Origin of the sequence: Pseudomonas cedrina subsp. cedrina (assembly GCF_001983175.1) — a bacterium.
Classification (GTDB): Bacteria; Pseudomonadota; Gammaproteobacteria; order Pseudomonadales; family Pseudomonadaceae; genus Aquipseudomonas; species Aquipseudomonas cedrina.
In genome coordinates, this window is the sequence record NZ_MNPW01000005.1 from 173015 (window position 1) to 230685 (window position 57671).

Annotated in this window: 48 protein-coding genes and 2 tRNA genes (2 of these 50 running past the window's edge); 29 read left to right on the forward strand and 21 right to left on the reverse strand. The window is 60.7% G+C overall.

Annotation, left to right across the window (positions count from 1 at the left end; genetic code table 11):
* Window positions 1-710, forward strand: the 3' portion of a protein-coding gene (cysQ, locus tag BLL36_RS11820; protein ID WP_076951607.1) for a 3'(2'),5'-bisphosphate nucleotidase CysQ. The gene continues 127 nt to the left of window position 1, outside the view; 710 of the gene's 837 nt are visible here — the last part of the coding sequence; the start codon falls outside the window, past its left edge; its stop codon occupies window positions 708-710.
* Between the two features lie 127 nt (window positions 711-837).
* On the opposite strand, the gene BLL36_RS11825 is transcribed toward cysQ, so the two are convergent.
* From BLL36_RS11825 to rfbB, 7 genes are read right to left on the reverse strand one after another with little or no spacing between them, the layout of a single operon-like run.
* Window positions 838-1293 (reverse strand): YiiD C-terminal domain-containing protein, encoded by a 456-nt coding sequence (locus tag BLL36_RS11825; protein ID WP_076951608.1) that lies wholly within the window; start codon window positions 1291-1293, stop codon window positions 838-840.
* 26 nt (window positions 1294-1319) lie between these two features.
* Window positions 1320-2696 (reverse strand): sigma-54-dependent transcriptional regulator, encoded by a 1377-nt coding sequence (locus tag BLL36_RS11830; protein ID WP_076951609.1) that lies wholly within the window; start codon window positions 2694-2696, stop codon window positions 1320-1322.
* Entirely contained in the window at window positions 2693-4501 is a 1809-nt protein-coding gene (locus tag BLL36_RS11835) for a sensor histidine kinase (RefSeq protein ID WP_076951610.1), read from the reverse strand. Before BLL36_RS11835 ends, BLL36_RS11830 begins: the two co-directional genes overlap by 4 nt.
* A 36-nt stretch (window positions 4502-4537) precedes the next feature.
* On the reverse strand, window positions 4538-5407 hold the full coding sequence (gene rfbD, locus BLL36_RS11840; RefSeq protein WP_076951611.1) for a dTDP-4-dehydrorhamnose reductase: 870 nt from the start codon (window positions 5405-5407) through the stop codon (window positions 4538-4540).
* The gene (gene rfbC, locus BLL36_RS11845; RefSeq protein WP_076951612.1) at window positions 5404-5949 is read right to left on the reverse strand and encodes a dTDP-4-dehydrorhamnose 3,5-epimerase; all 546 of its coding nucleotides are present in this window, start codon (window positions 5947-5949) and stop codon (window positions 5404-5406) included. The genes rfbD and rfbC overlap by 4 nt, the downstream gene beginning before the upstream one ends.
* Entirely contained in the window at window positions 5946-6821 is an 876-nt protein-coding gene (gene rfbA / locus BLL36_RS11850; protein WP_076951613.1) for a glucose-1-phosphate thymidylyltransferase RfbA, read from the reverse strand. The genes rfbC and rfbA overlap by 4 nt, the downstream gene beginning before the upstream one ends.
* Complete coding sequence (gene rfbB / locus BLL36_RS11855; RefSeq protein WP_076951614.1) at window positions 6818-7900, reverse strand: dTDP-glucose 4,6-dehydratase; 1083 nt, start codon at window positions 7898-7900, stop codon at window positions 6818-6820. Before rfbB ends, rfbA begins: the two co-directional genes overlap by 4 nt.
* 143 nt (window positions 7901-8043) lie before the next feature.
* Here rfbB and BLL36_RS11860 point away from each other — a divergent pair, with 143 nt between their 5' ends.
* The 3 genes from BLL36_RS11860 to BLL36_RS11870 all read left to right on the forward strand — a co-directional run bounded on the left by BLL36_RS11860 (window position 8044) and on the right by BLL36_RS11870 (window position 12642).
* Window positions 8044-10953, forward strand: coding sequence for an aminotransferase (locus BLL36_RS11860; RefSeq protein ID WP_076951615.1), 2910 nt, complete (start codon window positions 8044-8046; stop codon window positions 10951-10953).
* 120 nt (window positions 10954-11073) lie between these two features.
* On the forward strand, window positions 11074-12180 hold the full coding sequence (gene aguA, locus BLL36_RS11865) for an agmatine deiminase (RefSeq protein ID WP_076951616.1): 1107 nt from the start codon (window positions 11074-11076) through the stop codon (window positions 12178-12180).
* A gap of 246 nt (window positions 12181-12426) precedes the next feature.
* Entirely contained in the window at window positions 12427-12642 is a 216-nt protein-coding gene (locus BLL36_RS11870; protein WP_076951617.1) for a hypothetical protein, read from the forward strand.
* Window positions 12643-12736: 94 nt separating this feature from the next.
* Here BLL36_RS11870 and BLL36_RS11875 read toward each other — a convergent pair whose 3' ends face one another.
* Window positions 12737-14824 carry a TonB-dependent receptor gene (locus BLL36_RS11875; protein ID WP_076951618.1) on the reverse strand — a complete coding sequence of 696 codons (2088 nt, stop codon included), beginning with the start codon at window positions 14822-14824 and terminating at the stop codon, window positions 12737-12739.
* 410 nt (window positions 14825-15234) lie between these two features.
* Between BLL36_RS11875 and BLL36_RS11880 the strand changes: the two genes are divergently transcribed.
* Entirely contained in the window at window positions 15235-16536 is a 1302-nt protein-coding gene (locus BLL36_RS11880) for an OprD family porin (RefSeq protein ID WP_076951619.1), read from the forward strand.
* Between the two features lie 1209 nt (window positions 16537-17745).
* Here BLL36_RS11880 and BLL36_RS11895 read toward each other — a convergent pair.
* Both BLL36_RS11895 and BLL36_RS11900 read right to left on the reverse strand, forming a co-directional pair.
* Entirely contained in the window at window positions 17746-18903 is a 1158-nt protein-coding gene (locus tag BLL36_RS11895) for an AAA family ATPase (RefSeq protein ID WP_076951622.1), read from the reverse strand.
* A 200-nt stretch (window positions 18904-19103) separates the two neighbouring features.
* Window positions 19104-19179: transfer RNA gene (locus BLL36_RS11900), tRNA-Thr, on the reverse strand.
* Window positions 19180-19366: 187 nt separating this feature from the next.
* Here BLL36_RS11900 and BLL36_RS11905 point away from each other — a divergent pair.
* The 11 genes from BLL36_RS11905 (at window position 19367) to bcsQ (BLL36_RS11955) (ending at window position 35933) form a co-directional block, all read left to right on the forward strand.
* Window positions 19367-19774: a hypothetical protein gene (locus BLL36_RS11905; protein WP_076951623.1), complete on the forward strand. Its 408-nt coding sequence runs from the start codon at window positions 19367-19369 to the stop codon at window positions 19772-19774.
* A gap of 563 nt (window positions 19775-20337) precedes the next feature.
* Window positions 20338-21372 carry a cellulose biosynthesis protein BcsQ gene (gene bcsQ, locus BLL36_RS11910; protein WP_083735283.1) on the forward strand — a complete coding sequence of 345 codons (1035 nt, stop codon included), beginning with the start codon at window positions 20338-20340 and terminating at the stop codon, window positions 21370-21372.
* Window positions 21369-23588 (forward strand): UDP-forming cellulose synthase catalytic subunit, encoded by a 2220-nt coding sequence (gene bcsA / locus BLL36_RS11915; protein WP_076951624.1) that lies wholly within the window; start codon window positions 21369-21371, stop codon window positions 23586-23588. Before bcsQ (BLL36_RS11910) ends, bcsA begins: the two co-directional genes overlap by 4 nt.
* A complete protein-coding gene (gene bcsB / locus BLL36_RS11920) occupies window positions 23585-25858 on the forward strand; it encodes a cellulose biosynthesis cyclic di-GMP-binding regulatory protein BcsB (protein ID WP_076951625.1) in 2274 nt (757 codons plus the stop codon). Before bcsA ends, bcsB begins: the two co-directional genes overlap by 4 nt.
* On the forward strand, window positions 25855-27051 hold the full coding sequence (gene bcsZ, locus BLL36_RS11925; protein WP_076951626.1) for a cellulose synthase complex periplasmic endoglucanase BcsZ: 1197 nt from the start codon (window positions 25855-25857) through the stop codon (window positions 27049-27051). Before bcsB ends, bcsZ begins: the two co-directional genes overlap by 4 nt.
* Window positions 27033-30911, forward strand: a complete 3879-nt coding sequence (locus tag BLL36_RS11930) for a cellulose biosynthesis protein BcsC (RefSeq protein ID WP_076951627.1) — start codon at window positions 27033-27035, stop codon at window positions 30909-30911. The genes bcsZ and BLL36_RS11930 overlap by 19 nt, the downstream gene beginning before the upstream one ends.
* 16 nt (window positions 30912-30927) lie before the next feature.
* Window positions 30928-31590 carry an SGNH/GDSL hydrolase family protein gene (locus BLL36_RS11935; RefSeq protein WP_076951628.1) on the forward strand — a complete coding sequence of 221 codons (663 nt, stop codon included), beginning with the start codon at window positions 30928-30930 and terminating at the stop codon, window positions 31588-31590.
* Window positions 31590-32255, forward strand: a complete 666-nt coding sequence (locus BLL36_RS11940; protein WP_076951629.1) for an alginate O-acetyltransferase AlgF — start codon at window positions 31590-31592, stop codon at window positions 32253-32255. Before BLL36_RS11935 ends, BLL36_RS11940 begins: the two co-directional genes overlap by 1 nt.
* Before the next feature lie 17 nt (window positions 32256-32272).
* Window positions 32273-33688 carry an MBOAT family O-acyltransferase gene (locus BLL36_RS11945; protein WP_076951630.1) on the forward strand — a complete coding sequence of 472 codons (1416 nt, stop codon included), beginning with the start codon at window positions 32273-32275 and terminating at the stop codon, window positions 33686-33688.
* Window positions 33689-33700: 12 nt separating this feature from the next.
* Window positions 33701-34825 carry an alginate O-acetyltransferase AlgX-related protein gene (locus BLL36_RS11950; protein ID WP_076951631.1) on the forward strand — a complete coding sequence of 375 codons (1125 nt, stop codon included), beginning with the start codon at window positions 33701-33703 and terminating at the stop codon, window positions 34823-34825.
* 175 nt (window positions 34826-35000) lie between these two features.
* Window positions 35001-35933, forward strand: coding sequence for a cellulose biosynthesis protein BcsQ (gene bcsQ, locus BLL36_RS11955; protein ID WP_076951632.1), 933 nt, complete (start codon window positions 35001-35003; stop codon window positions 35931-35933).
* Window positions 35934-36173: 240 nt separating this feature from the next.
* Here the strand turns inward: bcsQ (BLL36_RS11955) and BLL36_RS11960 are convergent, their stop codons facing one another.
* The 5 genes from BLL36_RS11960 to BLL36_RS11980 form a co-directional block, all read right to left on the reverse strand.
* On the reverse strand, window positions 36174-37361 hold the full coding sequence (locus BLL36_RS11960) for a methyltransferase (protein WP_076951633.1): 1188 nt from the start codon (window positions 37359-37361) through the stop codon (window positions 36174-36176).
* Window positions 37342-38073 (reverse strand): ABC transporter permease, encoded by a 732-nt coding sequence (locus tag BLL36_RS11965; RefSeq protein WP_076951634.1) that lies wholly within the window; start codon window positions 38071-38073, stop codon window positions 37342-37344. Before BLL36_RS11965 ends, BLL36_RS11960 begins: the two co-directional genes overlap by 20 nt.
* Window positions 38070-38765, reverse strand: a complete 696-nt coding sequence (locus BLL36_RS11970) for an ABC transporter permease (protein WP_076951635.1) — start codon at window positions 38763-38765, stop codon at window positions 38070-38072. The genes BLL36_RS11965 and BLL36_RS11970 overlap by 4 nt, the downstream gene beginning before the upstream one ends.
* 74 nt (window positions 38766-38839) lie before the next feature.
* Entirely contained in the window at window positions 38840-39592 is a 753-nt protein-coding gene (locus tag BLL36_RS11975; RefSeq protein ID WP_076951636.1) for an ABC transporter substrate-binding protein, read from the reverse strand.
* A 13-nt stretch (window positions 39593-39605) separates the two neighbouring features.
* Window positions 39606-40379, reverse strand: coding sequence for an ABC transporter ATP-binding protein (locus tag BLL36_RS11980; protein ID WP_076951637.1), 774 nt, complete (start codon window positions 40377-40379; stop codon window positions 39606-39608).
* Window positions 40380-40934: 555 nt separating this feature from the next.
* Between BLL36_RS11980 and gabP the strand changes: the two genes are divergently transcribed.
* Window positions 40935-42326 (forward strand): GABA permease, encoded by a 1392-nt coding sequence (gene gabP / locus BLL36_RS11985; protein ID WP_076951638.1) that lies wholly within the window; start codon window positions 40935-40937, stop codon window positions 42324-42326.
* 139 nt (window positions 42327-42465) lie between these two features.
* On the opposite strand, the gene BLL36_RS11990 is transcribed toward gabP, so the two are convergent.
* Entirely contained in the window at window positions 42466-42879 is a 414-nt protein-coding gene (locus tag BLL36_RS11990; protein WP_076951639.1) for a hypothetical protein, read from the reverse strand.
* Window positions 42880-43156: 277 nt separating this feature from the next.
* Between BLL36_RS11990 and relB the strand changes: the two genes are divergently transcribed.
* The 4 genes from relB to BLL36_RS12010 all read left to right on the forward strand — a co-directional run bounded on the left by relB (window position 43157) and on the right by BLL36_RS12010 (window position 46237).
* Entirely contained in the window at window positions 43157-43351 is a 195-nt protein-coding gene (gene relB, locus BLL36_RS11995; protein WP_076951640.1) for a type II toxin-antitoxin system RelB family antitoxin, read from the forward strand.
* Window positions 43338-43550, forward strand: coding sequence for a type II toxin-antitoxin system RelE/ParE family toxin (locus tag BLL36_RS12000; protein WP_090220109.1), 213 nt, complete (start codon window positions 43338-43340; stop codon window positions 43548-43550). The genes relB and BLL36_RS12000 overlap by 14 nt, the downstream gene beginning before the upstream one ends.
* A 41-nt stretch (window positions 43551-43591) precedes the next feature.
* A complete protein-coding gene (locus tag BLL36_RS12005) occupies window positions 43592-44557 on the forward strand; it encodes an arsenic resistance protein (RefSeq protein WP_076951641.1) in 966 nt (321 codons plus the stop codon).
* Between the two features lie 87 nt (window positions 44558-44644).
* Window positions 44645-46237, forward strand: coding sequence for an ArnT family glycosyltransferase (locus BLL36_RS12010; protein ID WP_076951642.1), 1593 nt, complete (start codon window positions 44645-44647; stop codon window positions 46235-46237).
* A gap of 51 nt (window positions 46238-46288) precedes the next feature.
* Here the strand turns inward: BLL36_RS12010 and BLL36_RS12015 are convergent, their stop codons facing one another.
* Complete coding sequence (locus BLL36_RS12015) at window positions 46289-47449, reverse strand: Fic family protein (RefSeq protein WP_076951643.1); 1161 nt, start codon at window positions 47447-47449, stop codon at window positions 46289-46291.
* A 296-nt stretch (window positions 47450-47745) separates the two neighbouring features.
* Between BLL36_RS12015 and BLL36_RS12020 the strand changes: the two genes are divergently transcribed.
* Window positions 47746-48303 carry a hypothetical protein gene (locus BLL36_RS12020; RefSeq protein ID WP_076951644.1) on the forward strand — a complete coding sequence of 186 codons (558 nt, stop codon included), beginning with the start codon at window positions 47746-47748 and terminating at the stop codon, window positions 48301-48303.
* Between the two features lie 149 nt (window positions 48304-48452).
* Here the strand turns inward: BLL36_RS12020 and BLL36_RS12025 are convergent.
* The 4 genes from BLL36_RS12025 to BLL36_RS12040 form a co-directional block, all read right to left on the reverse strand.
* Window positions 48453-48528: transfer RNA gene (locus BLL36_RS12025), tRNA-Phe, on the reverse strand.
* A 103-nt stretch (window positions 48529-48631) separates the two neighbouring features.
* Complete coding sequence (locus BLL36_RS12030; RefSeq protein ID WP_076951645.1) at window positions 48632-48904, reverse strand: oxidative damage protection protein; 273 nt, start codon at window positions 48902-48904, stop codon at window positions 48632-48634.
* Window positions 48901-49968, reverse strand: a complete 1068-nt coding sequence (gene mutY / locus BLL36_RS12035; protein ID WP_076951646.1) for an A/G-specific adenine glycosylase — start codon at window positions 49966-49968, stop codon at window positions 48901-48903. The genes BLL36_RS12030 and mutY overlap by 4 nt, the downstream gene beginning before the upstream one ends.
* Window positions 49965-52175 carry an AsmA family protein gene (locus BLL36_RS12040; RefSeq protein ID WP_076951647.1) on the reverse strand — a complete coding sequence of 737 codons (2211 nt, stop codon included), beginning with the start codon at window positions 52173-52175 and terminating at the stop codon, window positions 49965-49967. Before BLL36_RS12040 ends, mutY begins: the two co-directional genes overlap by 4 nt.
* Here BLL36_RS12040 and BLL36_RS12045 point away from each other — a divergent pair.
* From BLL36_RS12045 to hisF, 7 genes are all read left to right on the forward strand, one after another.
* Complete coding sequence (locus BLL36_RS12045) at window positions 52174-52467, forward strand: hypothetical protein (RefSeq protein ID WP_076951648.1); 294 nt, start codon at window positions 52174-52176, stop codon at window positions 52465-52467. The two genes, BLL36_RS12040 and BLL36_RS12045, sit on opposite strands and share 2 nt — an antisense overlap.
* 32 nt (window positions 52468-52499) lie before the next feature.
* Window positions 52500-54161 carry an OFA family MFS transporter gene (locus BLL36_RS12050; protein ID WP_076951649.1) on the forward strand — a complete coding sequence of 554 codons (1662 nt, stop codon included), beginning with the start codon at window positions 52500-52502 and terminating at the stop codon, window positions 54159-54161.
* Between the two features lie 477 nt (window positions 54162-54638).
* Window positions 54639-55232, forward strand: coding sequence for an imidazoleglycerol-phosphate dehydratase HisB (gene hisB / locus BLL36_RS12055; protein WP_003237513.1), 594 nt, complete (start codon window positions 54639-54641; stop codon window positions 55230-55232).
* Window positions 55232-55870: an imidazole glycerol phosphate synthase subunit HisH gene (gene hisH, locus BLL36_RS12060; RefSeq protein ID WP_076951650.1), complete on the forward strand. Its 639-nt coding sequence runs from the start codon at window positions 55232-55234 to the stop codon at window positions 55868-55870. The genes hisB and hisH overlap by 1 nt, the downstream gene beginning before the upstream one ends.
* Window positions 55870-56127, forward strand: coding sequence for a DUF2164 domain-containing protein (locus tag BLL36_RS12065; RefSeq protein WP_076951651.1), 258 nt, complete (start codon window positions 55870-55872; stop codon window positions 56125-56127). Before hisH ends, BLL36_RS12065 begins: the two co-directional genes overlap by 1 nt.
* 39 nt (window positions 56128-56166) lie before the next feature.
* Window positions 56167-56904 carry a 1-(5-phosphoribosyl)-5-[(5-phosphoribosylamino)methylideneamino]imidazole-4-carboxamide isomerase gene (gene hisA, locus BLL36_RS12070; protein ID WP_065885760.1) on the forward strand — a complete coding sequence of 246 codons (738 nt, stop codon included), beginning with the start codon at window positions 56167-56169 and terminating at the stop codon, window positions 56902-56904.
* A 9-nt stretch (window positions 56905-56913) separates the two neighbouring features.
* On the forward strand, window positions 56914-57671 hold the 5' portion of the coding sequence (gene hisF / locus BLL36_RS12075) for an imidazole glycerol phosphate synthase subunit HisF (protein ID WP_003171107.1). Its footprint extends 13 nt past the window's final position; only the first 758 of its 771 coding nucleotides appear in the window; its start codon is at window positions 56914-56916; the stop codon falls past the right edge of the window.

The following is a 57671-nucleotide window of genomic DNA, read 5'->3' on the forward strand; positions in this document are numbered from 1 at the left end:
CGGTGACGGCGGCCGACCTGGCCGCGCATCACCTGATCCTGGCGGGCCTGACCGCGCTGGACCCGAGCATTCCGGTGCTGTCCGAGGAAGACGCCGACATTGACCAGAGCGTGCGCGCCGGCTGGCAACGCTGGTGGCTGGTGGACCCGTTGGACGGCACCAAGGAATTTATCGCCGGCAGTGAAGAATTTACCGTCAACATCGCCCTGATCGAGCAGGGCCGCGTGGTGTTCGGCGTGGTCTCGATACCCACCAGTGGCCGCTGCTATTTCGGTGGCGCGGGCCTGGGTGCCTGGCGCTCCGATGTGAATGAAGCGCCCAAGCAGATTCAAGTGCGCGAAGCGCCCGCCGCCGGCGAGTCGTTTACCGTGGTGGCCAGTCGTCGGCATACCAGCCCCGAGCAGGAACGTTTGCTCGATGGCCTGAGCGAGGGCCTGGGCGAGCTGAAGCTGGCCAATATCGGCAGCTCCTTAAAGTTCTGCCTGTTGGCCGAGGGCAGTGCGGATTGTTATCCGCGTCTGGCGCCGACGTCACAATGGGACACGGCAGCCGCCCAGGGCGTGCTGGAAGGGGCGGGCGGCGAAGTGCTGGAGTTGAGCGGCGAGCCGTTCAGCTACCCGGCGCGGGAATCGCTGTTGAATCCGTTCTTTTTGGCGTTGCCGGCGAAGGCGGTGTGGCGTGAAAGGTTGCTGAGCTTGGCGCGATCCTGAGCCCGACATAAACTTCCTGTGGGAGCTGGCTTGCCTGCGATAGCGGTGGCTCAGTCGCTGAAATGGTGACTGTCAGACCGCTATCGCAGGCAAGCCAGCTCCCACAATGGTTTTTGTGTGGTGGCGGCTAGCGGTGCAGGACGTACTGGCCGGTAAACGTCACCGCTCGTTCCTCACTGTCCTCATTCACAACCCATGTCTCCAGCATCAATCGCGCACGGCCATAGCGTTTGTAGGTCGCCACGAACCGCTTCCACACCTTTTCTTCCGGCGCCTGGCATACCACCGTGGCATCCCGCGTCACCGGCAGCGGATAACTGATCTGCCCCTCCTGAATCACGATATGCCCGTCTTCAACCCCCTCTTCGCGCAACTGCAAATGCAGCCAGCCCCAACCGGCCAGCACCGCGCCGCAATACAGGCTGCCGCCGAACATGGTGCTCTTGTGGTTGATATTGGCCTGCAACGGCAGGTGCAACTGCAATTGGCCGTGGTGCCAGCCAAGCACTTTGAGGCCCATTTCCCGGGTGAGGGGGATGTCGTGGTGCAGGATGGATTCCAAGTAGCGGCTGTCGCGGCTCATGGTGGCCTCTTGGCGGGTGGGAGCGGTCATTCGTCGTCACCGCTTTGGTTGGCGAAGTTCAGGCCGTGCTTGCGCAGTTTGTCGTGCAGCGTCTTGCGCGGTACGCCCAAGGCTTCGGCCAGGCTGCGCATGGAACTGTGGGGGCGGGTCAGCTCGGCGGCGATCAGGCTCTTTTCGAACTGCTCGACCTGTTCGCTCAGACCGCCCGGCGTGGACGTCAGCACACCCGCCGACGGATTATCCGGCGTAGCATCCAAGGCCAGTTCCAGGCCCAGGGCGAAGCGTTCGGCGGCGTTCTGCAATTCGCGCACATTGCCCGGCCAGCTGTGGCGCAGCAGCAGCGCGCGCTGGCCCGGTTGCAGTTCATGCAGCGTCAGGCCGTGGCGGCTGCTGGCTTCATCGGCGAAATGCTGGAACAGCATCAGCGCATCCTCGCCGCGCTCGCGCAGCGGTGGAATGCGCAACGGTGCGACGTTGAGGCGGTAATACAAGTCGGCGCGGAAGCGGCCCTGGTCGGCTGCCTGGCGCAAGTCTTCCTTGGTCGCGGCGATGATGCGGATATCCAGCGGGATCAACTGATTGCCGCCCAGGCGCTCCACCACGCGCTCCTGCAACAGACGTAACAGCTTGACCTGTACATCCAGGCTCATGCTTTCGATTTCATCCAGGAACAGCGTGCCACCGTTGGCGAACTCGAACTTGCCGATACGGCGTTTCTGCGCGCCGGTAAACGCGCCCGGCTCGTGGCCGAACAGCTCGCTTTCGACCACGGATTCGGCCAACGCCCCGGCGTTGATCGCCACGAAAGGCCCGCTGCGCCGGCTCGACAAATCATGCAGAGCACGGGCGACAACCTCTTTGCCGGCGCCAGTTTCGCCGAGGATCAGCACATCGGCGCGGGTCGCGGCCAGGGCTCCGATCTGTTCGCGCAGGCGCAGCATCTGTGGCGAGTGGCCCACCAGCCGTGTGCTCAATTGCTGGCGGTCGCTGAGTGCCAGGCGCAGGCTGCGGTTGTCCAGCACCAGGCGGCGCAGGGCCAGGGCGCGGCGCACGCTGTCGAGCAGGGCGTCGCTGGCGAACGGTTTTTCCAGGAAGTCATAGGCCCCGGCGCGCATGGCCTGCACCGCCAGTGGCACGTCGCCGTGGCCGGTGATCAGCAGCACCGGCAGGTCCGGGTCCTGACCATGCAGTTCGGCCAGCAGCTCCAGGCCGTCCATGCCGGGCATGCGAATGTCGCTGACCACCACGCCCGGCCAATCCCGCGACAGGCGCGCGGTCAGGCCGCTGGCTTCGCCCAGGGTGAGGACTTTCAGCCCGGCCAGGTCCAGGGTCTGGCACAGGGCCTGACGCAAGTGCGGATCGTCGTCGATCAACACCACCTGAATGTGGTTATCGATACTCATACACTGCGGTCCTCGGACGGTTGCAGACTGACGCCCGGCGAGCCGGCACGCAATTTCAAGGTTAACAGCGCGCCACCTTCCTTGTGGTTGGCAAACAGCAATTCACCGCCAAACGCGCGCATCAGGGTCTCACAGATCGCCAGCCCCAGCCCCAGGCCCTGGGTGCGGGTCTTGGTGGTGTAGAACGGCTCGCTGGCGCGACCCAGGGCTTCCATGCAAAAGCCCGGGCCGTTATCGCGAATGTACAGGTTGACGCCCTGCTCGGTGGTTTGGGCACTCAGCCAGAGTTTACGCGGCGGGCCTTTTTCGGTACGCGCGTCGAGGGCGTTGGCCAGCAGGTTGCCGAGTACCTGGCGCAAGCGGGTTTCGCCGGCCTGTACCCACAGGGTCGCCTCGGGCAAGTCGCGGATCAGCTCCACCTCCATTGACCGGCGTCGCTTGGCCAGCAACGCCAGCGCATCGTCCAGCGCCGGTTGCAGGGCCACGCTCTCCGGCGCATGCCGATCGCGGCGAGCGAAGGCGCGCAGGTGGGCGATGATCGAGGCCATGCGCCCGGTCAGCTCGCTGATCAGCTTGAGGTTGCCCCGGGCATCCGTGGTGCGCTCGTGGTCGAGCAGGATCTCGGCATTTTCCGCATAGCTGCGAATCGCCGCCAGCGGCTGGTTGAGTTCGTGGCTGATACTCGCCGACATGGTGCCCAGCGCCGACAATTTGCCCGCCTGCACCAGGTCGTCCTGGGCGCGTACCAGTTCCTGCTGGGCGTGTTCGCGTTCCAACACTTCCTGTTTCAGGCGCCGGTTGAGGCCTTCCAAGTCACTGGTCCGCTCGATCACCCGTGCTTCCAACTCGCGGCGCGCCTTGGCTTCGAAGGCGATACGGTCAAGGTAATGGCGGCGGCGTTGCATCATCAAGCCCAGCAACAGCATCAACACCAACAGGGTGGCGCCGCCCACGGCAACCACCGTGCGCACCGGGCGGTTGATCAGCGAGCGCGGCGCGAGGATCTCCACATTCCAGCCGGTCTCGGCGATGGCCGTGGATTGGCGCAGCCAGGCGCTGCTGCTCAGGCTCAGGGGTTGCGGGTCGCGGGTCGGGTAGGGCTGGATGGCAATGATGGCGCGGCGTTCTTCGGCGGTCAGCGGCCGGGTGGCGCGGAAGCGCCATTGCGGGCGTGAGGTGAGAATCACCACGCCGTTATGGTCGGTGACCAATAGTTGTTCCGGGGTGTTGCCCCACAGGCTTTCGGTGTGGTCCAGGTCGACTTTGACCACCAGCACGCCGATGATCGTATCGCCATCGCGCACGGCGGCGGCAAAGAAATAGCCACGCTTGGCCGAGGTGGTGCCCAACCCGAAAAACCGCCCCAGGCGCCCGGCCATGGCTTCGCTGAAATAAGGCCGGAACGAGAAATTGCGCCCGACGAAGCTGTCTTGTTTATCCCAATTGGACGCGGCGAGGGTCTTGCCATGGGTGTCCATCAGGTACATCACCTCAACCCCGGCCTGGGCAGCGACGTCCTTGAGCAGCAGGTTGGCGTTGACCAGGTTGGTGCTGACCTGAGGCGCATCCAGTGCGGTGCGCAGGGCCGGCAAGTCGCCGAGGATTTGCGGCAACACTTCATAGCGGTGCAAGGTGCCGAGCAGGTTGGCGACGTACAGGTCGAGGGTCTGGCGGTTCTGGCCGGCCAGTTCACTGCGGTAATAGCGCTCGGCCAGGTGCTCCAGCGGCCACAGCAGCGGTGCCAGGCACAACGCCAACAGGGCGAGGCTGCGCCAGCGGGGTCTACGCGGAAGGGGTGGAGTCATGGGAGTCGGGCGCCTGTGGGTACAGGCGCATTATGCCTAGTGCTGCCCGGCAAGACACTCGCGCAATGCGTCTTGCCACTGCGGTTGGCTGACGTGCCATTGCTGCTGCAGGCGACTGCAATCGAGGCGCGAGTTCAGTGGGCGCTTGGCGGGCGTCGGGTAGGCGCTGGAGGGGATCGGCTCCAACTCGGCGCAGGCTTTGCCCTGCTGGCGCAGATGCTCGCCGATGGCCGTGGCAAACCCGAACCACGAGGTTTCGCCTTGGGCGGTCAGGTGATAGACACCCCATGGCCCCGGCTCGCCGGCGCGCCAGCGCTCGATCAACCCACGCGTGCTGTCAGCGATGCTGCCGGCCCAGGTCGGCGCGCCGATCTGGTCGGCGACGATGCGCATCTGCGGCTTTTCCTGCAGCAGACGTTGCATGGTCAGCAGGAAGTTCTTGCCGTGGCTGGCGTAGACCCAACTGGTGCGCAGGATCAAGTACTTGCCGCCCACGGCCGCAATCGCCTGCTCGCCCGCCAGTTTGCTCTGGCCATAGACGCCTAGCGGGTTCGGCGCGTCGGCTTCGGTGTAGGGCGCCGGCTTGCTGCCGTCGAACACGTAGTCGGTGGAGTAGTGGATCAACGGAATACCCAGGGCCCTGGCTTCTTCCGCGAGCACGCCGGGGCCAATGGCGTTGATCGCAAACGCCAGGTCCGGCTCGCTTTCGGCTTGATCGACCGCGGTGTGGGCGGCGGCGTTGATGATCAGGTCGGGGCGATGGGAGCGAACGCGCTGGCGGATCTGGTCGAGGTCGGCCAGGTCGAGTCGGTCGCGGCCCAATACGATGAGTTCACCCAGGCCTTGGAGGCGTTGTTGCAGTTCGCGGGAGAGTTGGCCGTGTTGGCCGGCGATGAGGATTTTCATGGGAACACGTCGGCCTCCGTCAGAGGTTTGCCGGCCTGATCCTTGGCGGACAACTGCGGTGCCTCGCTCAGCTCCCAGTCAATGGCTAACGTTGGATCATTCCACAGGATGCTGCGTTCAGCGCTGGGCTGGTAGTAGTCGGTGGTCTTGTACAGAAACTCGGCGTAATCGCTCAGCACCACGAAACCATGGGCGAACCCCTCCGGCACCCACAGTTGGCGGTGGTTCTGTGCCGACAGTCGTATGCCCACCCACTGGCCGAAATTCGGCGAGCTGCGGCGGATATCCACGGCTACGTCCAGCACTTCACCGGCGGTGACACGCACCAATTTGCCCTGGGTGTGTTCGAGTTGGTAATGCAGGCCACGCAACACGCCCTTCTGCGAGCGCGAGTGGTTGTCCTGGACAAAGTTGCGCTTGAGGCCTGTTGCCTGTTCAAAGGCCCGGGCGTTGAAGCTTTCGTAGAAGAAACCGCGTTCGTCACCGAACACCGTGGGTTCGATGATCAGTACGCCGGGCAGTGAAGTTTGGGTGACATTCACGCGTTGTCCCCAGCCAATGAGTAGAGGTATTGACCATAGCTGGTCTTGCCGAAGTACTTGGCGCGCTCAAGCAGATGGTCGCGATCGATCCAGTCGTTGCTGTAGGCGATTTCTTCAAGGCATGCCACTTTGAGACCCTGCCGGCGCTCGATGGTCTGCACGTACTGCGAGGCGTCCAACAAGCTGTCATGGGTGCCGGTATCGAGCCAGGCGAACCCGCGGCCGAAGCGTTCCACCTGCAGGTCTCCCCGTTTCAGGTAGGCGTTGTTGACGTCGGTGATTTCCAATTCGCCACGGGCGGAAGGCTTCACCGCCTTGGCGATTTGGATGACATCGTTGTCGTAAAAATACAGACCGGTGACCGCGTAGCTGGATTTGGGCGCCGTCGGTTTTTCTTCGATGGACAGGGCGCGGCCTTCGCTGTCGAAGTCGATCACGCCGAAGCGCTCCGGGTCTTTGACCCAGTAGCCGAACACCGTAGCGCCTTTGCCACGTTTTACCGCTGCGTGCAACTGCGCACTGAAGCTTTGGCCGTGGAAAATGTTATCGCCGAGGATCAGGCACACCGGATCGCTGCCGATGAATTGCTCGCCAATCAGAAAGGCCTGCGCCAGGCCGTCCGGTTTCGGTTGCTCGGCATAGCTGAACGTCACTCCGAATTGGCTGCCGTCGCCCAGCAGGTTGCGGTATTGCGGTAGGTCCGCCGGAGTGGAAATCACCAGGATTTCCTTGATGCCCGCCAGCATCAGCACCGAGATCGGGTAGTAGATCATCGGCTTGTCATAAACGGGCAGCAGTTGCTTGGACACGCCCAAAGTAATGGGGTGAAGACGAGTGCCGGAGCCGCCGGCCAATACGATTCCTTTCATCATGCAATCAGATCCCTCATGTCGGTGTCGCCCAATCGTTGGCCCTGGTAACTGCCATCCTGGACCCTGCGGCACCAGTCCAGGTTATCCAGATACCATTGCAGGGTTTTGCGAAGCCCGGTTTCAAAGGTTTCCTGGGGCATCCAGCCCAGTTCGCGTTCAATTTTGCTGGCGTCAATGGCATAGCGTAGATCATGGCCAGGACGGTCTTTGACGAAGGTGATCAGGTCGGCATAGTTCTGTACGCCAGCGGGATGCTGCGGTGCCAGCTCTTCCAGCAGGGTGCAGATACTGCGCACCACATCGATGTTCTTTTGCTCGTTGTGGCCGCCGATGTTGTAGGTCTCGCCCACCACTCCGTCCGTTACCACCTTGAGCAGTGCCCTGGCGTGATCTTCTACGAACAGCCAGTCGCGCACCTGCAAACCATTACCATAGACCGGCAACGGCTTGCCCGCGAGCGCGTTGAGAATGACCAGGGGGATGAGCTTTTCGGGGAAGTGGAACGGCCCGTAGTTGTTCGAGCAATTGGTCAGCAGCACCGGCAGGCCGTAGGTGCGCTGCCAGGCGCGAACCAGATGGTCGGACGCCGCCTTGCTGGCGGAGTAGGGCGAACTGGGCGCATAGGGTGTGGTTTCGGTGAACAGGTCGTCCACACCGTGCAGGTCGCCATATACCTCATCGGTCGAAATATGGTGGAACCGGAACGCGCCTCTCTGCGGATCGGCGAGGGTTTGCCAGTAGCCACGAGCGGCTTCCAGCAAACTGTAGGTGCCGACGATATTGGTCTGGATAAAATCCGACGGGCCGTCAATCGAACGGTCGACATGGGACTCGGCCGCCAGATGCATGATCGCCTGGGGTTCGAAGCGCGCCAGCACAGCGCTGACGGTAGCCTGGTCGATGATATCAGCCTGGACGAACTCATAGCGGCTGTTGGAGGCGATGCTGGCCAGCGACTCCAGGTTGCCAGCGTAGGTGAGTTTGTCGAGGTTGAGCACTTCGTGCTCGGTGTGCTGGATTAGGTGACGTACCAAAGCAGAACCGATAAAACCGGCGCCACCGGTAATGAGAATGCGCATGTCGGGGGCCCTTTTCCTTAAACGGACGATTAGCGAGCATAGCCTGTGTTGTGACGCCGCGAAGGTCGATATGCCGCGGGGGTTGCGTAACCCCCCAGAACAATGGCGATATACACCCCTAAAAAAAACCGAGGCCACCTTCCATGTTGCTCGCCACCCTGATCCATCGCGCCAGTCTACCCTGCCCGCAATTAGGTCCCGATCAGGCGGCTCAGTTGCTTGAGCAGCATTACGGCCTCACTGGCGCCTTGCAATCGTTGGGCAGCCAGCAAGACCTCAATTACAAAGTCGACAATTCGCGCGGCAGCTTTGTCCTGAAAATCTGCCGGGGCGACTACGCGGCTGTCGAATTGCAGGCCCAGCATGCGGCGCTCAATGCCTTGCAGGCCCACGCCGGGGTGCGCGTGCCACGGGTGATCAAGGCCTTGAGCGGTGAGGAGCTGCTGACCCTGACCGTCGGAGGTCAAACCCTGCACGTGCGGCTGCTGGACTATATCGACGGTCAGCCGTTGACCCATTTGCCTCACTTGAGCCGCGAGGTGATCGCAGGGTTTGGCGACCTGTGCGGGTGGATGAGCCAGGCGCTGGCGCGGTTCGAGCATCCGGGGCTTGCGCGCACCCTGCAATGGGACCCGCGCCATGCCGGGGAACTGATTACCCATCTGCTGGCAAACCTGGAAAACCTGCCCCATCGCGAGGCGCTGGAGCACGCGGCCGAGCAGGTCGACAAGCGTATTCGCCCCCTGGCCGAACGCCTGCCGTGGCAGGCGGTGCACATGGACATCACCGATGACAACGTCGTGTGGCAGCGCGATGCGCAGCGTCACTGGCAAATTCAGGGTGTGATCGATTTTGGCGATCTGGTGCACACCTGGCGCATTGCCGACCTCTCGGTGACCTGCGCCGCGTTGCTGCACCATGCCGAGGGCGATCCGTTTGCCATCTTGCCCGCGATCCAGGCCTGTCACGCGGTGACACCGTTGCAACACGAAGAACTGCTGGCGCTGTGGCCACTGATCGTCGCTCGTGCAGCGGTGCTGGTGTTGAGCAGCGAGCAGCAGCAACGCCTGGACCCGGATAACAGCTACCTGCTGAAAAACGCCAAGCATGAGTGGGAAATTTTCCATGTAGCGACGTCAGTGCCGTTCGAGTTGATGGAGGCGGCGATTCTAGGCAGCGTCGGACAAGCGCCGGCAGCAGTGACCGGTCCAGGTTTCGCGCCGTTGATGCCGGGGCTGGTGGGCCGTGAGTTCGCGCTGATCGACCTGGGTGTGCTCAGCCCGCATTTCGAGGCCGGTAACTGGGAGCAGCTGGGTATCGACCAGCGTTTGTTGCAGGAGGCCGCCGCGGTGCATGGCCTGGCGGCCAGTCGCTATGGACAGTACCGGTTGTCGCGGACCCGGCCTGACAGTTTCGATGAACCTGAGACCTTCCCGTTGCATGTCGAACTGCATGTGCCACAGGGCACCAGCATCGAATCTCCGTTTGCGGGCATCGTACGCCCCGGCGTCAATGGCGAGTTGCATGTGCACGGCAGCGATGCCGACGTGCGGTTGTGGGGCGTCAAGACGCTGCTGCAGCCAGGCGCCGCCGTGCTCAAGCACCAGGTGATTGCTACGGTCGAAGGCCCGCTGACGGTGCAACTGTGCCGAACCGACCTGCCGGCCCCCCTGTTCTGCACGCCTTCCCGAGCCCAGGCCTGGCAGGCGCTGTGCCCCTCACCGGCGGCGCTGCTGGGGCTGGCCTGCGACGCCGAACCGGAGCTGGACCCCAAGGCGCTGCTGGCCCGCCGCGACGCCAGTTTCGCGCGTTCGCAAAAGCACTATTACGTCGACCCGCCGCGCATCGAACGCGGCTGGCGCAACCATCTGATCGACATGCAGGGTCGCTCGTACCTGGACATGCTCAACAACGTGGCGGTGCTGGGGCATGGTCACCCGCGCATGGCGTCCGAGGCGGCGAGGCAGTGGTCGCTGCTCAATACCAATTCGCGCTTTCACTACGCCGCGATTGCCGAATTTTCCGAGCGTCTGCTGGCGCTGGCGCCGGAAGGCATGGACCGGGTGTTCCTGGTCAACAGCGGCACCGAAGCCAATGACTTGGCGATCCGCCTGGCCTGGGCCTACAGCGGCGGGCGCGACATGCTCAGTGTGCTGGAGGCCTACCACGGCTGGTCGGTGGCGGCGGATGCGGTGTCCACGTCGATCGCCGACAACCCCCAGGCATTGAGCAGCCGCCCGGACTGGGTGCACCCGGTAACGGCGCCCAATACCTATCGAGGCGAATTCCGTGGGCAGGACAGTGCGCCTGACTACGTACGAAGCGTTGAACACAACCTGGCGAAAATTGCCGCGAGCAAACGCCAGCTGGCAGGCTTCATTTGCGAGCCGGTGTACGGCAACGCCGGTGGGATCTCATTGCCGCCGGGCTATTTGCAGCAGGTGTATGCGCTTGTGCGCGCCCGGGGCGGCGTGTGCATCGCCGACGAAGTGCAGGTGGGATACGGCCGTATGGGGCATTTCTTCTGGGGCTTCGAAGAGCAGGGCGTGATGCCCGATATCATCACCATGGCCAAGGGCATGGGCAACGGGCAGCCGCTGGGCGCGGTGATCACCCGACGTGAAATCGCCGAAGCGCTGGAGGCTGAGGGGTATTTCTTCTCATCGTCGGGAGGCAGTCCGGTGAGTTGCCGGATCGGCATGGCGGTGCTGGATGTCATGGAAGAAGAAAAGCTGTGGGAAAACGCCCAGGTGGTTGGCGGGCATTTCAAGGCCAGGTTGCAAGCCCTGATCGACCGTCATCCGCTGGTGGGTGCCGTGCATGGTTCCGGTTTTTACCTGGGCCTGGAGTTGGTTCGCAACCGGCAAACCCTGGAGCCGGCCACCGAAGAAACTGCCTTGCTGTGTGATCGCTTGCGGGAGTTGGGGATTTTCATGCAGCCCACGGGTGATTATTTGAACATCCTCAAGATCAAGCCGCCGATGGTCACCTCCAGACGCAGCGTGGATTTCTTCGTCGACATGCTGTCGAAGGTGCTGGATGAACAACTGTAGCTGACCGATTATTATCGGTTATTCACTGTGATATTCGTCGGTTAAGATATTTTTACGCTGTTAAAGCCGATTTTTATCCGTTATAAAGTCGGCCATACCCTCATCGGAGCCTTGATCGCCATGACCACCCTGCACAGCACCCCTCGCGCCGATGGCTTCCACATGCCCGCCGAGTGGGCGCCACAGACTCAAACCTGGATGATCTGGCCCGAGCGCCCCGACAACTGGCGCCTGGGCGGCAAGCCGGCACAGGCTGCCCATGTGGCAGTGGCCAAGGCCATTGCACGTTTCGAACCGGTGACCGTGGCGGTATCCGCCGGACAATACGAAAATGCCCGCGCGCGCCTGGATGTGCCGAACATCCGCGTGGTGGAAATGTCCAGCGACGACGCCTGGGTGCGGGACACCGGCCCGACTTTCGTGATCAACAACAGCGGCGAAGTGCGCGGCGTGAACTGGGACTTCAACGCCTGGGGCGGTTTTGACGGCGGCCTGTATTCGCCGTGGAACCGCGACGCGCAAGTGGGCGGCAAGATCCTCGAAATCGAACGCGCCCAGCGGTATCGCACCGAAGGCTTCGTGCTGGAAGGCGGTTCGATTCACGTCGATGGCGAGGGCACCCTGATCACCACCGAAGAGTGCCTGCTCAACCGCAATCGCAACCCGCATCTGGATCGCGCCGCGATTGAGGCCGTGCTGAGTGCCAACCTGGCGGTGGATAAGATCATCTGGTTGCCGGATGGCCTGTTCAACGATGAGACCGACGGCCATGTGGATAATTTCTGTTGCTACGTGCGCCCTGGCGAAGTCCTGCTGGCCTGGACCGACGATCCGCAAGACCCTAACTACGCGCGCTGCCACGCCGCCATGGACGTACTGCAAAGCAGCACCGACGCCCAGGGCCGCTCGTTCATAGTGCATAAAATGCCGATTCCGGGGCCGCTGTATGCCACCGAAGAGGAGTGCGCCGGTGTCGACCCGGTTGACGGCACTCAGGAACGTAATCCTGCCGCGCGGTTGGCGGGTTCCTACGTCAACTTTCTGATCGTCAACGGCGGCATCATCGCGCCGAGCTTCGACGATCCGCTGGACAGCCAGGCCAAGGCGATCCTGCAGGACCTGTTCCCGCAGCACGAAGTGGTCATGGTGCCAGGCCGCGAACTGTTACTGGGTGGCGGTAATATCCACTGTCTGACCCAACAGCAGCCAGCACCGAACAAAAACTGAGTGCAGTTGTAACAGCGTCGTGACGGTAGCCGGGTGTCACCTGGTTTCACCTGCGGCGATAAGCCAGCAGCCAGCCCGCAGCCCAGCAAGGCCGCGGGCTTTTTTGTGCGCGCAGGCCTATGAAGGCAAGACATTGGCATAGCTCTTGTATCGGTGTTGTCACAGTGGCCCAGGGGTGATGACTGCGCGGTTCTGTCATAAACCTTGAGTAAGTTAGCCGCTCACGCAGTAGGAGAGAGCGCTGAAATGAACGCCGATATCAACCCGATGTACACACGCACGTGCCACCCTTTGCGGGTCAACGGCGACGAGATCCATGCGCTGGCGCTCTGGTTGAAGGAAAACGGCTCGCGACAAATCCGGCGGCAGCCGGACCTGCGCAGCGTGATGACCGAACGTTACCCGGTGGGGTTGTTCAGTGAGGACGAAGTGCACGCGTTGTGCGACCTGTTGAAGAACTAAAAAGAACAACATAGCTATCTACACAACTGTAGTGAGCGGGCTTGCCCCGCGCCGGGGGGCAAGCCCGCTCACTACAGCTATCGCAGGTAGCCGGTTATAAGCTGTACGTGCCTGTCACCACCAGGCTACGCGGGTCTCCCGGCTGTATCTGCGCCACACTGGTCGCCGAGGCGTAGTAGGTTTTATCCGCGATATTGTTCAACGCCGCGCTGACGTTCCATTCCTGCTGACGGAACCCGGCCAGCGCGTCCCAACGGCCATAGCCCGGCAGCACCACGGTGTTGAGGCTGTCGGCATAACGATCGCCCACCAGGGTCAAACCGGTTTCAGCGTACCAGCCCATCTCCGGTTTCCAGGTGATGAACAGGCTGGCATTGCGCTTGGCCACGTCGCTGACGCGTTTGCCTTCGAAACCGTTGTTGTCTTTCTCAACCTTGGCATCCTGCAGGCCGACGCCGCCGCGTACATACCAGTTGCCAATGATCTTGCCGGTGGCGGTCAGCTCTATGCCGCGTGAGCGCTGCAGGCCGCTGAGCAGGGTGATGGTGCGGTCCAGCGGGTCGCTGGTGCGACGGTTGTAGAGTTCCAGTTCGTACACCGCCAGGGTGGTGCTCAGGCGGTCGTCGAACCAGTCGCTCTTGACCCCGATTTCTTTCTGTTTGGTCAACTCGGGGCTCAGGTCGTTGACGCTGCCGGCAGCGTTCGGGGTGATGCCGATCAAGCCGCCGCCTGCCGGGGAGAAGGTCTTGCTCCACGATGCATAAAACGAATGATGCTCCAGCGGCGTCCACACCAGGCCCAAGCGCGGGCTGGTGCTGTGGCTTTTGACGGCCTGGCGGGTGTCGAGCAGGTTGTTCGTGGTGTCGACCTCGAAGCGGTCGTAACGCAGGCCGGCGAGCACTTGCCACTGATCATTCAGGCGCAATTGGTCCTGCACATAAAGCGCACGGCTTTCGACTTCGGTGTGGTTATCGCTCGACACACTCATCCGCCCTGTGTGGCTCAGGTGGCGGTTGGGTTGGTTGAGGTCCAGGCTCGGCACGGCCTGGCCGCCACGGTTGACCGCAGTGGCGGTGTACAGCTTCGGATCGCGGCGCTGGCTGCCCAGTTCAAGGCCAGTGAGCAGGCGGTGTTCCAGGCCGAAGGTGCTGAAGCCACCTTCCAGCTCGACATTATTGAAGATATTGAGCGTGGTCAGGTCCTGCTGCCAGCGTTGACGCGTGACGCGGTTGGTCGCCGGGGTGTAGCCGGTGAGGTAGGTGTTGTCGAAGTCGCTGTCCAGCTTGAACACGCCCAGGGTTTGGCGCAGTTGCCAGTTGTCGTTGAGCTCGTAGGCCAGCTTGGAGCGCAGCGACTGGGTTTTGTCGTCGATGTAATCGCGGCTGTCGCCGTAGGTGGTGCTGCGGCTCACGTCGGCCGGGCGGCCGTTGACGCCGGGAATGCCACGGTCCGGCGTGCGGTTGTAGCGGCTGTATTCGTATTGCACCAGCCAGTTAAGGTCGGGCGTGAGCTGCCAGCTCATGGACGGTGCAAAGAGCTGGCGATTGCCGCTGACGCCATCACGAAAGCTGTTGTTGTCCTGGTTGCCCAGGTTCAAGCGCAGGCTGATGTCATCGCTGGGGTCGGTGCTGAGGTCGGCATACAGGCTGCGCAAATCGTTGCTGCCGCCCTGGGCTTCGATGCTGGACTTGCGACCGGCGGCCGGCAGTTTGCTTACGCGGTTGACGATCCCTCCCTGGCCGCCTCGCCCGTAAAGTACGGCTGCCGGCCCTTTGAGCACTTCAATGCGCTCGATGTTATGCAGGTCGCGAATGTACTGGCTGTCATCGCGAATGCCGTCGAGGTAGAAGTCGTTGCTCGCGTCGAAACCACGGATGCGCAAGCTGTCGAAGCGCGTGTCGGCGCCGCTGCTTACGTTCGGAATGCCGCTTAACGCCTGGCCCAGGTCATTGGTGCCGTAGGCGCGCAGGCTTTCGGTCTTCACTGAGTCGATGGCCTGCGGCACATAACGCACGGGTGTAGCGGTGCGGGTGGCCGTGTTGGTTTCCTTGACGCGCGGGTCGTCTTCGTCAGCTTCGGCGCTGATCGACGTTTCGGGCAGCGTCGTAGCGCCATAGGCAAAACCGGCAGACAGCAGAACGCAAAGCCCAAGGTTGATGGGCGTCAGGCGAAAGGCAGGCATGGATAAATGTGTCCGAATTGATAGGAGGGAAAATGCGCGCGAATAGTAATGCTTTGCATTTGCGTGCGTTATCTATTCCCAAACGTATCAATACATAAATATGTTACTGGATGTGTTTTTTGTACTTTTGCCTGCGGTTTATTGTCGCTTTCAGAACAGCCATAAGCCGTTCCTTAGAATTATTTCGCCTAAATACAGACGATTCACGAAATTGACACATAGTTCAACGCGCGACTAGGATTGCCCCAACGCCTGTGGCTAACCGCCATGACTCATCCAATAAAAAGAAGGCCCGCGGCCTGTTTAAGTCGTCCGCGGGCCTTCTTTTGTCCGGAACCAGTCGACACCAGAAACGACATGGAGCCTGGTGTCACAGCGCGTACTCAACCAGAAATAAGGAATACAAAAAAATGTTGAAGCAACGGATGAGTCTGATCGCTCTGGGGATTTTGAGCGCATCGACAGCCATGGCAAACGACCAGGATCAATCCAAGGGTTTTGTCGAAGACAGTCACCTGAACATCGCCGCACGCAACGCCTATATCAGCCGTGACTACAAGAACGGCCAGCGAGACAAAGCCGAATGGGGCCAGGGCTTCATCGGCAAGCTGGAGTCCGGTTTCACCCAAGGCACCGTCGGTGTGGGTGTGGACGTGATCGGCCAGTACGCTATCCGTCTGGACGGTGGTAAAGGTCGCGCCGGCGCCGGCGGTATCGACTTCTTCAAGCAGGGCAACGGCACGCCCAACAACCCTGGCTCGGCGCCACACGACCTGGCCAAAGGCGGCGCAGCCGTGAAATTGCGCGTTTCCAACACGGTGCTCAAGTACGGTGATCAATTCCCGGCCGTGCCTGTGTTGCAGTACGACAACTCCCGTCTGTTGTCGGAAACCTACACCGGTACGTCGATCGTCTCCAAAGAGATTGCCGGCCTGCAACTGGACGCGGGTCACTTCACCAAAGAAGCGCGCAAGAGCATGGAAGGCACCGACAGCGGTGGCCTGAAAAGCATCGACTACATCGGCGGCAGCTACAAATTCACCGAGAGCCTGTCGGCAGCCTTGTACGCCTCCGACATGGAAGACGTGCTGAAGAAGCAATACGTCAACGTCAACTACGTGCTGGCCCTGCCCGAGAAGCAGTCGCTGACATTTGACTTCAACGGCTACAAAACCAAGTTGGACAAGCGCTTCGCCCTGGAAAACCAGAAGGACGAAGACGCCCGTGACAACAAAATCTGGAGCCTGGGCGCCACGTGGGCCGTCGGCCCGCACAGCTTCACCGTCGCTCACCAGCGCAGCACCGGTGACACCGGCTACCTGTACGGCGGCTACCGCAACGCCGGCGGCATTGGCGACGGTGGCAACACCATCCTGCTGGCCAACTCCTACTGGTCCGACTTCAACGGCAAGGACGAGCGTTCGTGGCAGCTTGGCTACGGCATCGATTTCGCCACCTTCGGCGTACCGGGCCTGACCTACAACGTGGCCTACGTGCGCGGTACCAACATCGACGACGGTACCAACCGTGGCGATGGCACCGAGCGTGAAATCTGGAACCAGTTCAAGTACGTGGTCCAGAGCGGCCCGGCCAAAGACCTGAGCCTGCGTGCCCGTGCCTCGTGGCTGCGCGTTTCCAGCAATGCTGACCAGTACAACGTCGGCGGTAATGAAATCCGTCTGTTCGCTGACTACCCGATCAATGTTTTCTGATTGATTGCAGGTCGCGCCTGATGCCAGGCGATAAAAAACCCCGACTGGTTCGGGGTTTTTTTATGTGGTGCGCCAGGCATGGCGCGTAGCGCCGTGACTGGCGCTGTTTCGCTCACTGTGGTGGTGAGCCAAACGACTTGGAGGTGAAAGTCCTCTACACACCCGGCAAGGGGAAGTGTTAGCCAGAGGCAAGGGTGTCGCGGGTGACTGCGAATCTGAAGGAAGCCCGAGGCAAAATGCTGGCCTGACGAACAGGAAGCGGATGAGGCGGCACAGCGGGGTAAGACGGCCACAATCGTCAAAGCCCGATACTTGCACGGAACGCTGTGACGTAGATCCGACAGGCATAAGCAGGAAGGTCGCGCGAATTACCCTGGGAGATCTGTTTAGCCTGCCATGTGCTACCGGCGTCGCGAGATGACGGGATGGGCGAACAGAAGTCAGCCGAGGCCGTAGTAGTTGCTCGAACCGGAGTAATGAAGGGCTGAACCTGCCATGAGTGGACAGTCGGGTGTGATCTCTGTTGGAGCGTAAAGCAGAAACTCCGCGTAGCGGGGGTCGAGACCATCAGGAGGTAGGAGCCGGAAGCTCCGAGGGCCGGTCTGGGCGCTTAGATACCGCAGGCGACACATCAACGGAACCAAACTCGCTGACGTTATTTGTCAGTAGGCAGGAACCGCCGTATACGGAACCGTACGTACGGTGGTGTGAGAGGACGGCGGCTGTGAGGCCGCCTCCTACTCGATCGCCGGGCACGCCGAAAGCGGTTATGCGCAGCTCGGGCCATACCTTTCAAGGCAAAGAGGAAAAAACGGTGTTCAGGATATTGGGCACTGACAGGGATAATGCCGGAGGCGCAAATTAGGCCTCCTCCAAACCCAATCTGTTGAATGTGCTCAGCACCGGCTCTGGTGGGGGATATCGAACGATGGGGAGCATTGCCCTATTTTGAGACGGCTGCGATGGGAGACGTGGCGATAGCGCGATGGAGGCGGCGCGATTTTGGTGTGATTGTGCAGAGCGCGAGTAAAACGGGGTCAGACTCTGAGGGGGCCCAAGGCCATCATCCGAGGCGCCAGCGCACATATCGCAAGGATCACGCGATGAGCGGTGGGAAGTTCAGTTTCAATTTTGCCAAGCGGAGGAGCGCCAGGTGCAGTCGATTTTTTCAGCCGATTCTCGGGAAAGACGCGTTCTTATACGCACGCCCTAACTTCCCTCAATCAACGCTCGCTCCTCCAGCCAAATTTCCTGAACAAACTGATCCGTAATCGCATAAATCCCATGCCCGCGCCGCATGATGATGTTTTCCGCAACCAGCGCAATCACCACCGGTTGGATCTCTTCAACCCGCACCTCGCGACCTACCGTCTTCGAATATTCTGCTGCTGCGTCGGTAGAGAAAATTCCCTGGGCATCTCCTTCTGCAGACGCAATCTTGTTGAAAATCGCCTGAGCCAGACTGCCCAGCTGTTCGACTTTTTCCAGCTCAATACTTGCCGCTGCCGAACGTAAAGTACTCGCAATCACAGGCAGGAAAAGATCCGGATTACCGTTCTGCTGCAAGAGCTGGCGCAGGGCTTTGAGCATTTCCTCTGGTCGATTCCCCAAGGTGTTGAACGCTTCGGTGGCGGCTTGAAGAGAGGGGAGCTTTTCTTTCTTAACCGTCATCGCCACAAGGTTGAGCAGGAACTCAACGTAATCATCCTTTAGCAGTGGATACGCAGCTGATGTCGCGCCGGAAAACGCCTGGTTACGTTTGGCCGTCAGCTCGCTCACTTGTGCTCTGTGGGAACCGGTGCCGATAAATAGAAAGTAGCCCGGAGTATTGGGACGCGGATTGATTGCGTCACGGGCAGCCTTGAGGGCCAGGAGCAACTGATTGCCATCATCCGAGGAAATAGCGTGTTGCACTTCATCGATGATCAGCACGAGAGCGGTCTTCGCTTGATCGACGACTTCTGTGAGTGCCTGCGCGAGCGTTGGGCGGTCAGTGTTGCCGATGCTGTCGAATTCGAAGCCGAATTTGAATCCGGCTGCGCCGACGTCAATATTGCTGACGCGCTTGAGTGTTTTCAGGACGGACGAGCCCGGTGTTTGCAGCTCTTTTAGGGATTTGTAGATGGCGTTGTGTATGAGCGTCGCGGGGTTGGCCAGCGTGTCGCTCCAGAGGTCGACGTAGATCACCAGCGCGCCTGCTGCTTCCAGGGCAGGGATGAGATCGTTTCTCAGAAATGTCGTTTTGCCTGTGCGACGCAGGCCAGACAGAAACAGGCCGGAGCGCAAGCCCTCATCGAGTACGCCCGGGTTGAGAAGCTGATTGGCCATCGATTCAGCCAGTTCAGGACGCTGAAATATGCTGCTCATGCAATTATCCCTTTTTATGGATAGACCATAATTATTGCTGGTACATAATTGAGCATAAAGGTCGGAACGTGAAAGCCGGGCGCAGAGAAGGTGTTTTCAGGGGAAGGAAGGCGAGGGGGGATAGGATTCTGGGTAGAGGGAAGGATGAATACCCCAGAAACAACAAAGCCCTCACATTTCTGTGAGGGCCTTGTTTTGTATGGTGCCGGCACCAGGAGTCGAACCCGGGACCTACTGATTACAAGTCAGTTGCTCTACCAACTGAGCTATACCGGCGTGTTAGGGCGACGATTATAGCGATTGGCAAGCTTCTGTAAACCCCTGAATTCTGACTATTTTTGCAGAACCCAGGCTTTTTTCACCCGCGCCCCTTTTTCCGACAGGCAGGGGTAGGATTCATCCCTTGACGCTGAACGTCTATCTGGCGCAATCACAGCCTTTATCCCTACCAAAGGAAGCCCACATGAAGCGGACTCTCTCCCTGTCTCTCATTTTCCTCACTGCCGCCCTCAGCGCGTGCTCCACCAGCAAGACGACCCACGACCCGGCCTTGGTAGGGACCTGGAAAGGCCTGCGCGCCGAGACGGGCAAATGCCAGTTTTTGTCGTGGACCAACCATCTCAAGCCTGACGGTCGCTTTGTCATTACCTTTTACCGCAATGCGCAGCAGACCCAGGTGATTCAGACCGAGCAGGGTTCGTGGTTGGCGGCCGATGGCAGGAATGAGTTGCGTACAGATGGGGTGCGTATGCCGGATGTGTACACCTATAAGCTGCTGGACGCAGACACGGTGCATTACGTGAGCGTGGCGTCGGACCCTACCAGTGATTGCCAGGGTGATTATGAGTTTACCGAGCGGCGTATCCGCTGATCAGCAACTACCTGCCGATCGACCGGGTGATCAGGTGCCCGGTTGACGCAACGCTCAGCTTCCCCTGCACACTTCTCATCCGCGACGTGGTTCTACGCAGCGACCCACGGACGGGGCCTTTGCTGGCAATTTTTTGGTTCGACCGCTCAGCCGGTTTTTCCTTGCGTCCGGCAAGGGGCTGAGTATTCTGTTGCGCGATATAAATGAGCGGTTTAATTGCGGATTGGTATAGGCAAATTTTTAAGACATCCAACGACAAACATTCTTTTGTTCACAAGTGTGTCAGTCTCGTGTCGTACTTGTCTGTTCGAACAGCTAAGTCTGCCAGATAACAACGCAAGCTTATGTTCTTAAAACGAATGTGATTTCCCTCAAAAAATAGTCATAAAAATGGCGCCAGACCGTTCGTCGGATAACAATGAACTAAAAGCATCAAAATACTGACACCATCACTTTGATATCACAGAATGCGCCCACACCACATAACTAGAAAAATAAAAGGTCAGCCTGTTGCTGGCCTTTTTATCGCCTTTAAAGCGCAGACCAAGTGGGAGGGGCAGTGAGTGAGTCGTGCAGATGACATTTCAAAACTATTCAACAAGCTGGGTGCCAACCCAAGTGGCTACCGCGAGATCAATTTTGTCCATGAGTACATCGAGGACGATGTAGACGTCCTGGAAAGCCCGGTGGTCATTGAAGCGCTGCCTATGCTTGAAGCCCCGTCGGCACCTTTGCTGCGCCTGTTGGAAGAGTTGAACCAAGGCGAAGTCGAGCATCTGCAACCGCCTGAAATGGTAGAGGGGCGGGAGGGCGAAGTGTATTCGGAGCAGTCCACCCCCCACGTCGTAGTGGTGGTCTCGGTCAAGGGCGGCGTTGGCCGCAGCACCCTTACCGCCGCGATTGCCAGTGGCTTGCAGCGCCAGGGGCGCCCGGCGCTTGCTCTGGACTTGGACCCGCAAAACGCGCTGCGCCATCACTTGTGCCTGGGCCTCGATATTCCTGGCATTGGCGCCACCAGCCTGCTCAACGGAAGCTGGGAAGGCCTGCCGGAACGTGGTTTTGCCGGTTGCCGCCTGGTGGCGTTCGGCGATACCGACCACGAGCAGCAGAAGAGTCTGAATCGCTGGCTCGGGCAAGATACCGAATGGCTGGGCAAACGATTGGCCAGTCTCAAATTGAACGGCCAGGACACCGTGATCATTGACGTCCCGCCCGGCAATACCGCGTACCTCAGCCAAGCAATGTCGGTCGCCGACACCGTGTTGGTCGTGGTACAGCCGGATGTGGCGTCGTTTGGCGCCCTGGCCCAGATGGACAACATGCTTGCGCCGTACCTTCAGCGCGAAAAACCGCCACAACGCTTCTACGTGATTAATCAGTTGGACGCTGCTCACCGTTTCAGTCTGGACATGGCCGAGGTATTCAAAACGCGCCTGGGTCATGCCCTGCTGGGGTTGGTACACCGCGATCCTGCGTTCAGCGAGGCCCAGGCCTACGGGCATGACCCCCTCGACCCAACCGTCAACAGTATCGGCAGCCAGGACGTCCACGCCCTGTGCCGTACCTTGCTCGAACGAATCGACTCGGACCTTCCATGACCGACAATACGTCCTCCACGCCCTTCGTCGAAGGGCGCGCTGAACAGCGCCTGAATGCCGCCATTGCACGCTTCAATCGCTGGCCTGCGGTTCTGCGTACGGTGCTGGTTATTGCCAGTAGCGTGCTCGGTGGCTTGCTGCTGCTAGCCATCATTTGCGCGCCGCTGGACTTGTTCACCCAATGCCTGTTTGCCGCCATTTGCTTCGCGGTGGTGCTGGTGCTGCGCAAGATTCCGGGGCGCCTGGCGATACTCGCGCTGGTGGTGCTGTCGCTGGTGGCGTCGTTACGCTACATGTTCTGGCGGCTCACCTCGACCCTGGGTTTCGAAACCTGGGTTGATATGCTCTTCGGCTACGGCCTGGTGGCCGCCGAGTTCTACGCCCTCATTGTGCTCATCTTTGGCTACGTGCAAACCGCCTGGCCATTGCGTCGCACGCCAGTATGGCTCAAGACCGAGCCGGAAGAGTGGCCGACGGTCGACGTGTTTATCCCCACCTATAACGAAGCCCTGAGCATCGTAAAGCTGACCATCTTTGCCGCCCAGGCGATGGACTGGCCCAAGGACAAACTGCGCGTCCACGTGCTGGATGACGGCCGCCGTGACGACTTCCGCGACTTCTGCCGCAAGGTCGGCGTGAACTACATCCGCCGCGACAACAACCTCCACGCCAAAGCCGGTAATCTCAACGAAGCGTTGAAAGTCACCGACGGCGAATACGTCGCCCTGTTTGACGCCGACCACGTGCCCACGCGCTCCTTCCTGCAGGTGAGCCTGGGCTGGTTCCTGAAAGATCCGAAGCTGGCGATGCTGCAAACGCCGCACTTCTTCTTCTCGCCGGATCCGTTCGAGAAGAACCTCGACACCTTCCGCGCCGTGCCCAACGAGGGCGAGCTGTTCTACGGCCTGGTGCAGGACGGCAACGACCTGTGGAACGCCACTTTCTTCTGTGGTTCGTGTGCAGTGATCCGCCGCAAGCCGCTCCTGGAAATCGGCGGCGTGGCCGTCGAGACTGTGACCGAAGACGCCCACACCGCGCTCAAGCTCAACCGCCTGGGCTACAACACCGCTTATCTGGCGATCCCGCAAGCGGCCGGCCTGGCGACGGAAAGCCTGTCGCGCCACATCAACCAGCGCATTCGTTGGGCGCGGGGCATGGCACAGATTTTCCGCACCGACAACCCGCTGCTTGGCAAAGGCCTGAAGTGGGGCCAGCGCATATGCTACGCCAACGCCATGCTGCACTTTTTCTACGGTCTGCCGCGCCTGGTCTTCCTCACCGCGCCGTTGGCCTACCTGATTTTCGGCGCCGAGATATTCCACGCGTCAGCATTGATGATCGTTGCTTATGTGTTGCCGCACTTGGTGCATTCAAGCCTGACCAACTCGCGTATCCAGGGGCGTTTCCGTCACTCGTTCTGGAACGAGGTGTATGAAACGGTACTGGCCTGGTACATCCTGCCGCCGGTGCTGGTCGCACTAATCAACCCCAAGGCGGGTGGCTTCAACGTCACCGACAAGGGCGGCATCATCGACAAGCAATTCTTCGATTGGAAACTGGCGCGCCCGTACCTGGTGTTGTTGCTGGTGAACCTGGTCGGCCTGGGCTTCGGTATCCATCAGTTGGTCTGGGGTGATGAGTCCACCGCTGTCACCGTTGCCATCAACATGACCTGGACCCTCTATAACCTGATCATCACCAGCGCCGCCGTGGCGGTCGCCTCCGAGACACGTCAGGTGCGCTCCGAACCGCGTGTGAGTGCCAAGCTGCCGGTGAGCGTGATCTGCGCCGACGGGCGTGTGCTTGACGGCATCACCCAGGATTTTTCGCAGAACGGCTTTGGCCTGATCCTCGCCGATGGCCACTCCATCAGCCAGGGCGAACGGGTGCAGTTGGTGCTGTCGCGCAACGGTGAGGACAACCTGTTCCAGGCGCGGGTCGCGTTCAGCAAAGGTACACAGATTGGTGCGCAGTTCGAATCGCTGACCCTGCGCGAGCAAAGCGAACTGGTGCGCCTGACCTTCTCTCGCGCCGATACCTGGGCCGCCAGTTGGGGAGCCGGCCAGCCGGACACGCCGCTGGCGGCCCTGCGCGAAGTCGGCGGTATTGGCATTGGCGGGTTGTTCACTTTGTGCCGCGCCACCGTTCATGAATTACGTATGGCCCTGCGCCGCACTCCCTCACAACCGCTTGATACGCTGATGGACAAGCCATGACCCTCACACCCTTTTTCGCGCGCGCTCACTCGCGTGCTGCACTTGTGTTGATGATCGCTTCGTTGCTGGGCCTGGGCCCGGTGGCGCAAGCGGCCGACAAGCTGTCGATTGCTCCTGCTGCCGTGCAAGGTGCCGAGGACGGCTACAGCCTCACCCTCAAGCAGCTGGGTCGTCGCGATTCCATGAACCTGCAGGGTGTGGAATCGTCCGACAGCGTCAACTTCGATATCCGCGCCGACCAAGTGGTGACGGGCGCGCAACTGTTGCTCAACTACAGCTACTCGCCGGCGTTGCTCGCGGAGCTCTCGCAGATTAACGTGCTGGTCAATGACGAAGTCGCCGCCAGCCTGCCGTTGCCCAAGGAAGGCGCAGGCACTGTGCAGCAGACGCTGGTGCAGATCCCGCCGCACCTGATCACCGAATTCAACCGCTTGCGGCTGCAGTTCATCGGTCACTACACCATGTCCTGCGAAGACCCGCTGCACAGCAGCCTATGGGCCAAAATCAGCAACACCAGCGAACTCAAAGTTCAGATCTCGCCGATCCTGTTGAAGGACGACCTGTCGCTGTTGCCCCTGCCATTTTTCGACAAGCGCGATGCCCGTCAGGTCAGCCTGCCGTTCGTGTTTGCCACGGCACCGGACAACGCCACCCTGGAAGCCGCAGCCATCTTGTCGTCATGGTTCGGCGCGCTGGCCAGCTACCGGGGCGCAACCTTCCCGGCCACCCTGGGCGCCATCCCAGCCAAGGGCAATGCCATTGTGTTGGTCGTGAGCCCAGGCCCGATTGACGTGAACGGTTTGAAGGTAGCGCAAGCCACCGGCCCGAGCCTCAAGCTGATTGCCAATCCTAATGACCCGAACGGCAAGTTGCTGATTGTGTCGGGCCGCGATGGTGCCGAACTCAAGCGTGCCGCCACCGCCGTAGCGCTGGGCAGCCCGGTGTTGGCCGGCAACAGCGTGGTCATCGACCAGCTCGAAAGCCTCGCCCCGCGCCGTCCGTACGATGCGCCGAACTGGGTGCCAAGTGATCGTCCAGTGCGCCTGGGTGAGCTGGTCGATGTGAAAAAACTCAACGTGTCGGGCTACAACCCAGGCCCCATCAGCGTCGATTTCCGCCTGCCGCCCGACCTGTTCAACTGGCGTGAAGAGGGCGTGCCGCTGCACCTGAAATACCGCTACACGCCGCAACAGCAGTCGACCAATTCGTCGCTGCTGGTGGGCCTTGATGACCAGTTCATGAAAACCATGCCGCTGCCGTCTATCACCAGCCTGGCAGACGGCAATAACCTGCTGACCCTGATGGCCAAGGACAACACCCTGCCGCGTGAAGCCACCACGTTGCTGCCGATCAGTTCGGCCTCGCCCAAATCCAAGCTGCAGTTGCGCTTCATGTACGACTACATCAAGGAAGGCGAATGCCGGGACATCATCGTCGACAACATGCGTGGTGCGATCGACCCGGATTCGACCCTGGACATCAGCCAGTACCAGCACTTCATCGCCATGCCTAACCTGGGCGTGTTCAACGACGCCGGTTTCCCGTTCACACGCCTGGCCGACCTCTCCGAATCGGCCGTCGTAATGCCTGACAATTTCGGCACTGAAGCGTTGAGCGCTTACCTCACTGTACTGGGCCGCTTCGGTGAATCAACCGGCTACCCGGCCACCGCGGTCAAAGTGGTGCAGGCCAAAGACGTGCAAAGCGTTGCCGACAAAGACCTGCTGGTATTGTCCTCGGGCAATGACCAGCCGTTACTCAAGCAGTGGCAACAGTACTTGCCGGCCACCGCCAATGGCCCGCAGCAGCACTTCAAGCTCTCTGATCTGCCGCGCTACGTTAGCAAATGGGTAAGCCCGGACGCTGAAGCCAACAAGCATTCCGCCAATGCGGCCGTCACCTTTAACAGTACGAGCACCAACACCTGGTTCGCCGGCTTCGAGTCGCCGCTCAAGGCGGGCCGCAGCGTCGTATTGGTCGCCAGCAGCAAGCCGGAGGGGCTCAAGGCCGCGACGGCGGTGTTGATCGGTGGCGACGACTACGAGGACTCTATCCAGGGCAGCCTCGCGGTGGTGCAGGGCAAGCAGGTCAGTTCCCTGGTGGCTGACCAGCAGTACTATGTCGGCAAGCTCGGCGTGTTCAAGTATGTGCAGTGGCAGTTGTCGCAGAACCTGGGCTGGATGCTGGTCATTACCTTCCTCGGTCTGGCGATCGTGACGTGCCTGGTGTACCTGTCGCTGCGTGCCCGTGCAAAACGGCGGTTGGCATGATGCGTCCAGCCGCTTGGGTTGTGGTGGGCGCCGCGTTGTTCGCGGGTGCGGCCCAGGCCCAGACGTGCGACGCGCAATGGCCGTTGTGGCAGAACTACGCCACGCGCTTTGTGCAGGATGACGGGCGAGTGCTGAACTCGTCCCTCAACCCCAGCGAAAGCAATTCCGAAGGTCAGTCCTACGCCATGTTCTTTGCCTTGGTGGGCAATGACCGTGCGCGCTTCGACAAGCTGTGGACCTGGACCAAGTCCAACATGGCCGGCAATGACATCGGCCATTACTTGTTCGGTTGGCTGTGGGGCAAGACCAAGGGCGGCGAGTGGGGCGTGATCGATGCCAACTCTGCCAGCGATGCCGACCTGTGGATCGCCTACGCGCTGCTTGAAGCTGCGCGTATCTGGAACGTGCCGCAGTACCGCAGCGACGCGCAGTTGGTGTTGGCTAACGTTGAAAAGACCCTGATCGTGCGCGTGCCGGGCCTGGGCAAGATGCTCTTGCCAGGGCCGGTGGGCTACGCCTACCCAGGCGGGTTGTGGCGTTTCAATCCCAGCTATCAAGTGCTGGCGCAGCTGCGACGCTTCCACAAAGAGCGTCCGAACGGCGGCTGGAATGAAGTGGCCGACAGCAACGCGAAGATGCTGGCCGACCCGCACAGTAATCCCCATGGCTTTGCCGCCAACTGGGTCGGTTACCGCGCCACCAGCGCCAACACCGGCGTGTTTGTGGTCGATCCGTACTCCGACGACCTGGGCAGCTACGACGCGATCCGCACTTACCTCTGGGCCGGGATGACCGCCAAGGGCGATCCGCTCGCGGCGCCGATGCTCAAGGCGTTGGCGGGTATGTCACGTGCGACGGCGGCATCGGCCAATGGCCTGCCGCCGGAAAAAGTCCATGTACTGACCGGCGAAGTCGAGAAGAACAATGGCTATTCACCGCTGGGGTTCTCGGCGTCGGCCATGGTGTTTTTCCAGGCCAGGGGCGAGACCGCCCTGGCGCAGTTGCAAAAGCAGAAGCTCGACGACGTGCTGGGCAAGGCCATGGCCACCTCCGCGCCCGACACCGCGCAGCCGCTCTATTACGACTACATGCTTAGCCTGTTCGGCAAAGGTTTTGCCGATCAAAAATACCGCTTCGAACAGGACGGTACGGTCAAATTATTCTGGGAGGGCGCATGCGCCGCCACACGCTAGCCCTTGCGATATTGGCCACCCTGGCGTCCAGCGCCAGCCTGGCTGCATCCAGCGACCCACGAGCCTTGCTGATCGAGCAGGGCAACTATTGGCAGTCGAAGAAGAACCCCGAGCGGGCTCTGGAAAGCTGGCAAAAATTGCTCAGCATGAGCCCCGAACAGCCGGATGCGCTGTACGGTATCGGTCTGGTCCAAGTGCAACAACAGCACCCTGAAGAAGCGCAAAAATACCTGGCCCGCCTGCGCGCGATTTCGCCGCTGCCGCGCCAAGCCTTGCAGCTTGAGCAAGACATCGCCATCAACACGCCGGCCAATGCCCGATTGCTGGAGCAGGCCCGGGAGCTGGGCGAGCCGGTGGAAGAACGTGAAAAGGCCGTGGCGCTGTACCGCCAGATTTTTCAGGGGCGCCAGCCTCAGGGCCTGATCGCCCGCGAGTATTACAACGTCCTGGCGTTTACGCCCAAAGGCACGGACGAAGGTATCTCCGGCCTGCAACGCGTGACGCGGGAGCGTCCGGATGACGCTATCGCCGCGCTGTTCCTGGCCCGTCACCTGACGCGTAACCCGTCGTCTCGTGTCGAAGGCATCCGCGCAATGGCGCGCCTGTCAACCGACAACGACGTGGGCGGCGCCGCCGACGAGGGCTGGCGCTTCGCGCTGGTCTGGCTGGGAGCGCCGAAGAGCGACCAGGTGCCGCTGTTCCAGCAGTTTCTGGCCAAGCACCCGGATGACACCGAGATCCGCGCGCTGATGAACAAAGGCATCGCCCAGGACAAGGGCGTTAGCGGCTGGCAGCGCGATCCGAAGTTGGTCAAGGCGTTCAACGCGCTGGACGAGGGCGACCTGAAAACCGCCGAGCCTCTGCTGGCGGCGCGCCTGGCGGAAAAATCCAATGATATGGATGCTCTCGGCGGCATGGGTGTGTTGCGTCAACAGCAGCAGCGTTTCAGCGAGGCCGAGAACTACTTGGCCCAGGCGACGCGCCTGCCTGGCGGTACGGCTTGGCAAAAGGCCCTGAGCGACGTGCGTTACTGGCGCTTGCTTAACGAGGCGCGCGACGCACAGGCCGCTGGCCGCAGTAGCCAGGCGCTTGACCTGGCAGCCCAGGCCGAGCGCCTGAACCCAGGCAGAGCCGACGCCACCGTGGCCTTGGCTGGCTTCCAGGCCCAGGACAATCAACTCGACGCTTCCGAAGCCACCTACCGCAAAGTCCTGGCCCGCAACCCAGGCGACCCTGATGCGCTGAGTGGCTTGATCGGTGTGCTGTCCCAATCGGGCCGCCCGGATGAAGCGTTGAAGCTGATCGATTCGGTACCCCCGGCCGATCGCGCCAAGTTTTCTTCGACCGCGAAAATCAAAGCCATGCGTGCCACCCAATTGGGCAAGCTGGCAGATCAGCGTGGCGATTTGAAAGCGGCTCAGGCGGCTTACCAGCAGGCCCTCGACGCCGACCCGGAAAATCCCTGGACGCGTTTCGCCCTGGCGCGGGTTTACCTGCGCGACGGACAAATTCGCAACGCCCGCGCCTTGCTTGACGGCCTGCTCAAGAGCCAGCCCAATCAGCCGGACGCGCTGTACACCAGCACGTTGCTGTCGGTCGAACTGGATGAGTGGAAGGCGGCCGATGCTACCTTGTCGCGCATCCCGGCCGGTCAACGCACCCCCGACATGAATGAGCTGGCGAACGATATCGCCTTGCACAAGCAAACCGAAATCGCGATTGAGACCGCCCGCCGTGGCCAGCGTCCTGAAGCGCTGGCCTTGCTGGGCCGCAGCGCAACGCTCGCCGGCAAAAAGCTCGAGCGCCTGGCGGTGTTGGCGTCGGCTTATGTGGATGTGGGCGCGCCGGAGGAAGGCCTGCAGATCATGCAGGACGTGCTGCAAAAGACTTCGACCCCGACCGCTGACCAGAAGCTGCTTTATGCCAGCGTACTGCTCAAGGCCAACCATTACACCGAAGCCGGCGAAATCCTGCGTGACCTGCAGGGTCAGCCCTTAAATGAAGCCGGTCGCCAGCGCTACGAAGACCTGATTTTCCAATACCGGGTCAAGCAGGCCGATGCGCTGCGTGAGAAGAACGATCTGGTCGCGGCGTACGACATGCTCTCACCGGCCCTGGTCCAACGCCCCCACGATACGTCGGCCATTGGCGCACTGGCACGCATGTACGCGGCAGGTGGAGACGGCAAAAAAGCCATGGAGCTTTACCGTCCGCTGGTCCAGCAAAACCCCGACAACGCACGCCTGCAACTGGGCCTGGCGGATATTGCTTTGAAGGGCGGTGATCGCAACCTCGCACAATCGGCCGTGGACAAGGCGCTGACGCTGGAACCAGGCAGTGCCGAGGTGCTGACCTCGGCGGCGGGTATCTACCGTGGGCTGGGTCGCAACAACGAAGCCACCGAATTGCTGCGCCGCGCGCTGGCCATCGAGAACGCGCAGCGCGTGCAGGCGCGTTCGGCCCTGGCAGACGCTCAGGGCGTGACCTACAACCCGTTCGTGGGCTTGCCTGGCCAGCGTCGGCAGATCACCGACCTGGCGGTCGATCGCGGGACTGTGCCGCCGCCGATCGATGCACCGGCCAGCGTGATGCCTGGGCCTGTCGCGCCAGGCATTGCGGCAACTGCCGTGGCAGGCAACGACTACGCGCCGTCGAACGGCTTGAGTGGCCCGTTTGTGCCGCCAACTCGCATCGCAGCGCTGGACAACCCGACCTTGAGCCCGGCGCAACGTGCTCTGGACTCGATGTTGCGTGACCGTAGTGGTTATCTCGTGCAGGGCCTGAGCGTGCGCAGCAACAACGGCGAAAGCGGGTTGAGCCGCATGACCGATGTGGAGACGCCGTTTGAGGCGCGCATGCCGGTGGGTGATTACAATGTGGCGTTGCGTGTAACGCCGGTGAGTTTGAGTTCTGGCTCCGTCAAGGCCGTTTCAGACACTCGCTTTGGCACAGGCAGCACAGGAGGTGCCGGTTCTCAGCGCGAAAATGGCGTGGGCCTGGCTGTGGCGGTGGAAAATCCGGGCGAAGGCCTCAAGGCCGACATCGGTGTCAGCCCGTTGGGCTTTACCTATGACACCGTCGTTGGTGGTGCGAGTGTGTCGCGACCATTCACCGAAGGCGGTAATTTGCGCTATGGCGTCAATGTTTCCCGGCGCCCAGTCACCGATAGCGTCACCTCTTTTGCCGGCTCCGAAGACAAGGCCACGGGCCGCAAGTGGGGCGGTGTGACCGCCAACGGCGGCCGTGGCGAGTTGAGCTACGACAACCAGGAAGTGGGCGCTTACGGCTATGCGTCGCTGCACCAGTTGCTGGGCAACAACGTCGAAGCCAACACGCGCATGGAGTTGGGCAGCGGTGTCTACTGGTACCTGCGCAACACGCCCACCGACACTCTCACATTGGGCGTCAGCGGCATGGCCATGGGCTTCAAGGACAACCAGGGGTTCTACACCTACGGCAATGGGGGCTACTTCAGCCCGCAACGCTTTTTCTCACTGGCTGTTCCGGTGCGCTGGGCGCAGAGCTTCGACCGTTTCAGCTATGAGTTGAAAAGTTCTGTGGGCGTGCAGCATATCGCGCAAGATGGCGCCGATTACTTCCCGACGGACAGTCGCCTGCAAGCCAATGCACCAACCCAAAGATACGACAGCAGCAGCAAGACCGGCATCGGCTACAGCCTCAACGCGGCCGCCGAATACCGTCTTACGTCACGCTTTTATCTGGGTGGCGAAGTCGGTGTCGACAACGCCCAGGATTATCGCCAGTACGTCGGCAACGCGTACCTGCGCTACCTGTTTGAAGACCTGAGCGGGCCAATGCCTCTGCCGGTCAGCCCTTACCGCTCGCCTTATTCGAATTGATTGATAGGAGTCATCCATGCCTGTTTCCGCAATTGCCGGCCTGACCCTGCTGGTACTGGGCGAAAGCCATTTGAGCTTTCCCGACCACCTGCTTGACCCGTTGCAAACCAACCTGACGGCGCAAGGTGCCAAGGTTCACTCCATTGGTGCATGCGGTGCCGGGGCGGCCGACTGGATTGTACCGAAGAAGCTCGATTGCGGCGCCGAAAACCTGCCGGGCGCCAAGCCGCAAGTGTTCGGCAAGAACGCCATGAGCACCACCCCGGTCAAGGACCTGATCGCCAAAGACAAGCCGGACCTCGTCGTGATCATCATCGGCGACACCATGGCCTCCTACCCGGACCCGCAGTTCCCCAAAGTCTGGGCATGGAAAAGCGTGACCTCGCTGACTAAGGCCATCAGCGAAACCGGCACCAAGTGCGTTTGGGTCGGCCCGGCCTGGGGCAAGGTCGGCAGCCTGTACAAGAAGGATGACGCGCGTACCAAGCTGATGTCGCAGTTCCTCGCCTCCAACGTGGCGCCGTGCACCTACATCGATTCGCTGACCTTCTCCAAGCCAGGCCAGTGGGTCACCACCGACGGCCAGCACTTCACCATCGACGGCTATCAGAAGTGGGCCAAGGCCATCGGCGGTGCACTGGCGGCATTGCCTGCAGACGCTGTGAAGGGAGCCAAATGATGAAGCGTATCTCGCTGGGCCTGGCGACGTTGCTGGCCTGCGCCAGCACGTACAGCGCGGATATACCGCTGTATCCCACCGGCCCGGAAAAGGACTCGGCGTTTCTGCGGTTTGCCAACGGCACGCGCAGCGAACTGAAACTGGTAGCCGAAGGCTCCAAGGCCAGCCTGGTATTGGGTGGCGACAAGCTCGTCTCCGATTACCTGCCCGTGTCGGGCGGCAGTGCGCCGGTCAAGGGTGTGCTGAGCCTGGAGGGCCAACATTCTGACCTGGCGGTGACCGTGGCCCCGGGCGAATTCGTCACCGTGGTGGCGTTGGCGGATGCCAAGGGCGGTATTCGCCAAGTGGTGATTCATGAGCAGCCGGACGACTTCAATGCCTTGAAGGCCTCCCTGGCCTTCATCAACGTCGATGCCACCTGCGCCGACGCCAGCCTGGAAGCCGTGGCGCAACAAGCCGAGCTGTTCAAGAAGGTCGCCGAAGGCGCGGTGCAGCGCCGCATGATCAACCCAGTGCAATTGTCGGTGCAGCTCAAGTGTGCCGGCGCGCCGGTCGGCCAGCCGCTGAGCTTCGGCCTCAAGGCGGGCGAGCGCTACAGTGTGTTCGCCTTGCCATCCGCGACGGGCTCGCGGTTGTTGTTCGCACCCGATTCGCTCGCTAACTGATCGGGCCCGACACCACCATGGTCTTTGCCTCACTCGAGTTTCTCACGCTGTTCCTGCCGGCTTTCCTGTTGATCTATGCGCTGGCTCGTCCGAGCTGGCGCAACGTCATCCTGTTGATCGGCAGCTGGTTGTTCTACGGCTGGTTGAGCCCGCTGTTCCTGTTGCTGCACATGCTGTTGACGGTGGTGGCATGGATCGGCGGCTTGCTGGTGGACCGCTCCCGTGAGGACGGCAAAGGCCGGGTGCGCCTGTTGATCGCGTTGATCGTGTTCAACACGGCAGTGCTGTGTTGGTACAAGTACGCCAACATCGTCGCCGGCACCGTGAGCGAGGTGATCACCTGGTACGGCGCCATGCCGCTGGACTGGCAGCGCGTGGCCTTGCCGGCAGGCTTATCGTTCATCGTGCTGCAGGCGATTTCCTACCTGGTGGATGTGCACCGTCATACGGTGCCGGTGGAGCGTAGCTTCATCAATTACGCCACTTATATCTCGATGTTCGGACACTCGATCGCGGGCCCGATCATCCGTTACGACTGGGTCCGCCGTGAGTTGAGCCAGCGTTATTTCAACTGGGCGAATTTTTCTCTGGGCGCGCGGCGCTTCATGATCGGCATGGGCATGAAAGTGCTGGTGGCCGACACGCTGTCGCCGCTGGTGGACATCGCCTTCCACCTGGAAAACCCAAGCCTGGTGGACGCCTGGATCGGTTGCCTGGCGTATTCGCTGCAACTGTTCTTCGACTTCGCCGGCTACAGCGCGATGGCCATCGGCCTGGGCCTGATGCTGGGCTTCCACTTCCCGGAAAACTTCAACCGGCCCTACCTGGCCAGCAGCATCCAGGATTTCTGGCGGCGTTGGCACCTGTCGTTGTCCAGTTGGTTGCGCGACTACCTGTACATCGCGTTGGGCGGCAACCGCGGCGGCGCTTGGCGCACCTATCGCAACCTGTTCCTGACCATGGCGATTGCCGGGCTGTGGCACGGCGGCGACAGCTGGAACTACCTGCTGTGGGGGGCGGCCCACGGTGTGGCGTTGTGCGTTGACCGCGCGTGGTCGCGGTCGAACCTGCCGAGTATTTCGCCGGTGTTGGCGCACATCCTCACACTGTTGTTTGTGTGCCTGGCCTGGACCTTGTTCCGCGCACCGGACTTCCATTCGGCACTGACGATGTACGCCGGTCAGTTCGGCCTGCACGGCATGGGCCTGGGCGACGCGCTGGCCGTGGCGATGCGCCCGGCTCATGGCATGGCGGTCGTGCTGGGCCTGGTGTGCATAATCGCGCCTATCTGGCAGGTACGCTGCGAACAGCGTTTTGGCACCCGGCCCTGGTTCGTGGCAGCGGCATCGCTGTGGCCGGTGGCCGGGTTTGTGTTGTCGTTTGCGCTGATTGCCAGCCGCGACGCCGTACCGTTTCTGTACTTTCAGTTCTAAGGACGCCTGACCATGCCTGCTCCTACTGCGCCGACTCCACCGAGCGACTTGGCCGTTCGTACCAGCCCCCTCGCGGCCTGGGTGCTGGTGCCCTTCTTTGCGGCGGGGTTGTTGTCCTGCGTCTGGCTGATGGTAAAGGGACCGATAAGTTATGTGCCGGCCAAGGTCAACACGGACATGCTGCTGCATGGCGACCTGACTCACCGTTTTGCCAAAGAACTGGCCAAGGCGCCGATGGCAATCCAGGCCGCCAATATTGAACGCGCCGGCAGCTGGCTGGCGTTTGGCGATACTGGGCCTCGCGTCCGCCCGGGTTGCCCCGGCTGGCTGTTTATCAGTGATGAACTGCGCATCAACCGTTACGCCCAGAGCAATGCCCAGACCAAGGCCAAGGCAGTGATCGACCTGCAAAAACAACTCGGGCAAAAAGGCATCGACCTGCAAGTTGTGGTGGTACCGGACAAGAGCCGCATCGCCGCTGCGCAGCGCTGTGGCCTGTACCGCCCGTCGGTACTGGATAGCCGGGTCCGGGAGTGGACCGCCGCATTGCAGGCCGCCGGCGTGTCCGCTTTGGACCTGACCGAGACGCTCAAGCCGCTGGGCGCGGAAGCCTACCTGCGCACTGACACACACTGGAGCGAAATAGGCTCGAATGCCGGCGCCCAGGCCTTGGCGCAGCGGATCCAGCAGCGTGGCATCAAGGCCACGCCGGAGCAAACCTTCGACATCACCCAGGCGCCGCTTGCCGTGCGCCCCGGCGATTTGGTGCGCCTGGCCGGTCTCGACTGGTTGCCGCCCAAGCTGCAACCACCAGGAGAGTCGGTCGCGGCCAGTACAGTCCATGAATCCGGCGGGGCAACCAGCAATGCCGACGACCTGTTTGGCGATGCGGGTCTGCCCAATGTGGCGCTGATCGGCACTTCATTCTCGCGCAACTCCAACTTTGTTGGCTTCCTGCAAAAGGCCCTGAACGCGCCAGTGGGTAATTTCAGCAAGGATGGCGGTGAGTTCTCCGGTGCGGCGAAGGCTTATTTCGAGAGCCCGGCATTTAAACACACTCCGCCTAAGTTATTGATTTGGGAAATCCCAGAGCGGGATCTGCAAACACCCTACGACGTAATCACGATGGGTCAGTAATTTGACGATTGGCCGTTTGTCTAGAAATAGACAGCCTCTCCTTCAAAATAATGACACTTTTGCGAGCTTGAAGCAGACTGCTTGCACTAGGGCGACCACGAAAAGACCTGCGGTAAGCAGTCGTATCAGCTGACCTTTTCACGTCTTTAAGTTTCGTCGTGATGAGGAATTCGCTATGAGCTTTACCGATGCTCTTCTCGTTCTGCTTGGCAAAGACGTCATTCGCGACGCCGAAGGGCTGAATGCGCGGCTGCATTTTTTCGGCGGCATCCCCGTGGATGACGGCACCCAGTTTTCCCCTCAAACCCCCAATTCGGATGCAGAGTCCCAGCCGCTGGATAAGGCTGCGCGGCGCCCCTGCGTGGTGGCGCTGGTATCGGTCAATGGCGGTGTGGGGCGCAGTTCTCTGGTCATGGCATTGAGCAGCGCTATGCAGCGCCAAGGCGAGTCGGTGCTGGCCCTGGATCTGGATCCGCAGAACGCTTTGTTTCACCACCTCGGCCTCGACTCGAGTGTGCCCGGCATCGGCCGCGCCAGCTTGCAGAATACGCAGTGGGCGCATTGTCGGCAGGCGGGTTTTGCCGGGGCCCAGGTGATTCCGTTCGGCGATACCGATACCCAGCAGCAGGAAACCCTGCAGGGCTGGCTCAAGCGCGAGCCGGATTGGCTGGCGCAACAATTGGCAGGGTTGCGCCTGGGTGAGCACCAAACGGTGATCATCGATACACCTGCCGGTAATAACGTCTACTTCCATCAGGCGTTGAACCTGGCCGACGGTGTGCTGGTTATTGCGCGGGCCGATGCCGCGTCACTGGCCACGTTGGATCAACTGGACGGCCTGCTGGCGCCTTACCTTGAGCGCGAGACTGCACCTGCTGTGCATTTTGTGATCAACCATTTGGATGAGGGCAATGCTATCCAACTGGATATGGTCGAAGCGTTCAAGCAGCGTCTGGGGACCGTGCCGCTGGAAGTGCACGGCGATACGGCCTTCAGCGAAGCCCAGGCTTGCAGCGCAGACCCGCTGGATGTTCGCGGGATCAGCTTGGTGGTGGACGATATCAACGACTTGAGCCGGGTAGTCAAGGCGTTGGAAAAACGCTGCTGAGGCGCGGTTTAAGCGCACACCGCCAAATGCTTATGCACAATCGGTTGGATGAGATGTCACGAAACAACCATTTTGTGGAGCTGTTCTCATCCCGGCGCAACTGCCTGTTTTACGTGCCTTTTATTTTATGAACAAAAAATGACCAGCCTGGCTTTTGGCCTGGAATCCACGTGCCTTCAGGTTCCGTAGAGAATTCATCAACAGAGTTATCCACAGGCTGCGGTGCGGCAATTTTGCCCTTTAATCGCGCTCGGCAAGCACCATCAAGTTGCGCGGCGTCAATGCGCAATCGCAGAAGCTGCCTACTTCAACCCTGTAGCCGTTTTCGCCAAGAAACAACGCCCGATCCAGTACCAGCCACACCTCCAGCGGGCGCCGAAACAGCCCACGCACCAATTCCAGATTCCTGACCTCGGCCAGGCGCTGCCAGCCGTATGCCTCCAGCGCTGACCAATTCTGCTCGCCTGTGGATAAGCCTTTGAGGTTCGCCAGTTCACGGCAGTAGTCGGCGAAGGGCATGCCCAGCCAACTGGCGGGCAGGGACGGCGTGGGCAGGTACTCGTCGAGGCCGCGCAGTTCGCGTTGCAGGTGGTCGAAGCCGAGGCGCCTGGCCATGGAGATGTCCCGCTGCTGGCGCACCCGCTTGCCGGCGGTGACGGTTTCGCTCAGCGGCAGGCCCAGGTCATCGATCGACAACTGCAAGTGCGATGCGCGCCCGGCGTTGGACAGCGGTTGGTAAGTGTCGGCGTTGATGCGGTTATAGCAGCAGGGCGCCAGCGCCAGCTGTTTGCAGCCAACCGCGCTGGCCAGTTGCAGCAGGCGCACGTGCAGGTCGCCGCAGGCATGCAGCGCTACGGGCGTATGTTCGTCGGTCATAGCCACGTCGGCCGTCACGTCTTGCAGGCGATGGGTGACGGGCAGGCCGTGGTGTTCGCTCAAGGCTCGGCCTGTGGCGATCAGCGCGGGGTCATATTCCAGGCAGGTCAGCGTTTGACCGGCTTGCAGCAGGCGGCGACCCAGGTGGCCCTTGCCGGCGCACCAGTCCAGCCAATGCGTGGGAGTTTGCGCAAATTGCAGCGCGGCACCGAAGGCTTCGATCTGCTGCCATTTGCGGCCGGGCACATCAACGTTCAGGCGATGGCGCGCGGGTGCCAGCGGTTGCGTCGGCAATTTATCCACAGCGCTGAGTTGTCTGGCTTGGGCGGCAAGTTGTGGAAAAGGAGCGGGTGCCGGCAGGTCATGGGGTTGGTTGTGGCTGGTCTCGGCATCGGCCAACGAACGTTGGCGCAGCCAGGCGGCGAGGTCGGGATGTTCGGTTTCCCAGGGTAGATGCCGATGAGTAAAGGGCCGTGGTTTCCACAGCCCCTGATGCTCGATCAGAAACGCATCCAGCGCCTGGAAGCGTGCCTCAACGTCCCTGGCATTCATCGACGCGCAGCCAACGTTCCAGCAGTTTGAAGCCGCGCACCAAAATGTAGGCCATCAACAGGTAGAACAGGCCGGCCGCGAAGAAGATCTCCACGGGCAAGTAAGTGCGCGCGATGATCGTGCGCGCCATGCCGGTCAGTTCCAGCAGGGTCACGGTACTGGCCAGGGCGCTGGCCTTGAGCATCAGGATCACTTCGTTGCTGTACGCCGGCAGGCCGATGCGCGAGGCGCGCGGCAGGATGATGTAGAACAGCGTCTTGGGCTTGGACATACCCAGGGCACGCGCCGCTTCGATCTCGCCGGGCGGAATGGCCTGGATCGCGCCGCGCAGGATCTCGGCGATGTAGGCGGCGGTGTGCAGGGTCATGGTGGCGGTCGCGCACCAGAACGGATTGCGCAGGTACGGCCACAGGAAGCTCTCGCGTACGGCATCGAATTGCGCGAGTCCGTAGTACACCAGAAACAACTGCACCAGTAGCGGCGTGCCACGGAAGAAGAAGATGTAGGCGTAGGGCAAGGCGCTGACGTACCAGCGGCGCGAAGAGCGGGCGATGCCCAGGGGAATCGCCAGCAGCAAACCGGCGATCACTGCGATGGCCACCAGCTCCAGGGTCAACGTCGCGCCCTGGGCCAGCTTGGGCAGCCACTTGATGATCACAGCCCAGTTAAGGCCCAGGTCGAAATGCGCCAGCCAGCTGTAGTCGCCGCTCATTGGGTGCTCCTTGCAAAGCCGCGGGCGGCGCGTTTTTCCAGAAAGTGCATGCCGGTCATGGCCAGTACCGTGAGCCCCAGGTACATGAACGCGGCGACCATGAAGAAGGTGAACGGCTGCTTGGTCACGGTCACGCCGATCTGCGCGTGGCGCATGATTTCTTCCAGGCCGATCACCGACACCAGCGCGGTGTCCTTCATCAGGATCATGAACAGGTTGCCCAGGCCGGGCAGGGCGATGCGCCACATCTGCGGCATGATCAAGCGGGTAAAAATCCGCACCTTCGACAGCCCCAGCGCCACACCGGCTTCGCGGTGGCCCTTGGGAATGGCGAGGATCGCACCACGAAACACTTCCGTGGCGTAGGCGCCAAAGCACAGGCCCAGGGCGATCACCCCGGCGGCGAAGGCGCTGAGGGAAAGGTCGGGGTAGCCGAAGAACTCACCGAGGGCGCGCATCAGGTTGACGGTGCCGAAGTAAATCAGCAGCACCCACAGCAATTCGGGAATGCCGCGAACAAGGGTCGAGTAAGCTCCGCCCAACCATTGCAACGGCTTGTAAGGCGACGTCTTGGCCAAGGCCCCGGCCAGGCCGAGCACCAGCCCCAGGCACAACGCCGTGAGCGCCAGTTTGACGGTCATCAGCGCACCAGCGGCAAGCGCCGGGCCGAATCCGTAGAGATCGAAATTCATGGTGGTTTCATATCGCGGCAGGCAGTGCAAAAAGCCGGCGCGCCCCAGTGAGCGCGCCGGGCATGCCGTTCAGATCATTCGATGCTGAACGGGAAGTACTTGTCGTTGATCTTTTTGTAGGTGCCGTCTGCCTTGATCTCTGCCAGGGCTTTGTTCAGGCGCTCGCGCAGTGGGTCGCCCTTGCGCACGGCGATACCGATCTTGTCGCTTTCTACAACCGGGTCGCCCTTGAACTCGTAGGCCGAACCGTCTTTGCTCTTGAGCCATTCGTACTGCACGTACTTGTCGGCCAGGATGCCGTCGAGGCGACCGGAGGTCAGGTCGAGGTAGGCGTTTTCCTGGGTGTCGTACAGCTTGGCTTCGGTGTCCGGCAGTTTGTCTTCCAAGTAGCTACCGGCCAGGGTCGCACGTTGTGCACCGATGACTTTGCCCTTCAGGTAGTCCGCGTCGGGTTTGAAGTCGGCGGTGGCCTTGGGCGCGATGAACTGCAGCTTGTTGGAGTAGTACGGGTCGGTGAAGTCGACGGCCTGCTTGCGCTCATCGGTGATCGACAGCGAGGAAATCAGGAAGTCGAACTTCTTGGCATTCAGGGCCGGGATGATGCCGTCCCAGTCGGACACGTACACTTCGCACTTCTCGACTTTCATCTTGGCGCACAGGGCGTCGCCGATGTCTTTGTCGAAGCCGACCACGTTGCCGCTGGCGTCTTTGTTGTTGAAGGGCGGGTAGGCCGCTTCAATCCCCATTTTCAAGGTTTCTGCCATGGCCGTGGCGCTGAACGCCATCGAGACGGCCGCGGCCAGAAGGAATTTTTTATAGTTCTGCATGCATGTTGCTCCGTTAGCGGTTGCTGGACATGAATTGTTTGCAGCGCGCCGAAAGCGGGTTTTCAAACACCTGCTGTGGCGATCCTTGCTCTTCGACCAGGCCCTGGTGCAGGAACACCACTTCGCTGGACACCTGACGGGCGAAGCCCATTTCGTGGGTGACCAGCAGCATGGTGCGGCCTTCTTCGGCCAGCGCGCGGATCACATTAAGTACTTCCTGGACCATTTCCGGGTCAAGCGCCGAAGTGGGTTCGTCGAACAGGATGACCTTGGGCTGCATCGCCAGGGTGCGCGCGATGGCCGCCCGTTGTTGCTGGCCGCCGGAGAGCTGCGCAGGGTAGGCGTGGCGCTTGTCGCCGATGCCGACCTTGGCCAGCAGGGCTTCGGCCACTTCGATGGCTTCGGCTTTACTCTGGCCGAGCACGCGGCGCGGGGCCTCGATGATGTTGTCGAGGATGCTCATGTGCGGCCACAGGTTAAAGTTTTGAAACACAAAACCGATTTCGCTGCGCAGGCGGTTGATCTGCTTGCCGTCGGCGGCCATCAGCTCGCCGTTTTTCGCGGCCTTGAGCTTGAGTTCTTCGCCGGCCACCAGGATCTGGCCCTGGTGCGGGTTTTCCAGCAGGTTGATGCAGCGCAAAAAGGTGGACTTGCCGGAACCGGAGGAACCCAGGATCGAGATCACGTCGCCGTCGCGAGCGGTCAGCGAGATACCTTTGAGTACCTCCAGCTCACCGTAGCGTTTGTGCAAGTTGCGGATTTCAAGCGCGGGCGTGGCCTGGGCCATGTGCGGTCCTCATTGTGTTCGTTGCGATCTTCGCTGTTGGTCCGCCTTCCTGGCGAGGCGCCAAGCTAGCATAGCGTCCGGATGGCAGCCAACAGCGCGGCCGGCGGTAAACAGGTGGTGTGCGGCGGGGTGTCGCATCGGCACAGCAGCGTGTCGCGCCATCAACAACCGAACAACCGTTTGAACCTGGAAAACCGCCGGCTTCGCGTAAAAAAGGGCGCGATGGTGCCAGCTTTGGCCGGGTGTTGGAAGGGTTAACCGGGCAAACGGTGCGTATCAGCCCTTTTATGGAGCGTCACGTACTTTTTGTGTGTGTTTATGGTGCGTTTATTCGTCTTGAAAGTGGGGAGGACGGTAACGCTATAGCGGAATGCCATTATTATCAAAGAGTTGCGATGTGTGCCGAAACGTCCTACAGCCCACGCCCATTGGGACTTTGAAACATTTTGGCGCAAATCTTGCGTAAAAAATAAAGAACGCCCTGTTGGTTTCTTTTCACGAGAAAGCTTCCAAGCCGGGCGAACCGTTTTCGCAATTCCTCGTAAAGGTGTGTCAATGAGTAGTACGCAAAGCTCCAATGACCTCGAACAGGGGCTCAAACCGCGTCACGTCACCATGCTGTCGATTGCCGGCGTTATCGGTACCGGTTTGTTCGTCGGCTCCGGCCACGCGATTGCTGCCGCTGGCCCGGCCGTGCTGCTGGCGTATGCCGCTGCCGGCACGCTGGTGGTATTGGTGATGCGCATGCTGGCCGAAATGGCCGTGGCGTCGCCGGACACCGGTTCGTTCTCCACCTACGCCGACCGTGCGATCGGTCACTGGGCCGGTTTCACCATCGGCTGGTTGTACTGGTGGTTCTGGGTTCTGGTGATCCCGTTGGAAGCCAACGCCGCCGCGACCATCCTGCATGCCTGGTTCCCGGATGTGGCCATCTGGGCCTTTACCCTGATCATCACGTTGCTGCTGACGGCGACCAACCTGTTCAGCGTGAAGAACTACGGCGAGTTCGAGTTCTGGTTTGCGCTGATCAAGGTCGTGGCGATCGTAGGGTTCGTGATCCTCGGCCTGGCTGCGATTTTCGGTTTCCTGCCGACCAGCCAGGTCAGCGGCGTCTCGCACCTGTTCGACACCCAAGGCTTTATGCCCAACGGCATGGGCGCCGTATTGGCTGCGATCCTGACCACCATGTTCTCCTTCATGGGCACCGAGATCGTCACCATCGCCGCCGCCGAATCGAAGAACCCCGGCCAGCAGATCACCAAGGCCACCAACTCGGTGATCTGGCGGATTGGTTTGTTCTACCTGCTGTCGATCTTCATCGTGGTGTCCCTGGTGCCTTGGAACGATCCGACGCTGGCGGCCGTAGGTTCCTACCAGACCGTGCTGGAACGCATGGGCATCCCGAACGCGAAGCTGATCGTCGACCTGGTGGTGTTGGTTGCCGTGACCAGTTGCCTGAACTCGGCGCTGTACACCGCTTCGCGCATGCTGTTCTCCCTGGGCCGTCGCGGTGATGCACCGTCCGTGGCCAAGCGCACCAACAAGAGCGGCACGCCTTACTGGGCGGTGTTGCTGTCCACTGGCGCGGCATTCCTGGCGGTGTTTGCCAACTACGTGGCGCCGGCGGCGGTGTTCGAATTCCTGCTGGCCAGCTCCGGCGCTATCGCGTTGCTCGTGTACCTGGTCATCGCGGTGTCGCAACTGCGTATGCGCCAGAAGCGTGTGGCGGCGGGCGAGAAGATCGTCTTCAAGATGTGGCTGTTCCCCGGCCTGACCTATGCGGTGATGGTGTTCATCGTGGGGACGTTGACGATCATGCTGTTCCAGGAAGCGCACCGGGTCGAGATTATTGCGACTGGGGTGCTGAGCTTGCTGGTGGTGCTGGCGGGGTTGTTTGTATCCAGTCGGCGCAAGGCCCAGAGGGTGGGCGCTGCAGTACTGAACTGATGGAATGAAATGCGGTGCTTGATGCGCCGCAGTTCAAATGTGGGAGCGGGCTTGCTCGCGAAGGCGGTGTATCAGTCAGTATGTCTGGCGACTGACACTCCGTATTCGCGAGCAAGCCCGCTCCACATTTGGTTTCGCGTCAATCTTGAACGCTTGCCAACGCCTGAGACGCCGCAACGTAGTCCGCTTGAAACTCCGGCGATTCAATCCACGCCAGCGCCGCCGCTTCGTCCTCGGTATCCGTGGCCCACTGCCGATACTCGATCAACGCCGCCAGGATAAAGTCGGTGGCTTCCTCTTCGCCTTCCTGCTCCAGCACCAGCGCCAGCAACGGGTGGGCCAGGAACACGGCGCACAGGGCCTGCTGGCTGATCTCGCCTGCGCTGCGCATCTGCACGAACAGCTCGGTCAAATCCACTGACTCAAGGTCAATGCGGCTGTCATCGCCGGCAAACGCATCCGGTTTGGCCGCCACGGCGCGCTGGGTACGGTTCTGCTTGGCCTTGGCCTTTGCCCGGTGGGCGCGTTTTTGCTGCTTGTTCGGCGAAGCCATGGGCTTGAGGTCCTGGGTTCTGGATCTGGGTGGGGTATTGAAGCGCAGGTTGGTGGAAATCCCAAGGGAATCTGTGCAAGAGCCCATTCGCCAAACGTTACCGCGATTCATCATTATTGAGTCTGCACCGTATGTTTTTCCTGGTAACACTTCGCTAATTTGCCAGTACTTGTAGCGGCTTCAACTGGCGATCTAATCTTCGGCGCCATACATCCGAGAGAAACGACAGCGAACCATGGACAGATTAGACTGGCAGGCACCTATTACGGAGGTCTCTATGAGCATCCCCCTTTCTCCCATCGTTTCAGAGTTTGAAACAGAAGAGCAGGCTGCCAGCTATGACCGTTGGTTTCGCGCCAAGGTGCAGGCTTCAATTGATGATCCTCGGCCCAGTATTCCGCATGATGAAGCCATGGCCGAAGTCGAGAGAATGCTAGAAGAGAGGCGTCAAGCTCGTCGTGCTGCTCGTTAAATGGCGACCTGAGGCTATTAGCGCCCTGACCGAATTCAAGCAAGGGAGGTTGTCAGGCACTCGGGAAATGGTTGTTCATCCGAACTATTTGGTGGTCTATCGAGTGATTGAGCAGGTTGAAATCCTGACGGTGTTGCATACGCGCCAGGAATTTCCCTCGACTTTGACCGCACCGTTCCACTCGACCTCGTGCCAGTAGATACATAGGCTTGCACCTTTGCGGCCTACTAGAGTGCCTTCATGACCCGCGACACCCTCGAGCACAACCAAATTCCCATCTATTTCTGCGCCGTCATCCTGGCTGCCGCCTTGGGCCTGCTCGCGCCTTTCTTTGCTCACCACCTCAGCGCATTGATCACGCCCTCCATCGCGGTGCTGATGTATGCCATGTTCCTGCAAATTCCGTTTCTGCACTTGCGCCAGGGCTTGAGCAACAAGCGCTTTGTATCAGCATTGCTGCTGGCCAATTTCATCCTGGTGCCGTTGCTGGTGTGGGTCTTGACCCGTGGCCTTGCGGAGCGTCCCGCGTTGCTGGTGGGGGCGTTGCTGGTGTTGCTGACGCCGTGCATCGACTACGTGGTGGTGTTTACCCATATCGGCAAGGGTGATTCGCGCTTGATGTTGGCGGCAACGCCCGTGCTATTGCTGCTGCAGTTGGCGCTGTTGCCGGTCTATCTGAGCGTTATGCTCGGTGCGCAATCCGAGGTGGTGGTGGAGGCTGGGCCTTTTGTTGAGGCGTTCCTTTTGTTGATCGTGATACCGATGATCCTGGCGGTGGTCACGACTGCCTTGGCGCGGCGGTCATCGCTCGTCAGTGTTTGGAATGACGCTTGGGCGTGGCTGCCGGTGCCGGCGATGGCGCTGGTGTTGTTCGTGGTAATCGGCTCGCAGATCACGTCGGTGGTACGGGATACCAACCTGCTGCTACCGGTGATCCCGGTGTACGTCGGCTTTCTGTTGCTGGCGCCGTTGATGGGTGCGCTGGCCTCGCGGTTGTTTGCGCTCCCGGCGGCAACGGCGCGAGCGGTAACGTTCAGCGCGTCCACACGCAATTCACTGGTGGTGCTGCCGCTGGCATTGGCGCTGCCTGAGGATGTGCGAGAGTTGGCGGCCACGGCGGTGATCCTGCAAACCCTGGTCGAGTTGGTGGGCGAGTTGATTTACGTTCGGTTGATCCCGCGGTGGATATGGCCCGCAGGTCGCTGAACCTGGGAATCTTCAGTTCCGTTCAGTCGCCATACAGGAGGGTGGTCGGCACCATATGCCGGCGTCCCCTACCTGGCAGGCCAACCGATGGATCACCGCAACCGTTTTCGCCTGGAATCCCTAGGGATTTTCCTGTTTGCCCTGTTGCTGTTCACATTGGGGATATGGAATCAGCAGCCCGAAGGGTTTGACGGGCGCTGGGCGCTGTTCCTGCAAGAAATGTTTCGCCACGGTGCGAGCTTTTTTCCTACCACTTACGGCCAGCCCTATGCCGACTATCCGGGCGCCGCAACGTTTCTCAGCTATGTATTTGCCCGGCTGTTCGGCGCCCCCAACCACCTGGCGAATGTGCTGCCCACCGCCTTGGCCTCCGCCGGGGTTGTTGCCCTGATCTATCGCTTGCTGGTTCCCGCAAATCGCCAGTGGGCGTTGCTCACCGTGCTGCTGACCTTGCTGACCACTCAACTGCTGGAAAAATCTCGCTCGGTGTGCCTGGACCAGATGGTGGCGTTGCTCTGTGTGGGCAGTTTTTACCTGCTGCACAGTGGCAGGCGCTTGAAGCGGCTTGCGGTGTTCCCGTTGTTCGTCCTGGGCTTTGCGATACGCGGGCCATTGGGGCTGATCGAGGTCTGCGGGGTAGTGTGCGTTTATTGGGCGCTGGGCAAGCCTGGAGAGCGGGTCAAGCAAGTGTTGACTCACGGCATCATCGGTCTGGTGTTGCTGGCGGCCTGCTGGTGGCTGCTGGTGAAACTGGCGCGTATCAGTGGGGGTGATGCATTCGCCGATGAGGTGTTCAAGATGCAGGTAGGCGGGCGCCTCGATGAAACCGGCGAGCCGTTCTATTTCTACTTCCAGTTGAGTTTGTACCGCTACTTTCCCGTGGTGCCCTTGGCGCTGGCCACGATGGTTGCGCTTCGTCATCGCTGGCCCGAGCGGTTCGAGGGCGATGTGCAATTGCTGGCGCGCCTCGGTGCCTGCGGCTTGATGATTTTTCTCGGGCTGTCGGTGCCGCACTTCAAGCGCGCCTACTACATCCTGCCGATGGTGCCGATGTTTGCGGCTGTCGCGGCCTATGGGCTGCTTCAGGCGCAAGGCAGGTTCGCGGGCGTGCGCCGTTGCTACGAAATGCTTGTCGCTGCGCTGCCGGCGTTGTGTGCGGTTGCACTGCTGGTCAGTCGGCACGGTTGGCAGAAGCACGGTTACTGGCCTGACGTTTCGCTGCCGCTGCTGATGGGCGTGCTGCTGGTGCTGCAAGTGGCTGCGCTGATCGCCTGGCGTCAGGCGGCGCGGTTGGTATGGCTCAGCCTGATCGCCTTGTTGGCGCAATGGTTACTGCTGGTGACGGTTGTGGAGCCGGCCAAGGATCTGCAATTCGATACCCGGCAGTTTGTCGGCCAGGTAGAAGCACTGCGTTGCGCCACGCCTGGGCCGTTGGTGTTTGTCGACTTGGGCCGGGATACCTGGGCGGTGCGCTACATGATGAACCTGGATCATGATGAGCAGCCGGTGTTTGTCGGCACTGCAGAGGTTGAGCGTTTGAATTCGTTGCCGCGCCCGTCGTGGGTCATTGTGGCGCGCAAGGATGGGGAATTGCTGAGGGGGACACCTCTTGAGCAACTGACTCCACGCTTTGAGGGGCGGTTGAACGACAATCCATTGAGGGTGTTTTTGCTGAACTGATCGAGCGCTCTCGACATGGAGTCAGGGCGGTATGCCAGTCGGACGTTCTCGTCATAGGTAGGGCTTATCCAGTTGCTCAGGGATAAAGCCCTCGTCGCGCAGTGACTTGATCACGCCTCTGATCAGGTAGTTGTTTGAGAATCCAATCGTGTATTGCCGCGCACCTGTACTGATGGGAAGCAGCATGCCTTGATCGACCAGTTTTTTGATCTGGTAGGTTCTCTGTGGTGCGGACAGCTTTGGCAGGACGTCGGCGATATCGCTTGATTTGACTACTTTCAGGTGAATAACCGTCGTCAGGATTTTCTCTTCCAAGGGTGTTATCCATTCGCGCTCTCTCGCCAATGAAACGGTCGGGACGAGGATATGCCTAGTCAAGTAATCGTAGTCGGTAAGCCGGCTTACTTTCTCCAGTTCATCCCTGATACCTGCAAGGACATACGTGCACCAGGCTTCAAGGCCTTCTTTGGTGCCCGTATCAGCAGTGGAAAGCATTGCGTAATATTTTTCACGATCGATGCAAAACACTGCCGTGGGGTTGAGTACCCGGCCTCCTGTACTGACATTGAAACCGTATTTCATCAGCAGGGCATAGGTTAGAAGGCGTACGACACGACCGTTGCCGTTGCCGAATGGATGGATCCAACCGAATCGATGATGGGCCAGGGCGACCTTCATCAAATCATATTTAGGCGCATCTTGTTTGTTCACAAAGGCGACCAGCTCCTGCATGTAGGCCGGTACCATCACTGCATCAGGCGGCAGGTGGACTGACTGCGCAATACGCACGCCCGACTCGCGATAAGCCCCTGGGGTGCGGTCACCCTCGCGTTGAAGGCCTTGAACGGTGATTGAGTGAAGCTCTCGAATGGCAAATTCGGTGAGGTCCTCGCCTGGTTGTACGATGCTTTCAACGTAGTCCATGGCTTTTTCGATATTCGCGATTTCTCGCAACTGATCAGACCCCTCTGCTGTTCCGTCAACCTTGCTTTCGATGTAGTCGGCAAGCGTTGTATGGTTGCCTTCAATGCGAGCGGAGCCCAGGCTTTCCAGTGTATGAAAAAGCTCTTTTAGCTGGAGGAAAACAGCTGGCGGCGTATCGCCACCTAGCTGAAGGCGGCGCAGGTGTTCCAGTTCGCTCAGGATATCAACCAGGCCCGAGTCGAATGAGGGGTTCAAAAGCTCCAGATCGTGGTGAAAAAACTCGGCCATGTCGAAAAATATCTCTAAGCGATTTTTTGATTATCTCAAATAGAGGGTGCTCTGATGCCCGTAAATCGGGCATTGAGGGACTATTCAGGGCCTACACTATCTCAAAATAGCCGTTCAGATAAGTCAAAAGCATCTCAAATGGAACTGCATTCAGTCTTAAGGAGGGGGCGCCGTATGGGCAATCTGCTTTGCGTACTGCCACTTCACCTTCGATCCCGATAAAGAAAGTATTCAGTGAGACGTTGGGCTACTGTCAGTTGCGCAAAATACGCTGACGCACTTTTTCAAGGATTGAAATGAAAGCCACATTGCTAATCTTATCCGCCTTCGTCCTGCTCTACGGCTGCGCCACGCCGCTAACCTCCAACATGTCCAGCCCGTCAATTGCCGAGACCAAAACGGTGGTGTTCGGCGCCAAGACGTTCGTCCTGAAATTCCAAAAGCCGGGCTTGTGGGAGTATTTCCCGGCAGAGGAAAGCATGGATGCCTGGAATGAAATGGTGGACTTTACCGTCGTGCCTTCCGAGATGAACCGCTTCAAGCCCCTCGACGTCGCCAAACGCGCCATTCAGCTTCATCAACAGGAAAACCCGAACATGCCGGCGGTCCTGCTGACCGACAATAGAACCGGGATCGATTACGCGATGATGTTTTATCCCAAGTCACTGCGCAAAGACGGGCAATTCTCGGAGATCAGCTATTTCAAGTACTACAAGGATGGCGCCACCGGCCAGGCCATCATCTTTCACTTCGCCAGGAATATTCCCAAGCCGAGCAACCCCTCTGACAGCGCAGCAGAGATAGGCCAGGAGATACCGCCGCTGATGGAAGCATTCCCGCTTTACCGGCCGTAATGTCGCTGAGCGGACAGCGCGGCGAATCGTTGCGAGTCGCCTGCATGAGGCTTCGAAGCGAACCTTCATGCACCCTTCATCATTCGGTTTGGAGGTCCAGAAACGAAAAAACCCCTGAGACCTTTCGGAATCAGGGGTTTCGGTATTAGTGGTGCCCAGAGACGGAATCGAACCGCCGACACGGGGATTTTCAATCCCCTGCTCTACCGACTGAGCTATCTGGGCAACGGGGCGCATTAAACGGGTTTTTCAGGGGGTCGTCAAGCAAGTTTTCAAAAAATATTTAATTATTACCGTCGCTTACGTGCCGACCCTGGTTTTTGCTCAATTATTGAGCAGGCGGCACGTAGCCGTCGGCCTTGGCGTAATCTTCGCCGGAAAAGAACTTGTCCATCTCGCCCTGCAGGTATTTGCGATCTTCGGCATTCATCATATTCAGGCGTTTTTCGTTGATCAGCAGGGTCTGGTGTTTTTGCCAGTCGCCCCACGCCTTGGCGGAAACATTGTCGTAAATGTCCTGGCCCTTGGCACCCGGAAACGGCGCTTTTTCCAATCCGGACAGTTCTTCTTTGTACTTGCGGCACATTACGGTGCGGGTCATGACGACACTCCTGCATTCAATACGTCGGCCGCGCGCTTGAGCAGTTTCTTGACCGGGGCGGCAAGGCCCAGGCGCGGCGGGGTGGCGAGGTTATACCAGAGCCAGTCGGCCTCGGCCACGTGATGGGCCGATTCCTCGACCTGGACCAGCCAGGGTTCGATGGCCAACTGAAAGTGGCTGAAAGTGTGGATCAGCCCCGGCAGTTCCTGTTGCTTGCCCAGTGCCAGCGCGTGCTGGTGGGCCAAGTGTTCGAGGTCTGTCAGGTCGTCCAGTTCCGGCAAGCTCCACAGGCCGCCCCACAGGCCCGTCGAGGGGCGGCGATAAAGCAGAATCGCGCCTTCGGCATTGGCCAGCAGCGGCATCAGCGTGCGCTTCTGTGGGATGGTCTTGCGTGGCTTGGGGATCGGGTAGCGCGTTTCCAGGCCGAGCATGTGGGCTTCGCAGCCTTTTTCCAGCGGGCACAGCAGGCAGCTGGGTTTGCTGCGGGTGCAGAGGGTGGCGCCCATGTCCATCATTGCCTGGGTGTAGGCGTTGACCCGATCGTGCGGCGTGAAGCGTTCCGCGGTGGCCCACAGCTGCTTGGCCACCTTGGGTTCGCCCGGGTAGCCCTCCTGCGCGGTGAAGCGTGCCAGCACGCGTTTGACGTTGCCGTCGAGGATCGGCGCGCGCAGGCCCATGCTCAGGCTGGCGATCGCACCGGCGGTGGACAGGCCTATGCCGGGCAGCTCGGTGAGCTTCTCGACATCCTTGGGAAACTCGCCGCCGTACTCGGCCACGATAATTCTGGCGGTCTTTTGCAGGTTGCGCGCCCGGGTGTAGTAACCCAGGCCGGTCCACAAGTGCAGCACTTCATCTTCCGGCGCGGCGGCCAGGGCTTCGACCGTCGGCAGCGAGGCCATGAACCGGTCGAAGTAATTGAGCACGGTACTCACCTGGGTCTGTTGCAACATGATCTCCGAGACCCACACTCGGTAAGGCGTGATGCCCTGTTGCCAGGGCAGGTCATGGCGGCCGTGGCGGTCGTACCAGGTGAGCACCGCCTCTGAAAATTGCTCGTTTCTCATCGGTTGAACAGGCCTTTGAGTGCGTCTTTGAGCTTCGGATTGACCTTGTCGAGCTTCTCTTCCAGCTTCTCGTTGAGGCGGTTGCCCGCCGCCTTGATCGCGACCTGGCCCAAGCCATCCTTGTCCAGGCGGCACGCCTTGGCGCCCAGTTCCAGCGGGCCACGGCAGCGTAGCGGCACTTCGATGCCCTGGAAATTGGAGCCTACTTCACAGGCCGGGTCCGGCACTTCGCGCTGATCGCCTTCGACGATGATGCCGACGCGATAATCCATGCCCAGTACACGCAAGTCGATGTCGCCGTTGCCGTTGACCGCCAGGCCCGGAATGCGCACTTTCAGATCCGGGTTGTTGGCCACGCCGTTACGGAAGGTCAGGTTGCCCTTGAGTTCCTGGAAGGGGGTGTCCTTGCCCCGTGGTTCGCTGGCCAGGGTCTTGCGGTTGAGCAGGGCGATGCCGGTGCACAGTTGCTGTTCAAGGTTGGCGTTGAGCAACACACCGTTATTGATCACGAAACTGGCGGTGCCGTTGAGGCTGTCGATCAGGGCTTTCTGGCTATTGCCGCGGCCGGTGAGGTTGCTGTCCAGGGTGACCTGGCCTTTCACCGGAGGGTTCTGCCCCTGGGCTTGCAGGATGCGTTCGATCGGCACTTGCTTGATCCGGCTTTGCAGCGCCAGCAGCGGAATGTCCTGGCGCACATCAAGGCTGCCGTTGGCCTGGAATGTGCCGTTGTAGAGGCCGCCACTGAGGGTTTCGAGCTTGAGCTGGCCGTCGATGCCGGAAGCCTTGAGCGCGGCATTCTGGATCGGCAGTTGGCTCAGGGTCAGTTGGCCGAACGCAAGGTCGGCGTCCACATCCAGCGTGCGCAGGCGGGTCAATGGCAACAGTTTGTCGGTGCTCCAGGCGCCTTTGGTCGGCGTCTCCGGCAGCGGTGTGGTGCCGCCGGCAGCCATGGCCCCGGCTTCGCCGTTCTGCACTTCAGCCTGGCGCGCGGCGGTCGCGCCTTTGGCGGATTCAGACTTGGCCGGCAGGTAATTGTCGGCGTTGAAGGTATCGCCCTTGAGCTGAACGCGCAGCGATTGCTTGGCGAAATCGTCGACGGCCACGCGACCGGTGAAGGTGCTGCCGTCGAGTTTCAGGTTCAGGTCTTCCAGCGCCACGCTGCTCGGTGTGCCCTTGAGACGGCTGACCAGTTCGACCTTGCTCAGGCTGCCCTCGGCCATAGGCGGCAACGGGTGGCCGACACTGTCGAGGAACTTGGCCAGGTCAAACTGGGCGATGGACAGGGCGCCGCTCAGTTGCGGTGTCTTGTCCAGGTCGTTGACCTTCAGTTCGCCCAAGGCGCGCAACTGATTGGCCGACAGCTTCATGTTGGTCCATTCGGCGATGTTGGCCGCCTGGTCGACCAGCAGTTGGCCCTGGGTCGAAAAGGTCACGGTCTTGCCTTGCAGCGGCTCGCCAGTGGCTTCGCCGGTGACTTTGAGGTCTTCAAGCTGGTAGCGCTTGAGCGCACGCTGGATGCGCAGGTTGCCGTTGAGCTCGGTCTTGACCCGCATCACCGGCTGGTTGCTGCCGAAGAAAGCGGTGAGTTTCACCGGAATGCTCGCGCCTTCGTGCACGGCGCCGGCGCTGAGCTGGATGCTCTCGGCGCTGAACTGCTTGCCGGTCTGCTCATCGTTGTATTCGATGCGGGCGTTGTTGACCGTCAGGCTGTCGATGTCCAGGCGGATCGGCTGGGTCGGCTTCTCCGGTTTGGCCTCGGGCGCAGGTGTAGACGGGGCAGGGGTGTCGGCGCCAGCCACCGGGGCGTTCTTGCCGATGTCTTCCCAGTTGCCATGGCCTTGCTTGTCGCGGTTGAGGCGCAGGTTCAGACCCTCGACACGCACATCGCTCATCTGCACTTCGCGGCGCAGCAGCGGCAGCACGCGCACCGACAGGCCGAGCATCTGCAAGTCAGCAAAAGGTTGAGTCGGGTTGGTCAGGGTTGCCACGCTGGCTTCGTGCAGTTCAAGGCCGAGCCAGGGGAACAGGCTCCAGCCGATATCGCCATTGAGTGTCAGCTCGATGTGGGCCTTGTCGCGGGCAATCTGGCGAATCTCGTCTTTATAGTCGTTGGGATCGAAGAGATGGGTCAGGGCAAAGCCTAGAGCCACAATGATCAGCAACAGCCCGAGGAGTACCAGACCCAGGATTTTGCCGAACGCTTTCATGGGCGAGTCCTTGTATGTCGATTTGAAAATTCAGCCGCAGAGTATAACGCCCGACGGCCTGCGTCAGTTCACCGATCGTTACATTGTATCCGCGGGCAGCGGAACGGGATTCTGGCGCCAGAAAAACAAAAATCGCAAAAAGATGATGTCATTTTGGTTTTTCTGGCACTCACTGATGCTAATCTTCGCCCCGTTCGTTCGCCTTCTGCGACGTATCGTCGCGCGTAAATGGAGCTTCACTCAACAAAAACGGCCACGCTTTGCGTGCAAGGCCGAGGGAGAGAGCGCCTGACGGACACATACTAACAACTGGGGGAAACACCAATGAGCACTAGCACTGCGGCAGCTTCAACTGCTGCGAAGCCTGCGTTCCTGTCCAAGGAACGCATTATCGCCAAGCCCGGCTTCAACCGCTGGCTGGTTCCACCGGCCGCCCTGGCGATCCATCTGTGCATCGGCATGGCCTACGGGTTCTCGGTGTTCTGGCTGCCGCTGTCCAAGGCGCTGGGTATCACCAAACCGGTTGCCTGCGCACCGGACATGAGTTTTATCGCCCAAGTCTTCTCGTCCCAATGTGACTGGCCCATCTCCATGCTGGGCTGGATCTACACCCTGTTCTTCATCTTCCTGGGCTGCTCGGCAGCGATCTGGGGCGGCTGGCTGGAACATGCCGGGCCACGCAAGGCCGGCGTTGTATCGGCCCTGTGCTGGTGTGGCGGCCTGCTGATCTCGTCGCTGGGTATCTATACCCACCAGATCTGGCTGATGTGGATCGGCTCCGGGGTCATCGGCGGTATCGGCCTGGGCCTGGGTTATATCTCGCCCGTGTCGACCCTGATCAAATGGTTCCCGGACAAGCGCGGCATGGCCACCGGCATGGCGATCATGGGCTTCGGCGGCGGCGCGATGGTAGGTGCACCCCTTGCCGCGGCACTGATGGGCCACTTTGCGTCGCCGACCAGTGTTGGCGTCTGGCAGAGCTTCCTGGTGATGGCCGCGATCTACTTCGTGTTCATGATCGGCGGCGCGCTGTCCTATCGCGTTCCGCCGACCGGCTGGAAACCTGAGGGCTGGACCGCGCCGGCGAAAAAAGCCAGCAATGCGATGATCACCCACCGTCACGTGCATGTGAACGTGGCGTGGAAAACCCCGCAGTTCCGCCTGGTGTGGCTGGTGCTGTGCCTGAACGTATCCGCCGGCATCGGCATCCTCGGCATGGCTTCGCCACTGCTGCAGGAAGTGTTCGGCGGCAAGCTGTTGGGCGTGGACGTGCCGTTCGGCCAACTGGACGCGGGGCAATTGGCGTCCATTGCGGCCATTGCGGCAGGTTTCACCGGTCTGTTGAGCTTGTTCAACATCGGTGGCCGGTTCTTCTGGGCATCGTTCTCCGACTACCTGGGCCGTAAAAACACCTACTTCGTGTTCTTCGCCCTGGGCTTTGCCCTGTACGCGCTGATCCCGAACCTGGGCCACCTGGGTAACGTAGCGCTGTTCGTGGCGGCGTTCTGCATCATCCTGTCGATGTACGGCGGCGGGTTTGCGACCGTTCCGGCCTACCTGGCGGATCTGTTCGGTACGCAGATGGTCGGCGCGATCCACGGTCGCCTGCTGACGGCCTGGGCTGCCGCAGGCGTATTGGGCCCGGTGCTGGTGAACTACCTGCGTGAGTATCAGCTGAGCATCGGCGTTGAACGCGCCGCAGCTTACGACATCACGTTGTACATCCTCGCCGGTTTGCTCGTGCTGGGTTTCATCTGCAACCTGCTGGTTCGCCCAGTGGCCGACAAGTACTTCATGACCGACGCGGAACTTGCCGCCGAACAGGCGCTGGGCCATGACAAAGGTGCGGATGCCACCACTTCCCTGGAGTGGAAAGCAGCCTCCGGCACCGTGCCGCTGGCGATCGCAGCGTGGCTGGTGGTGGGTATTCCGCTGGCGTGGGGTGTGTGGGTGACCCTGCAGAAGACGGCGGTGCTGTTCCACTAAACACCGCAAGACGCTTGTGGGCCCGCTTCCTGTGGGAGCTGGCTTGCCTGCGATGCACATAGGTATCCACACAGCTTTCAAAGGCTGACAAATCTCCCTGTAGTGAGCGGGCTTGTCCCGCGCTGGGCTGCGAAGCGGCCCCAAACCAGGCGGATTGGGTTTGTCTGAAACTGCGCGGTGTCTCTATTGGGGCGGCTTCGCCACCCAGCGCGGGACAAGCCCGCTCACTACAAAAATGTGTAGATACCTATGCTGCGATGCAGGCACCTCGGTCATTCAGACACACCGAGGTGATGCCATCGCGGGCAAGCCCGGCTCCCACAGGGACCGGCTCCCATGCCCTGTAAGCTGGCGTTGGCTTGTATGCACATGTCTATCCCCGACACTCCATCAGTCTTATCCCCTCCGATGTTTCTGTTTAGCGCCCGCGCCCCTATAATGGCTGCCTTTTTCGCCCAATGATTTGCGGAGCTGGTGATGGTCGAACGTATGGCGTCCGTCGAGCGCGACACTCTGGAAACCCAGATCAAAGCCTCGATCAACCTGGATGGCACCGGAAAGGCCCGATTCGATATCGGTGTACCTTTTCTTGAGCACATGCTGGACCAGATCGCCCGTCACGGGCTGATCGACCTGGATATCGTCAGCAAGGGCGACCTGCATATCGACGACCACCACACGGTGGAAGACGTAGGTATCACCCTCGGCCAGGCATTTGCCAAGGCCATCGGCGACAAAAAAGGCATCCGTCGCTACGGCCATGCCTATGTCCCGCTGGACGAAGCGCTGTCGCGCGTAGTCATCGACTTCTCCGGCCGCCCTGGCCTGCAGATGCACGTGCCCTACACCCGCGCCACGGTGGGCGGCTTCGATGTCGACCTGTTCCAGGAATTCTTCCAGGGTTTCGTCAACCACGCCCTGGTCAGCCTGCACATCGACAACCTGCGCGGCACCAACACCCACCACCAGATCGAAACCGTGTTCAAGGCATTCGGCCGCGCGCTGCGCATGGCCGTCGAGCTGGATGACCGCATGGCCGGGCAAATGCCGTCGACCAAAGGCGTCCTGTAATGCAGACGGTCGCGGTTATCGATTACGGCATGGGTAACCTGCACTCGGTGGCCAAGGCCCTCGAGCACGTAGGTGCCGGCAAGGTGCTGATCACCAGCGATGCCAACGTGATTCGCGAAGCCGACCGGGTCGTGTTTCCCGGCGTGGGCGCGATTCGCGATTGCATGGCCGAGATCCGCCGCCTGGGCTTTGACAGCCTGGTGCGCGAAGTCAGCCAGGACCGCCCGTTCCTCGGCATCTGTGTGGGCATGCAAGCTTTGCTCGACAGCAGTGAAGAGAACGACGGCGTTGACTGCATCGGCCTGTTTCCGGGCCAGGTGAAGTTCTTCGGCAAGGACCTGCATGAAGACGGCGCTCACTTGAAGGTCCCGCATATGGGCTGGAACGAAGTGCGCCAGTGCGTGGATCACCCGCTGTGGCACGAAGTGCCGGACATGGCGCGTTTCTATTTTGTGCACAGCTACTACATCGCCGCAGGTTTACCGGAGCAGGTGGTGGGGGGCGGTCACTACGGCGTCGACTTCGCCGCGGCATTGGCCGACGGTTCGCGGTTTGCGGTGCAGTTTCACCCGGAGAAGAGCCATACCCATGGCCTGCAATTGCTGCAGAACTTCGCCGCGTGGGACGGTCGTTGGTAATGGCCAAGAAGCCGAAGCCGCCGATCTTGAACCTCACGCCCGACCAGGAACGTGAGGCCACCCACAAGATCAAGCTGTTCATGGAAGACCGCTTCGAGCTCAAGTTGGGCTCGTTCGAGGTCGCCGAGATTCTCGAGCTGTTCACCAACGAAGTGGCGCCGCACTATTACAACAGGGCGATTTTCGATACGCAGACGCTCCTCAAAGAAAGGTTCGAAAGCATCGAAAGCGACTTGTGGTCGCTTGAGAAACCCTGATTTCCCAAGCATTGCTGAATATCGAATAAGGTTTGCCAGATGCTGATTATCCCCGCTATCGATCTCAAGGACGGCGCCTGCGTCCGTCTGCGCCAAGGCCGCATGGAAGATTCCACCGTTTTTTCCGATGACCCGGTGAGCATGGCTGCCAAATGGGTGGAAGGAGGCTGCCGTCGTCTGCATCTGGTGGACCTGAACGGCGCCTTCGAAGGCCAGCCGGTCAACGGCGAAGTGGTGACCGCCATCGCCAGGCGCTACCCGAACCTGCCGATCCAGATCGGCGGCGGTATCCGTTCCCTGGAAACCATCGAGCACTACGTCAAAGCGGGTGTGAGCTACGTGATCATCGGCACCAAGGCGGTAAAAGACCCGGCGTTCGTTGCCGAAGCCTGCCGCGCCTTCCCAGGCAAAGTGATCGTCGGCCTGGATGCCAAGGACGGCTTCGTCGCCACCGACGGCTGGGCCGAAATCAGCACCGTGCAAGTGATCGACCTGGCCAAGCAGTTCGAAGCCGACGGCGTGTCCGCCATCGTTTATACCGACATCGCCAAAGACGGCATGATGCAGGGCTGCAACGTACCGTTCACCGCCGCGCTGGCCGCTGCGACGAAGATTCCGGTGATCGCTTCCGGCGGCATTCACAACCTGGGCGACATCAAGTCGCTGCTGGACGCCAAGGCCCCCGGCATCATCGGCGCCATCACCGGCCGCGCGATCTACGAAGGTACCCTGGATGTCGCCGAAGCCCAGGCTTACTGCGATGCCTACAACGGCTGAGGACTGACCATGGCGCTGGCCAAACGCATCATCCCTTGCCTGGACGTCGACAACGGTCGCGTGGTCAAGGGCGTCAAGTTCGAGAACATCCGTGACGCCGGCGACCCGGTGGAAATCGCCCGTCGCTACGATGAGCAGGGTGCCGACGAAATCACCTTTCTCGACATCACCGCCAGCGTCGACGGCCGCGACACCACCTTGCATACCGTCGAACGCATGGCCAGCCAGGTGTTCATCCCGCTGACCGTGGGCGGTGGCGTGCGCACCGTGCAAGACATACGCAACCTGCTCAACGCCGGCGCGGACAAGGTCTCGATCAACACGGCGGCGGTGTTCAATCCGGAGTTCGTCGGCGAAGCCGCGCAGCACTTCGGCTCGCAATGCATCGTGGTCGCCATCGACGCCAAGAAAGTCTCCGGCCCCGGCGAAACCCCGCGCTGGGAGATCTTCACCCACGGCGGTCGCAAGCCGACGGGCCTGGACGCGGTGGAGTGGGCGATGAAGATGGAAGGCCTGGGCGCCGGTGAAATCCTGCTGACCAGCATGGACCAGGACGGCATGAAAAACGGCTTCGACCTGGGCGTAACCCGTGCCATCAGTGATGCGCTGGGCATTCCGGTGATTGCATCCGGCGGTGTCGGCAACCTGCAGCACTTGGCCGACGGCGTGATCGAAGGCCACGCCAGTGCGGTGCTGGCGGCGAGTATTTTTCACTTCGGCGAATACACCGTTCCCGAGGCCAAGGCGTACATGGCGGCGCGCGGTAT

Coding starts and splice junctions, on each gene's coding strand:
- BLL36_RS11825 (WP_076951608.1), bottom strand. CDS start 1,293: ATGAGCCGCGACAGCCGCTACTTGGAATCCATCCTGCACCACGACATC.
- BLL36_RS11830 (WP_076951609.1), bottom strand. CDS start 2,696: ATGAGTATCGATAACCACATTCAGGTGGTGTTGATCGACGACGATCCG.
- BLL36_RS11835 (WP_076951610.1), bottom strand. CDS start 4,501: ATGACTCCACCCCTTCCGCGTAGACCCCGCTGGCGCAGCCTCGCCCTG.
- rfbD (WP_076951611.1), bottom strand. CDS start 5,407: ATGAAAATCCTCATCGCCGGCCAACACGGCCAACTCTCCCGCGAACTG.
- rfbA (WP_076951613.1), bottom strand. CDS start 6,821: ATGATGAAAGGAATCGTATTGGCCGGCGGCTCCGGCACTCGTCTTCAC.
- rfbB (WP_076951614.1), bottom strand. CDS start 7,900: ATGCGCATTCTCATTACCGGTGGCGCCGGTTTTATCGGTTCTGCTTTG.
- BLL36_RS11860 (WP_076951615.1), top strand. CDS start 8,044: ATGTTGCTCGCCACCCTGATCCATCGCGCCAGTCTACCCTGCCCGCAA.
- aguA (WP_076951616.1), top strand. CDS start 11,074: ATGACCACCCTGCACAGCACCCCTCGCGCCGATGGCTTCCACATGCCC.
- BLL36_RS11870 (WP_076951617.1), top strand. CDS start 12,427: ATGAACGCCGATATCAACCCGATGTACACACGCACGTGCCACCCTTTG.
- BLL36_RS11875 (WP_076951618.1), bottom strand. CDS start 14,824: ATGCCTGCCTTTCGCCTGACGCCCATCAACCTTGGGCTTTGCGTTCTG.
- BLL36_RS11880 (WP_076951619.1), top strand. CDS start 15,235: ATGTTGAAGCAACGGATGAGTCTGATCGCTCTGGGGATTTTGAGCGCA.
- BLL36_RS11895 (WP_076951622.1), bottom strand. CDS start 18,903: ATGAGCAGCATATTTCAGCGTCCTGAACTGGCTGAATCGATGGCCAAT.
- BLL36_RS11905 (WP_076951623.1), top strand. CDS start 19,367: ATGAAGCGGACTCTCTCCCTGTCTCTCATTTTCCTCACTGCCGCCCTC.
- bcsA (WP_076951624.1), top strand. CDS start 21,369: ATGACCGACAATACGTCCTCCACGCCCTTCGTCGAAGGGCGCGCTGAA.
- bcsB (WP_076951625.1), top strand. CDS start 23,585: ATGACCCTCACACCCTTTTTCGCGCGCGCTCACTCGCGTGCTGCACTT.
- bcsZ (WP_076951626.1), top strand. CDS start 25,855: ATGATGCGTCCAGCCGCTTGGGTTGTGGTGGGCGCCGCGTTGTTCGCG.
- BLL36_RS11930 (WP_076951627.1), top strand. CDS start 27,033: ATGCGCCGCCACACGCTAGCCCTTGCGATATTGGCCACCCTGGCGTCC.
- BLL36_RS11935 (WP_076951628.1), top strand. CDS start 30,928: ATGCCTGTTTCCGCAATTGCCGGCCTGACCCTGCTGGTACTGGGCGAA.
- BLL36_RS11940 (WP_076951629.1), top strand. CDS start 31,590: ATGAAGCGTATCTCGCTGGGCCTGGCGACGTTGCTGGCCTGCGCCAGC.
- BLL36_RS11945 (WP_076951630.1), top strand. CDS start 32,273: ATGGTCTTTGCCTCACTCGAGTTTCTCACGCTGTTCCTGCCGGCTTTC.
- BLL36_RS11950 (WP_076951631.1), top strand. CDS start 33,701: ATGCCTGCTCCTACTGCGCCGACTCCACCGAGCGACTTGGCCGTTCGT.
- bcsQ (WP_076951632.1), top strand. CDS start 35,001: ATGAGCTTTACCGATGCTCTTCTCGTTCTGCTTGGCAAAGACGTCATT.
- BLL36_RS11960 (WP_076951633.1), bottom strand. CDS start 37,361: ATGAATGCCAGGGACGTTGAGGCACGCTTCCAGGCGCTGGATGCGTTT.
- BLL36_RS11965 (WP_076951634.1), bottom strand. CDS start 38,073: ATGAGCGGCGACTACAGCTGGCTGGCGCATTTCGACCTGGGCCTTAAC.
- BLL36_RS11970 (WP_076951635.1), bottom strand. CDS start 38,765: ATGAATTTCGATCTCTACGGATTCGGCCCGGCGCTTGCCGCTGGTGCG.
- BLL36_RS11975 (WP_076951636.1), bottom strand. CDS start 39,592: ATGCAGAACTATAAAAAATTCCTTCTGGCCGCGGCCGTCTCGATGGCG.
- BLL36_RS11980 (WP_076951637.1), bottom strand. CDS start 40,379: ATGGCCCAGGCCACGCCCGCGCTTGAAATCCGCAACTTGCACAAACGC.
- gabP (WP_076951638.1), top strand. CDS start 40,935: ATGAGTAGTACGCAAAGCTCCAATGACCTCGAACAGGGGCTCAAACCG.
- BLL36_RS11990 (WP_076951639.1), bottom strand. CDS start 42,879: ATGGCTTCGCCGAACAAGCAGCAAAAACGCGCCCACCGGGCAAAGGCC.
- relB (WP_076951640.1), top strand. CDS start 43,157: ATGAGCATCCCCCTTTCTCCCATCGTTTCAGAGTTTGAAACAGAAGAG.
- BLL36_RS12005 (WP_076951641.1), top strand. CDS start 43,592: ATGACCCGCGACACCCTCGAGCACAACCAAATTCCCATCTATTTCTGC.
- BLL36_RS12010 (WP_076951642.1), top strand. CDS start 44,645: ATGGATCACCGCAACCGTTTTCGCCTGGAATCCCTAGGGATTTTCCTG.
- BLL36_RS12015 (WP_076951643.1), bottom strand. CDS start 47,449: ATGGCCGAGTTTTTTCACCACGATCTGGAGCTTTTGAACCCCTCATTC.
- BLL36_RS12020 (WP_076951644.1), top strand. CDS start 47,746: ATGAAAGCCACATTGCTAATCTTATCCGCCTTCGTCCTGCTCTACGGC.
- BLL36_RS12030 (WP_076951645.1), bottom strand. CDS start 48,904: ATGACCCGCACCGTAATGTGCCGCAAGTACAAAGAAGAACTGTCCGGA.
- mutY (WP_076951646.1), bottom strand. CDS start 49,968: ATGAGAAACGAGCAATTTTCAGAGGCGGTGCTCACCTGGTACGACCGC.
- BLL36_RS12045 (WP_076951648.1), top strand. CDS start 52,174: ATGGGCGAGTCCTTGTATGTCGATTTGAAAATTCAGCCGCAGAGTATA.
- BLL36_RS12040 (WP_076951647.1), bottom strand. CDS start 52,175: ATGAAAGCGTTCGGCAAAATCCTGGGTCTGGTACTCCTCGGGCTGTTG.
- BLL36_RS12050 (WP_076951649.1), top strand. CDS start 52,500: ATGAGCACTAGCACTGCGGCAGCTTCAACTGCTGCGAAGCCTGCGTTC.
- hisB (WP_003237513.1), top strand. CDS start 54,639: ATGGTCGAACGTATGGCGTCCGTCGAGCGCGACACTCTGGAAACCCAG.
- hisH (WP_076951650.1), top strand. CDS start 55,232: ATGCAGACGGTCGCGGTTATCGATTACGGCATGGGTAACCTGCACTCG.
- BLL36_RS12065 (WP_076951651.1), top strand. CDS start 55,870: ATGGCCAAGAAGCCGAAGCCGCCGATCTTGAACCTCACGCCCGACCAG.
- hisA (WP_065885760.1), top strand. CDS start 56,167: ATGCTGATTATCCCCGCTATCGATCTCAAGGACGGCGCCTGCGTCCGT.